This window comes from Streptomyces sp. NBC_00846, from assembly GCF_045207325.1.
Taxonomy (GTDB): domain Bacteria; phylum Actinomycetota; class Actinomycetes; order Streptomycetales; family Streptomycetaceae; genus Streptomyces.
Map to the genome: position 1 here is coordinate 4306105 of NZ_CP108846.1, position 56436 is coordinate 4362540.

General features: G+C 71.9%; 51 protein-coding genes and 2 pseudogenes (2 of these 53 cut by a window edge). 30 read left to right on the forward strand and 23 right to left on the reverse strand.

The window, feature by feature from the left end; all coding sequences use genetic code 11:
• The 5 genes in view from OG936_RS19885 to OG936_RS19905 are tightly spaced (each overlapping or abutting the next) and all read right to left on the reverse strand, a layout consistent with a single transcriptional unit that may run on beyond the window.
• Positions 1–544, reverse strand: the start of a protein-coding gene (locus OG936_RS19885) for a cytochrome P450 (protein ID WP_406496354.1). 749 nt of this gene lie to the left of the window's left edge; the window shows 544 of its 1293 coding nt (coding positions 1–544); its start codon is at positions 542–544; its stop codon lies off the left edge, out of view.
• Positions 541–1236 carry a GTP-binding protein gene (locus OG936_RS19890; RefSeq protein ID WP_406496356.1) on the reverse strand — a complete coding sequence of 232 codons (696 nt, stop codon included), beginning with the start codon at positions 1234–1236 and terminating at the stop codon, positions 541–543. The genes OG936_RS19885 and OG936_RS19890 overlap by 4 nt, the downstream gene beginning before the upstream one ends.
• Positions 1217–1579: a DUF742 domain-containing protein gene (locus tag OG936_RS19895; protein WP_266747753.1), complete on the reverse strand. Its 363-nt coding sequence runs from the start codon at positions 1577–1579 to the stop codon at positions 1217–1219. The genes OG936_RS19890 and OG936_RS19895 overlap by 20 nt, the downstream gene beginning before the upstream one ends.
• Complete coding sequence (locus OG936_RS19900) at positions 1576–2019, reverse strand: roadblock/LC7 domain-containing protein (protein WP_383758520.1); 444 nt, start codon at positions 2017–2019, stop codon at positions 1576–1578. Before OG936_RS19900 ends, OG936_RS19895 begins: the two co-directional genes overlap by 4 nt.
• Positions 2016–3488: an ATP-binding protein gene (locus tag OG936_RS19905; RefSeq protein WP_406496358.1), complete on the reverse strand. Its 1473-nt coding sequence runs from the start codon at positions 3486–3488 to the stop codon at positions 2016–2018. Before OG936_RS19905 ends, OG936_RS19900 begins: the two co-directional genes overlap by 4 nt.
• A gap of 364 nt (positions 3489–3852) precedes the next feature.
• On the opposite strand from OG936_RS19905, the gene OG936_RS19910 reads away from it, so the two are divergent.
• Positions 3853–6687 carry an FAD-binding and (Fe-S)-binding domain-containing protein gene (locus tag OG936_RS19910; RefSeq protein ID WP_406496360.1) on the forward strand — a complete coding sequence of 945 codons (2835 nt, stop codon included), beginning with the start codon at positions 3853–3855 and terminating at the stop codon, positions 6685–6687.
• 356 nt (positions 6688–7043) lie between these two features.
• Positions 7044–7985, forward strand: coding sequence for a MarR family transcriptional regulator (locus tag OG936_RS19915; protein WP_406496362.1), 942 nt, complete (start codon positions 7044–7046; stop codon positions 7983–7985).
• Between the two features lie 91 nt (positions 7986–8076).
• On the opposite strand, the gene OG936_RS19920 is transcribed toward OG936_RS19915, so the two are convergent.
• Together OG936_RS19920 and OG936_RS19925 are read right to left on the reverse strand one after the other, a co-directional pair.
• Positions 8077–8262 carry a DUF397 domain-containing protein gene (locus OG936_RS19920; protein ID WP_406496364.1) on the reverse strand — a complete coding sequence of 62 codons (186 nt, stop codon included), beginning with the start codon at positions 8260–8262 and terminating at the stop codon, positions 8077–8079.
• Positions 8259–8927: pseudogene (locus OG936_RS19925) on the reverse strand (DUF5753 domain-containing protein); the annotation flags it as partial. The pseudogene OG936_RS19925 and the gene OG936_RS19920, both read right to left, overlap by 4 nt.
• A gap of 11 nt (positions 8928–8938) precedes the next feature.
• Between OG936_RS19925 and OG936_RS19930 the strand changes: the two are divergent.
• Positions 8939–9346 (forward strand): ATP-binding protein, encoded by a 408-nt coding sequence (locus OG936_RS19930; protein ID WP_406496366.1) that lies wholly within the window; start codon positions 8939–8941, stop codon positions 9344–9346.
• Positions 9347–9476: 130 nt separating this feature from the next.
• On the opposite strand, the gene OG936_RS19935 is transcribed toward OG936_RS19930, so the two are convergent.
• A complete protein-coding gene (locus OG936_RS19935; protein WP_406496367.1) occupies positions 9477–10394 on the reverse strand; it encodes a LysR family transcriptional regulator in 918 nt (305 codons plus the stop codon).
• Positions 10395–10544: 150 nt separating this feature from the next.
• Between OG936_RS19935 and OG936_RS19940 the strand changes: the two genes are divergently transcribed.
• The 8 genes from OG936_RS19940 to OG936_RS19975 all read left to right on the forward strand — a co-directional run bounded on the left by OG936_RS19940 (position 10545) and on the right by OG936_RS19975 (position 20323).
• Positions 10545–11525, forward strand: coding sequence for an EamA family transporter (locus OG936_RS19940; protein WP_406496368.1), 981 nt, complete (start codon positions 10545–10547; stop codon positions 11523–11525).
• A 200-nt stretch (positions 11526–11725) separates the two neighbouring features.
• On the forward strand, positions 11726–12520 hold the full coding sequence (locus OG936_RS19945; protein WP_406496369.1) for a TIGR03084 family metal-binding protein: 795 nt from the start codon (positions 11726–11728) through the stop codon (positions 12518–12520).
• Complete coding sequence (locus tag OG936_RS19950; RefSeq protein WP_406496371.1) at positions 12517–14235, forward strand: acyclic terpene utilization AtuA family protein; 1719 nt, start codon at positions 12517–12519, stop codon at positions 14233–14235. Before OG936_RS19945 ends, OG936_RS19950 begins: the two co-directional genes overlap by 4 nt.
• Entirely contained in the window at positions 14232–15830 is a 1599-nt protein-coding gene (locus OG936_RS19955; protein ID WP_406496373.1) for an acyl-CoA carboxylase subunit beta, read from the forward strand. The genes OG936_RS19950 and OG936_RS19955 overlap by 4 nt, the downstream gene beginning before the upstream one ends.
• Before the next feature lie 17 nt (positions 15831–15847).
• Positions 15848–17797, forward strand: a complete 1950-nt coding sequence (locus tag OG936_RS19960) for a biotin carboxylase N-terminal domain-containing protein (protein WP_406496374.1) — start codon at positions 15848–15850, stop codon at positions 17795–17797.
• Positions 17794–18954, forward strand: a complete 1161-nt coding sequence (locus tag OG936_RS19965; protein WP_383758555.1) for an acyl-CoA dehydrogenase family protein — start codon at positions 17794–17796, stop codon at positions 18952–18954. Before OG936_RS19960 ends, OG936_RS19965 begins: the two co-directional genes overlap by 4 nt.
• 47 nt (positions 18955–19001) lie before the next feature.
• On the forward strand, positions 19002–19742 hold the full coding sequence (locus OG936_RS19970; protein ID WP_406496376.1) for an enoyl-CoA hydratase family protein: 741 nt from the start codon (positions 19002–19004) through the stop codon (positions 19740–19742).
• Positions 19730–20323 carry a TetR/AcrR family transcriptional regulator gene (locus OG936_RS19975; protein WP_406496378.1) on the forward strand — a complete coding sequence of 198 codons (594 nt, stop codon included), beginning with the start codon at positions 19730–19732 and terminating at the stop codon, positions 20321–20323. Before OG936_RS19970 ends, OG936_RS19975 begins: the two co-directional genes overlap by 13 nt.
• A gap of 117 nt (positions 20324–20440) precedes the next feature.
• Here OG936_RS19975 and OG936_RS19980 read toward each other — a convergent pair whose 3' ends face one another.
• Positions 20441–21550, reverse strand: coding sequence for a citrate synthase 2 (locus OG936_RS19980; RefSeq protein ID WP_383758560.1), 1110 nt, complete (start codon positions 21548–21550; stop codon positions 20441–20443).
• Between the two features lie 220 nt (positions 21551–21770).
• Here OG936_RS19980 and pdxH point away from each other — a divergent pair, with 220 nt between their 5' ends.
• A complete protein-coding gene (gene pdxH / locus OG936_RS19985; RefSeq protein WP_383758686.1) occupies positions 21771–22397 on the forward strand; it encodes a pyridoxamine 5'-phosphate oxidase in 627 nt (208 codons plus the stop codon).
• A gap of 259 nt (positions 22398–22656) precedes the next feature.
• Here the strand turns inward: pdxH and OG936_RS19990 are convergent, their stop codons facing one another.
• Positions 22657–23412 (reverse strand): SIS domain-containing protein, encoded by a 756-nt coding sequence (locus OG936_RS19990; protein WP_406496380.1) that lies wholly within the window; start codon positions 23410–23412, stop codon positions 22657–22659.
• 211 nt (positions 23413–23623) lie between these two features.
• Between OG936_RS19990 and OG936_RS19995 the strand changes: the two genes are divergently transcribed.
• Together OG936_RS19995 and OG936_RS20000 are read left to right on the forward strand one after the other, a co-directional pair.
• Entirely contained in the window at positions 23624–24316 is a 693-nt protein-coding gene (locus OG936_RS19995) for a metal-dependent transcriptional regulator (protein ID WP_266747775.1), read from the forward strand.
• Between the two features lie 570 nt (positions 24317–24886).
• On the forward strand, positions 24887–25780 hold the full coding sequence (locus OG936_RS20000) for an alpha/beta fold hydrolase (RefSeq protein ID WP_406500517.1): 894 nt from the start codon (positions 24887–24889) through the stop codon (positions 25778–25780).
• A 104-nt stretch (positions 25781–25884) separates the two neighbouring features.
• Here OG936_RS20000 and OG936_RS20005 read toward each other — a convergent pair whose 3' ends face one another.
• From OG936_RS20005 to OG936_RS20015, 3 genes are read right to left on the reverse strand one after another with little or no spacing between them, the layout of a single operon-like run.
• Positions 25885–27537 carry a transporter gene (locus OG936_RS20005; protein ID WP_406496382.1) on the reverse strand — a complete coding sequence of 551 codons (1653 nt, stop codon included), beginning with the start codon at positions 27535–27537 and terminating at the stop codon, positions 25885–25887.
• Complete coding sequence (locus tag OG936_RS20010; RefSeq protein ID WP_406496384.1) at positions 27534–28373, reverse strand: ABC transporter ATP-binding protein; 840 nt, start codon at positions 28371–28373, stop codon at positions 27534–27536. Before OG936_RS20010 ends, OG936_RS20005 begins: the two co-directional genes overlap by 4 nt.
• Before the next feature lie 57 nt (positions 28374–28430).
• Positions 28431–29096, reverse strand: coding sequence for a bifunctional DNA primase/polymerase (locus OG936_RS20015; protein WP_406500519.1), 666 nt, complete (start codon positions 29094–29096; stop codon positions 28431–28433).
• A gap of 356 nt (positions 29097–29452) precedes the next feature.
• Here OG936_RS20015 and OG936_RS20020 point away from each other — a divergent pair, with 356 nt between their 5' ends.
• A complete protein-coding gene (locus OG936_RS20020) occupies positions 29453–30835 on the forward strand; it encodes a transcriptional regulator (RefSeq protein WP_406496386.1) in 1383 nt (460 codons plus the stop codon).
• A gap of 175 nt (positions 30836–31010) precedes the next feature.
• A complete protein-coding gene (locus OG936_RS20025) occupies positions 31011–32477 on the forward strand; it encodes a hypothetical protein (RefSeq protein WP_406496388.1) in 1467 nt (488 codons plus the stop codon).
• 48 nt (positions 32478–32525) lie between these two features.
• On the opposite strand, the gene OG936_RS20030 is transcribed toward OG936_RS20025, so the two are convergent.
• Positions 32526–33815 carry an ABC transporter substrate-binding protein gene (locus OG936_RS20030; RefSeq protein ID WP_406496390.1) on the reverse strand — a complete coding sequence of 430 codons (1290 nt, stop codon included), beginning with the start codon at positions 33813–33815 and terminating at the stop codon, positions 32526–32528.
• A gap of 183 nt (positions 33816–33998) precedes the next feature.
• On the opposite strand from OG936_RS20030, the gene OG936_RS20035 reads away from it, so the two are divergent.
• Together OG936_RS20035 and purU are read left to right on the forward strand one after the other, a co-directional pair.
• The gene (locus tag OG936_RS20035) at positions 33999–34436 is read left to right on the forward strand and encodes a hypothetical protein (protein ID WP_406496391.1); all 438 of its coding nucleotides are present in this window, start codon (positions 33999–34001) and stop codon (positions 34434–34436) included.
• A gap of 28 nt (positions 34437–34464) precedes the next feature.
• Positions 34465–35343 (forward strand): formyltetrahydrofolate deformylase, encoded by an 879-nt coding sequence (gene purU, locus OG936_RS20040; protein WP_406496393.1) that lies wholly within the window; start codon positions 34465–34467, stop codon positions 35341–35343.
• Positions 35344–35404: 61 nt separating this feature from the next.
• On the opposite strand, the gene OG936_RS20045 is transcribed toward purU, so the two are convergent.
• Positions 35405–36811 carry a zf-HC2 domain-containing protein gene (locus OG936_RS20045; protein WP_406496395.1) on the reverse strand — a complete coding sequence of 469 codons (1407 nt, stop codon included), beginning with the start codon at positions 36809–36811 and terminating at the stop codon, positions 35405–35407.
• Positions 36808–37401, reverse strand: coding sequence for an RNA polymerase sigma factor (locus OG936_RS20050; protein WP_406496397.1), 594 nt, complete (start codon positions 37399–37401; stop codon positions 36808–36810). The genes OG936_RS20045 and OG936_RS20050 overlap by 4 nt, the downstream gene beginning before the upstream one ends.
• Positions 37402–37679: 278 nt before the next feature.
• On the opposite strand from OG936_RS20050, the gene OG936_RS20055 reads away from it, so the two are divergent.
• Both OG936_RS20055 and OG936_RS20060 read left to right on the forward strand, forming a co-directional pair.
• Positions 37680–38054, forward strand: a complete 375-nt coding sequence (locus tag OG936_RS20055; protein WP_383758595.1) for an STAS domain-containing protein — start codon at positions 37680–37682, stop codon at positions 38052–38054.
• A gap of 48 nt (positions 38055–38102) precedes the next feature.
• The gene (locus OG936_RS20060) at positions 38103–38624 is read left to right on the forward strand and encodes an EF-hand domain-containing protein (protein WP_406496398.1); all 522 of its coding nucleotides are present in this window, start codon (positions 38103–38105) and stop codon (positions 38622–38624) included.
• 89 nt (positions 38625–38713) lie between these two features.
• On the opposite strand, the gene OG936_RS20065 is transcribed toward OG936_RS20060, so the two are convergent.
• The gene (locus OG936_RS20065; RefSeq protein WP_406496399.1) at positions 38714–40258 is read right to left on the reverse strand and encodes a class I adenylate-forming enzyme family protein; all 1545 of its coding nucleotides are present in this window, start codon (positions 40256–40258) and stop codon (positions 38714–38716) included.
• 149 nt (positions 40259–40407) lie between these two features.
• Between OG936_RS20065 and OG936_RS20070 the strand changes: the two genes are divergently transcribed.
• From OG936_RS20070 to OG936_RS20085, 4 genes are all read left to right on the forward strand, one after another.
• Positions 40408–41607 carry an amidohydrolase family protein gene (locus OG936_RS20070; RefSeq protein WP_406496401.1) on the forward strand — a complete coding sequence of 400 codons (1200 nt, stop codon included), beginning with the start codon at positions 40408–40410 and terminating at the stop codon, positions 41605–41607.
• Positions 41608–41641: 34 nt separating this feature from the next.
• Entirely contained in the window at positions 41642–42796 is a 1155-nt protein-coding gene (locus OG936_RS20075) for an acyl-CoA dehydrogenase (protein WP_406496402.1), read from the forward strand.
• Positions 42797–42803: 7 nt separating this feature from the next.
• Positions 42804–43805, forward strand: a complete 1002-nt coding sequence (locus OG936_RS20080) for an acyl-CoA dehydrogenase family protein (protein WP_406496404.1) — start codon at positions 42804–42806, stop codon at positions 43803–43805.
• A 506-nt stretch (positions 43806–44311) separates the two neighbouring features.
• Positions 44312–44803 carry an ATP-binding protein gene (locus tag OG936_RS20085; protein WP_406496406.1) on the forward strand — a complete coding sequence of 164 codons (492 nt, stop codon included), beginning with the start codon at positions 44312–44314 and terminating at the stop codon, positions 44801–44803.
• A gap of 78 nt (positions 44804–44881) precedes the next feature.
• Here the strand turns inward: OG936_RS20085 and OG936_RS20090 are convergent, their stop codons facing one another.
• The gene (locus OG936_RS20090; RefSeq protein ID WP_406496408.1) at positions 44882–45808 is read right to left on the reverse strand and encodes a cyclase family protein; all 927 of its coding nucleotides are present in this window, start codon (positions 45806–45808) and stop codon (positions 44882–44884) included.
• 83 nt (positions 45809–45891) lie between these two features.
• On the opposite strand from OG936_RS20090, the gene OG936_RS20095 reads away from it, so the two are divergent.
• Positions 45892–46824, forward strand: coding sequence for an SDR family oxidoreductase (locus tag OG936_RS20095; protein WP_406496409.1), 933 nt, complete (start codon positions 45892–45894; stop codon positions 46822–46824).
• 136 nt (positions 46825–46960) lie between these two features.
• Positions 46961–48010, forward strand: a complete 1050-nt coding sequence (locus tag OG936_RS20100; protein ID WP_406496411.1) for a Zn-dependent alcohol dehydrogenase — start codon at positions 46961–46963, stop codon at positions 48008–48010.
• Positions 48011–48272: 262 nt separating this feature from the next.
• Here OG936_RS20100 and OG936_RS20105 read toward each other — a convergent pair whose 3' ends face one another.
• Positions 48273–50183 (reverse strand): amidohydrolase, encoded by a 1911-nt coding sequence (locus tag OG936_RS20105; RefSeq protein ID WP_406496412.1) that lies wholly within the window; start codon positions 50181–50183, stop codon positions 48273–48275.
• A gap of 113 nt (positions 50184–50296) precedes the next feature.
• Here OG936_RS20105 and OG936_RS20110 point away from each other — a divergent pair, with 113 nt between their 5' ends.
• Positions 50297–51313, forward strand: a complete 1017-nt coding sequence (locus tag OG936_RS20110; protein ID WP_406496413.1) for a LacI family DNA-binding transcriptional regulator — start codon at positions 50297–50299, stop codon at positions 51311–51313.
• A 124-nt stretch (positions 51314–51437) separates the two neighbouring features.
• Here OG936_RS20110 and OG936_RS20115 read toward each other — a convergent pair whose 3' ends face one another.
• The gene (locus OG936_RS20115; RefSeq protein WP_406496414.1) at positions 51438–52421 is read right to left on the reverse strand and encodes a GlxA family transcriptional regulator; all 984 of its coding nucleotides are present in this window, start codon (positions 52419–52421) and stop codon (positions 51438–51440) included.
• Positions 52422–52620: 199 nt separating this feature from the next.
• On the opposite strand from OG936_RS20115, the gene OG936_RS20120 reads away from it, so the two are divergent.
• Positions 52621–53859, forward strand: a complete 1239-nt coding sequence (locus OG936_RS20120; protein WP_406500520.1) for an MFS transporter — start codon at positions 52621–52623, stop codon at positions 53857–53859.
• Positions 53856–54302 (forward strand): DUF2809 domain-containing protein, encoded by a 447-nt coding sequence (locus OG936_RS20125; RefSeq protein ID WP_406496415.1) that lies wholly within the window; start codon positions 53856–53858, stop codon positions 54300–54302. The genes OG936_RS20120 and OG936_RS20125 overlap by 4 nt, the downstream gene beginning before the upstream one ends.
• Here the strand turns inward: OG936_RS20125 and OG936_RS20130 are convergent.
• Entirely contained in the window at positions 54259–54588 is a 330-nt protein-coding gene (locus OG936_RS20130) for a hypothetical protein (RefSeq protein WP_406496417.1), read from the reverse strand. The genes OG936_RS20125 and OG936_RS20130 overlap by 44 nt on opposite strands.
• 174 nt (positions 54589–54762) lie before the next feature.
• On the opposite strand from OG936_RS20130, the pseudogene OG936_RS20135 reads away from it, so the two are divergent.
• Positions 54763–54972 (forward strand): annotated as a pseudogene (locus tag OG936_RS20135) (MFS transporter); the annotation flags it as partial.
• A gap of 119 nt (positions 54973–55091) precedes the next feature.
• Here the strand turns inward: OG936_RS20135 and OG936_RS20140 are convergent.
• Both OG936_RS20140 and OG936_RS20145 read right to left on the reverse strand, forming a co-directional pair.
• Positions 55092–55865 carry a helix-turn-helix domain-containing protein gene (locus OG936_RS20140; RefSeq protein ID WP_406496419.1) on the reverse strand — a complete coding sequence of 258 codons (774 nt, stop codon included), beginning with the start codon at positions 55863–55865 and terminating at the stop codon, positions 55092–55094.
• Positions 55866–56244: 379 nt separating this feature from the next.
• Positions 56245–56436: the 3' end of a flavin reductase family protein gene (locus tag OG936_RS20145; protein WP_406500521.1), read on the reverse strand. The gene runs 423 nt beyond the window's last position; the window shows 192 of its 615 coding nt (coding positions 424–615); its start codon lies beyond the right edge, outside the window; the stop codon is at positions 56245–56247.

The following is a 56436-nucleotide window of genomic DNA, read 5'->3' on the forward strand; positions in this document are numbered from 1 at the left end:
CGACGAGCTCCGCGCCGACGGTGTTGCTGAAGCCGTAGATCTTCGCCAGGACGAGGGCGGGGAGCAGCATCGCGTACTCGGCGATGATCTCCGTCCCGTCCGTGGAGCAGAACCGGTCGACGAGCGCGTCGGCGAACTCCTCCGCGTACCGCTTCAGGGCGAACGGGTCCACGGACTCCAGCGCGTTGCTGATCATCGCGGCGCGTTCGGTGTGCCGGGGGCCGACCGTGTAGAGGATCGACGGCTGCTTGCGGCCGATCATCGGCAGCAGCGGCCAGTCGTCCGGGATGCGGTCCCACTGGTTCCACAGGTCGGAGTCGCGGCTGAACAGCACCGGGTCACCGGTGACCTGGTGCAGTTCGCGGTAGCCGAGCACGAGCCAGGCGGGCACGTCGCCGTCGAGGACGACGGGTGCCACGGCCCCGTGATCGCGGCGCATCTCCCGGTACAGCCGGGTCGGTTCGGTCTGGAACCGAGGGCCGGAGAGCGGCGCGCGGCCCTGGGACACGGGGCAGCCGGCGGGCGGCGCCGGGGGCTGGGTCACGAGGTGGGCTCCGGGGTCTTCGCCGGTGTGATCTCCGGACTGGCGGCGGACGGACGGGCGGCGGGCGGACCGGAATCGGACGGACCGGCGGCGGACGGGGTGGCGGTCTTGCGCTGCGAGAGGGCGTACAGGTGCTCGACGAGCGTGATCAGTACGTACTTGCTGGACGAACGGTCCCGGGCGTCGCACTCCACCAGGGGCACGTCGTCCGAGAGGTCGAGCGCCTCGCGTATCTGCTGTTCGGTGTGGAGCGGGCCGCCGAAGTCGTTGCACGCCACGATGAACGGCGTGCCGTGGTGCTCCAGGCGGTCGATCGCGTACCAGGAGTCGGCGAGCCGGCGGGTGTCGACGAGGACGACGGCGCCGAGCGTGCCCGAGAACAGCCGGTCCCACAGGAACCAGAACCGTTCCTGGCCCGGGGCGCCGAAGAGGTACAGCACCGAGCGTTCGTCGAGCGAGATCCGGCCGAAGTCGAAGGCGACGGTCGTGGACGTCTTCGCGTGCACACCGTCGAGGTGATCGACGGCCTCGCCCGCGCGGGTCATGGTCTCTTCCGTGTTCAGCGGACGGATCTCGCTGACGGACCGGACCATGGTGGTCTTGCCGACCCCGAAGCCGCCGACGACAACGATCTTCAGTCCGTTGTCGGCCGTCGGCCGCAGGGCGGCACGGTCAGAGGTTGCGGAGTCCAACGAGCACCTGTTCCAGGATGTCGGGGTCGGGGAGCCGGTCCGCGACACGGGCGGTACGGGGGTGGCGGGCGCTGATCCGGCCGGTGTCCAGCAGATCGGACAGCATGATCCGGACGATGCTGACGGGCAGGCCGAGGCCCGCCGCGATCTCCACGACCGCGGTGGGCAGTTGGCACATCCGCAGGATGGTGACGTGCTCCGACTGCATGCCGGGGGCCGGCTCGCACTCGGAGACCACCAGCGTCACCAGGTCGAACGCGTCCGAATCGGACCGGCTGCGGCCGCCCGTGAGGGTGTACAGCCGGTCCGGGGCGTCGTCCCGGCCGGGGCGGGGGCGAGTCATACGGATGCGGTCGCGTCGGCTGCGGCGGCCTCGGTGGCCGAGGGGGAGCGCGGCGGGGCGCTGAGGTGCTCGCCGAGCTGCTCGACGAGTTCGCTCATGTTGTGGCCGATGAGGCCGACGTCGGCCTCATCGGATGCGACGACCGCGAGATGGGCGCCCGCGCCCGCCTCGACGATGAACAGCACACCGCCGTAGAACTCCGCCATCGCGGACCGCACGCCGCCGGTGCCGTCACCGAACTCGACGGACGCGCCGTGCGAGAGGCTCTGGATACCGGCGGAGATCGCGGCCAGCTGATCGGCCTGATCGACGGAGAGCTCGGGGGTGCGGCACAGCTTGAGGCCGTCCCTGGACAGGACGAGGGCGTGACGGGTGCCGGGGGTGCGCTCCAGGAGCCCCTCCAGCAGCCAGTTGAGCTTCTCGTCGGTGGTCGCGGTCATCGGGTGTTGCCTTCTTCCGGGTGCGGGGGATTGGGCCGGACAGCCTGGCGGAAGCTGCTGAAGCGGGCTGCCTGTTCCTTGGGGTCGGCGGTACGGGGCCGGGGGGTCGCGGCGCCGTCGGAATGGGCGTGGGCACGGGCCTCGGCGGCGGCGAGGGTGCGGCCGCGGGAACGCTTGGGGAGCCCGCTCTCGCCGAACCGGGGGAGGTTGCGGGTGGTCTCGGACGAGGGGGAGTCCGGGGAGTCCGGGACGTCGGCGGCGGGAGCCGTGGTGGCCGCTGTGTGCGCGGGCTCCGGCTCGGGCATCGGCTCGGTCGCCGGGCCGGACGACTGCCCGGCGACCGGGGCCGGGGGCGGCACCTGCGCCGGTACCGGCACCGCGGCCCGGGTGAGGAGCTCCTGCGGGAGCATCATCAGCGCACCCGTGCCGCCGCGCGCGGACGGCCGGAACGACACGGTCAGACCGTGCTTGCGGGCCAGCCGGCCGACGACGGCGAGGCCGAGCCGGGTGCCGGAGAGCCCCGTCAGGTCCTGGTGGTCGGCCGACACCGCATGCTCGGCGCGGCGCAGCTGCACATCGCTCATGACCAGGCCGCTGTCCTCGACGGTCAGGACGATGCCGGCCGGCACCTCCTCGACGTACACATGGACCTCGGCCGTCGGCGGCGAGAAGTTGGCGGCGTTGTCGAGGAGTTCGGCGAGTGCGTGCATGACACCCTCGGCGGCGTGGCCGGCGACCGCGACGTCGCTGGTCGAATGGAGACGTACCCGCTGATAGCCGCTGATCCGCCCCATCGCGCCGCGCAGGATCGACTCCATCACGATCGGCTTCGCCCAGCGCCGCCCGGAGCGGGCACCGGTCAGCACGGCGATGGAGTCGGCGAGCCGGCCCGCCTGGGCGGTGCGGTGGTCGAGATGGAGCAGATCGCCGAGCACGTCCTCGGCGGAGTGCCGGTGCTCCATCTCGCGCAGGTCGGCGAGCATGCCGGTGGCCAGAGCCTGCATCCGGCCGGCGGCGTTGGCGCAGGCGGCGATCGCGGCGGAACGCTCGGTGTCGCTGCGGTCCGCGCGGGCGGTGAGCCGCTCGACCTCGCCGGTGAGCCGTTCGGTGTCGGCGGCGGCCTGCGTGGTGATCCGGGCGGTCTCGGCCGCGGCGGCGGCCTTGATCCGGGCGGTCTCGGCGGTGAACCGCTGGCCCTCGGCCGCGGAGGCGGACACGAGCCGGCTGATCTCGCCTGTGAACCGTTGGGTCTCCGCCGCGAGACGGGCCCGCTGGCGGTTCGCGGTGGCGCGGGCGTGGACGGCGGTGGCCACGGCGGCGGACAACGCCACGGCGGCGGCGCCCGCACCCCAGGCCAGCGTGGTCCGCACCGAGTCGGGGGCGGCGACGACCGCCCACAGGCACAGGGAACCGGTGACGACCAGTGAGATCAGCAGGGCCAGCGCGGTCGGCCGGGATGAGGGGCGCAAGTGGAGTCCTTGGAGGCGGACGGTATGAACGGGGGGGCTTACGAGGCTTGGATGAACGCGGTACTTAAGGGGCTTACCTGTGCTTACGGGGGTTTACGGGGGCAGGCGTGGCCTACGGGCCCGATGGGGACAGATCGGTACGGCGGGGGTGAACGCGACAACTGGAGCTGATGATTCCCAGACAAGCCGTGGTCACTATATGAGAATTGACGCTCCTTTTGGGAAGTGCTTGTGGCGTTCTCTGTCACGTATGTGACTACGCATCCGACGTATTCCGACGTATTGACGTATTCGTATGGACGTTTTCGGGGGACTCGCACGGGTGCGGGCCGCCGGGTGGCCGGATCGGCGGCATCCTGGGCCCATGGCCGCACAGAGAAAACCGACGGAGCGTGACGCACTCGCCCAGGCCCTGCGCACCGCGGTCCGCGGAGAGGCCGATTTCGGCCGTACCGCACGGGCGCTGACGACGATGGACGCGTCCAACTACCGCCGTGTACCGCTCGGTGTCGTCACCCCGCGCGACGCCGACGACGTGGCCGCCGCGCTCGCCGTCTGCCGTGCGCACGCGGTGCCCGTGGTCCCGCGCGGCGGCGGCACCTCCATCGCCGGGCAGGCCACCGGCACCGGCATCGTCCTCGACTTCACGCGCCATATGCGCGGGATCGTCGAGCTGGACGCCGGCTCCCGTACCGCGGTCGTCCAGCCGGGCGTGATCCTGGACGACCTGCGCACCGCCGCCGCCCCGCACGGACTCACCTTCGGCCCCGACCCCGCCACCCACAGCCGCTGCACACTGGGCGGCATGATCGGCAACAACTCCTGCGGCGCGCACTCCGTCGCGTGGGGCACCACCGCCGACAACGTGCACGGCCTGACCGTGGCCCGCTACGGCGGCGGCACACTGCGGCTGGGCCGGGAGTCCCCCATGCCCCCAGCGCTGGCCGGCCTCCCCGAGCTCGTCGCCGCGCACCTCGCCCTCCTGCGTACCGGATTCCCCGAACTCCCGCGCCGCATCTCCGGATACGCCCTGGACGCGCTCCTTCCCGAGCGCGGAACCGACCTCACCCGCGCCTTCTGCGGCAGCGAGGGCACGCTCGGCGTGGTGACGGAGGCGACCGTACGGCTGGTCGAGGCACCGGCGGCCCGCGCGCTCGCCGTACTCGGATACGCGGACGAGTCCGCGGCCGCCGAAGCCGCCCCCGGCCTGCTCCCGTACCACCCGCTGACCGTGGAGGGCATGGCCGCCGACCTCGTACGGGAACCAACCGGGCTGCCGCGCGGCGCGGCCTGGCTCTTCGTCGAGACGGGCGGCGCCACCCCGGCCGAGGCGCGGGCGCACGCCGAGCGCATCCTCCGGGCGGCCGACGCGCTCGATGGCGCGGTCGTCACCGACCCGGCCGGGCAGCGGTCCCTGTGGCGCATCCGTGAGGACGCGGCGGGCACCGCTACCCGGATGCCGGACGGCACGGAGGCCTGGCCCGGCTGGGAGGACTGCGCCGTGCCGCCCGCCCGCCTCGGCCCGTACCTCCGTGACTTCCGCGCCCTGCTCGCCGCCCACGGCCTGCGCGGCACCCCGTACGGGCACTTCGGCGACGGCTGCATCCACGTACGGATCGACTTCGACCTGCTGAACGCCGACGGAATCGCCCGCTTCCGCCGCTTCTCCGGGGAACTGGCGGACCTGGTCGTCGCGCACGGCGGGTCCCTGAGCGGCGAACACGGCGACGGCCAGGCCCGTGCCGAACTGCTCCCGCGCATGTACGGGGACGAACTGGTCGCCCTCTTCTCCCGGTTCAAGGACATCTGGGACCCGGACGGCGGCATGAACCCCGGCATCCTCGCCCGCCCCGCCCGGCTCGACGAGAACCTCCGCTTCGAAGTGCTGCCGAAGCGCCCGGTGGACGTCACGTTCGGCTACCCGCACGACGGCGGGGACTTCTCCTCGGCGGTACGCAGATGCGTGGGCGTCGCCAAGTGCCGTACGGCGGAGCCGGCGGGCGCGGGCGTGATGTGCCCGTCCTTCCGCGCGACCGGCGAGGAGGCCCACTCCACCCGCGGCCGGGCCCGGCTGCTGCACGAGATGCTCGCGGGCGAGGTGATCACGGACGGCTGGCGGTCGACGGAGGTGCGCGACGCGCTCGATCTCTGCCTGTCCTGCAAGGGCTGCCGCAGCGACTGCCCGGCGGGCGTCGACATGGCCACGTACAAGGCGGAGTTCCTGCACCACCACTACCGGGGACGGCTGCGCCCGGCGGCCCACTACACCATGGGGCGGCTGCCGGGCCGGCTGCGCCTCGCCGCTCCGTTCGCGGGCGTGCTGAACGCGCTGGCCCGGGTGCGCCCGCTGGCCGCCCTCGCCAAGCGGCTGGCGGGCGTCGCACCGGAGCGCGGGATTCCGGTCCTGGCGCGGGAGACGTTCACCCGGTGGCTGAACCGGCGCTGGGGCAAGGGCACGTTCATCTTCTCGAACGACGAGGTGGCCATGGTCTGGCCCGATACCTTCACCGACCACCTCTCGCCCGAGGTGGGCCGGGCGGCGGTGCGGGTCCTGGAGGCGGCAGGCCGCCACGCGATCCCCGCCGGGCGCGGGCTGTGCTGCGGCCTGACCTACGTATCGACGGGCCAACTCGACAAGGCCCGCAAGGTCATGCGCCGCACCCTGGACCGGCTGGGCGGCACGCTCGGCGACCCCGTGGTCGTCCTCGAACCGAGCTGCGCGGCGACCCTCCGCACGGACCTGCCCGAACTCCTCCACGACGACCCGAGAGCCGCCGAACTGTCCGCTTCGGTGCGGACGTTCGCCCAGTACCTGGAGGAGTACGCCCCCGACTGGCAGCCACCCCGCCTGGACCGCCCGGTCACCGGCCAGACCCACTGCCACCAGCACGCCGTCCTGGGCGACGCGGCGGACCGCCGCCTGCGCGAACGGGCCGGACTGACCGGTGAGTTGAGCGGCGGCTGCTGCGGACTGGCCGGAAACTTCGGCTTCGAGCGCGGCCACTGGGAGGTATCGGTGGCCTGCGCGGAGGAGGCCCTGCTGCCGGCGGTGCGGGCCGCGGAACCCGGCACGGAGTTCCTGGCGGACGGCTTCTCCTGCCGGACGCAGCTGGAGCAGCTGGGCGGCGTGCGGGCCCGGCACCTGGCGGAGGTGCTGGCGGAGGGGCTGCCGCCGGAATCGGGTACTCCCCGCGGCTGAGGCGCGGGGCGGCCGGAGCTCGAGCTTCGGGAGCCGGGTTTCGAGCTCCGGGAAGGGCTTGTTCACTCGTTCGTGGGTATGGAGAGGGGCTCGGGGCCGGGTGTTGAGCTTCGGGCTTCGGGGGCCGGGTTCCGGGATTCGGGATCCGAGTGGTGTCGTACAACCGGTAGGTGAAGGAAGGGGGTTGGGGAAACCTCCCCGCCCTCCCCGTCCTCGTCACGGCCAGCAAGTATGACTAATTGTGACCAACTTGCGGCGCGGAGTCGCGGCTGCTTACGGTGCCCAACGTAACGACCCCGACGCAGTGTTCTCCGCACCGGCCGGGGTCTGACCCCAAGATCGAAAGAAGCGATCCCGTGGCTGTTTCAAACCTTAGCCCTGCCCTGCGTGCGTCCGCATCCTCGCGCGCCCATCCGAAGGCCAAGCCCGGTTACGGAAAGCGATCCGTGCCGGATCAACGCCCGCCCCACGAAGGTGATTTCGCGCTACTGCCCGAGCGTGAGTGGCACATCGCCGGTTACGTGGACGCGCTGCCCGAGGGCGCGGCGATGGATATCAAGTCGCTGGCCAGGAGCCAGCCGTTGTACGGGCAGATGGCCGTCGGCAGCGCTCTGCGGGCTCTGGGCGTGGCCGGTCATCTGCGGCATGTCAGGTGCCTGAGCGGTGAGGGCGGCCAGGTCCGCTGGGTCACCCGCACCTTCTGGTCCCGGGTCGCCCGTGACAACGAGTGGTGGGACGCCTTCCTCACCACCGAGGAGCGCTGCTCAGCGCCGCAGGAGGCCGCCGCGCCACCGCCCCCGTGGGTCCATGCCGTCCCCGCCGCGTCCGAAGCACCCGCATCCGCACCGGCGCAGCCGCCCATCGCGGCAGTGCCGCAGCAGCGCACCGCAGAGCCCGAGCCGCAGCCGGAGCCGGAGGCGACCGTAGACCGGCCCTCTCCCGCTCTCCTCGCCCTGGCCCGTCTCGGCCGTACCGACTCCCGCCTGGCCCTCTCGGCAGCGGACTGTGCGGCACTGGAGCAGGCGGCTGCCGAGTGGTTCGCGCGCGGTGTGGACGCCGACTACCTGACGCGCGCCCTCACCGCCGGGCTTCCCGCGTCTGTCGACTCGCCCTTCGGGTTCGTCCGCCGCCGTCTCCGCGACAAGATCCCGCCCCGTCTGCCCGCCGCAGTCCTGGCCGTGCCGGGAACTCCCGTACGCCGTCTGATCATCGAGTGCACCGAGTGCGGCGTCCCAGGAAGGCCCGAAGCGTTCCGCGATGGCCTGTGCAGGCCCTGCCGCCAACTCGGCCCGGTCTGACCGGCCCGACCGGCCGAGCGCGCGAACTGCTCGCGAACTTCGGACCCAAGGAGCCTGTGCACGTGCCCCAGCTCGTCGTGGGGCGTGAAGGTCAGCGCTGGGCGGCGTAGGAGACGAAGCCGTCCCACGCGGCGGGGGAGAGGGTGAGTTCGGGGCTCAGATGGTCCTTGGAGTCCCGGACGTGGATCGCTTGCGTGCCCTTCGCCACCTCGACGCAGCTGTCACCCTGCGAGCCGCTGTAGCTGCTCTTGAACCAGGCCAGTTCGGACGTGCTCATAGCGCTCCTCGCAATCGCTTCAACAGGCCCAGGGAGTCCTCGGGGGTCAGGGCCTGTGAGCGCAGTTTCGCATACCGCTGCTGGAGCAGGCTGATCTCTTTCGTGTGGGCGATCAACCGTCCGTTCTGCTGCCCCTCAGAGTAGGCGAACCAGCGGTTGTCAGGCGTCTCGGCCAGCTGCATGGGACCGTCAAGCCCCGCGTGCGTCGGCCTCCGCGTCGGCATCACCTGAAACTCCACGTTCCAGTTACGCGCGATCAACTCCACCAAGTGGTCGAAGAGTTCCCGCGTCACCGCCTCCCCGCCCGTCCACCGCTCCAGTGCCGCCTGCTCCACGATGAAGCTGAACGCCGTCGGCGGCTTCCGTGCCACCGCCAGCAGTTCCTGTCGTGCCAGTCGCGCCGCGATCCGCTGCTCCAGCTCCTCCGGGTCGGGCAGCGGCGGCACGTTCAGCGACACCGCCCGCGCGTACGCCTCCGTCTGCAACAGGCCCGGCACGACCCGGCACTCGTACGTGTACAGGCTGATCGCCGTCGTCTCCACCCGTGCCCATTGCCGGAACCAACTCGCCAGTCCCGCCTGCCGTGTCAGATGTGGCGCCGCCTTCCGTAGCGCGCCGGTGTTTCCGAGCGCCGCCTCCGCGCGCTCCACGAAGTCGCGGTCCGGTCACCGTAGGTGTGTTCGTCCAGCGCTTCAGCTCCACCCCGCGCGGCGCACGCCTCGCCCGCCGGCTCGTGCTGCACCAGCTCGACGCCTGGGGCGTGCCGCACGGCAGCGGGGCGTCCGACACCGCCGCCGTGCTGGTCGCAGAGCTCGCCGCCAACGCCGTCACGCACGGCCGCGTCCCCGGCCGGGACTTCGAGGTCACCGCCAAGCTCCTTGGCCGGACCCTGCGCATCGAGGTCTCGGACACCCGGGGCGAGCTCCGGCCCCCCGCCCCGGGCGCGCCACGCCCCACGATGCCGCCGCTGGCGGAGACCGGCCGGGGCATGCTCCTGGTGGAGGCGCTCGCCGACCGGTGGGACGTCCTCGACCGCGTGCCCGTCGGCAAGACGGTGGTGGCCGAGCTGGACCTGCCGCACTGACGGCCCCGGATGCCGCACCGGCGGCCCCGCACGTCGCGCCGACAGGCACCGGTGACGTCCGGTGGTCGAGGAGTGAGCTGAGACGGGCGGGGGCGCTCACCCCGGCCATCCGGCCCCGTGCGGGAGTTCCTCAGCCGTCGGTGGCGTCCCGCCCCGCGATCTCGCGGGCGAGCGCGGCGAGCTGCGGCAGCGCGGGATGGCCCGGGGCGTCGCGCCGGGCGAGCAGGACGGGGACGGTCGGGGCGTCGACGAGCGGGCGGTAGACGACCCCGGAGTGCGGGTGCATCCCGGCGGTCGACGCGGCGGATACTCCGACGCCGCGCCCCGCCGCGATGGCGGTCAGCCAGTCGTCGGTGTTGGCGACGGTGAGCGTCGCGGCGGGCCTCGCGTCCGGCGGCCACAGGTCCATGGTGGTGGTGCCGGAGACGGTGTTGAGGACGACGGTGCCGCCCGCCAGATCGGCGAGCCGGAGTGTGGCGCGGGCGGCGAGCGGCCCGTCCGCCGCCACCGCCGCGACCCGGTCCTCGTCGAACAGCACCTCGGTGACGAGCCCCGGTGCCTCGACGGGCCCCCGCAGCAGCGCGGCATCGACCTCGCCGCGGGTCAGCCCGGCGGTGCGGTCGTCGATCCGGAGCAGTTCGAGCGGGATCTGCGGATACCGCTCCTGCCAGCGGCGGAGCAGCGGCGTGGTGTACGGGCCGAACGCGGACCAGGCGTGCCCGATCCGCAGCGGCCAGTGGTGCGGCCCGCCCGCGTCGAGCGCTTCGTCGAACGCGGCGACCGCGGCGGCGGCCTTGTCCCGGAAGGCGATGCCTTCGGGCGTGAGGACGAGATGGTGGGTGGACCGGTCGACGAGCCGGATGCCGAGGTGCTGCTCCAGGGCGGCGAGCGTGCGGGAGACCGCGGGTTGGGTGAGGCGGAGCCGGGCGGCGGCGCGGGTGACGTTGCCCGCGTCGGCGACGGCGAGGAAGGCGCGCAGATGGCGGATCTCGATGCCGCGGCCCGACGGGCTTCCGGTACGGCTGTCGCCACTGCGTCCCAGGCTCATGCGTGGGGAGCATAACGGGAGCACAGCGGGCATTTTACGTGCCACGCGGAGATGTCTACCTTGAGAGAAGGCACCGCAGGGTGAGGGTGCAGTATCTTCAATCACGCAGTGCATTGAAGTGAACTTTTAGGTTCGGGAGGAATACCGCAGGTGAACGGCCAGCGCAGTACAGCAGGGGTGGCGGACGCGGAGCGGGCCGCGGCCGTCGCCGTACCGGAGGCGGTGCCCGCCCTGGACGCGGCGGCGGCAGCCGGCCGCCCCCGGCGCCGCGGGGCGGCGCTCGCCCCGGTCGCGCTGGTGGTCGCGGGCGGCCTTTCCGTCCAGTTCGGCGCGGCGGTCGCGGTCCTGCTGATGCCGCGGGCCGGGGTGCTCGGGGTGGTCACCCTGCGCCTGGCCGTCGCCGCGCTCGCCCTGATGATCGTCTGCCGCCCGAAGGTGCGCGGCCACTCGCGCGCCGACTGGGGCACGATCCTCGCGTTCGGGGTGGCGATGGGCGGCATGAACACGCTCTTCTACCAGGCCGCCGACCGTATTCCGCTGGGCGCGGCCGTCACCCTGGAGGTGCTGGGCCCGCTCGCCCTCTCGGTGATCGCCTCCCGCCGCCTGATCAATGTGGTGTGGGCGGGCCTCGCGCTGGGCGGCGTCGTGCTGCTGGGCGGGGGTGGCTTCGACCGTCTCGATCCGGTCGGCGCCGCGTACGCACTGGGCGCGGGCGCCATGTGGGCGGCGTACATCGTCTTCAGTGCCCGCACCGGACGCCGCTTCCCCCAGGCGGACGGCCTGGCCCTGGCCATGGTGGTCGCCGCACTCCTCTCCCTGCCCCTCGGCATCCTGGAGTCGGGCTCGAAACTGCTGGTCCCGTCCACGCTGGGCCTGGGCGCGGCGGTGGCGCTGCTGAGCTCCGTCCTTCCGTACACCCTTGAACTCATGGCGCTGCGCCGCCTGCCCGCGCCCACCTTCGCCATCCTGATGAGCCTGGAACCGGCGATCGCGGCCACGGCCGGCTTCCTCATCCTCGACCAGGCCCTGACGACCACCGACGCGCTGGCCATCGCGCTGGTCATCGGGGCGAGCATGGGGGCGGTGCGCGGTCAGGTGCGTGGTGCGCCGTCGAAGAGGCGCCGGGGCTGATCGCCGTGCGCCTCGCCCGGATCCCGTCGCCGCACTCGGGCGCCGGGGCTCGGGGGACTGGGTAAGTACGGCGCGCGAGTCCGCCCGAAAGGCTGCCGGTGGCCCGGCGAGCCGCGAAAAACAATGCAAGCATGCTTGCTTGTTTATGGGTCCGCTGCCATGCTCCTGGGCACACCGCCTTGCCCCGAGGGGAGCGCACCGTGCCCGATGTCGCAGCCGTGATCGACGATCTGCGCGAGGAGAGTCAGGAACTCGACCTGCTTGTACGGGGGTTGAGCGCCGGGCAGTGGGCCGCGCCGACCCCCGCCCACGGCTGGAGCATCGCGCACCAGATCGCCCATCTCACCTGGACCGACGAGGTCGCGCTGCTGGCCGCTACCGACGCCGATGCCTTCGCCGGGGAGGTGGCCAGGGCCGTGGAGGCGCCCGAGTCCTTCGTCGACCGGGGTGCCGAGGAGCTGGCGGCGTCGGCGCCCGACGAACTGCTCGCCCGGTGGCGGAACGGGCGGGCGGGGCTCGAGGCCGTGTTGCGGGATGCTCCGGCCGGGGTTCGTATCCCCTGGTACGGGCCACCGATGAGCGTCGCATCCATGGCGACCGCCCGGATCATGGAGACCTGGGCGCACGGCCAGGACATCGCCGACGCCCTCGGGGCCACCAGGACCCCCACCGCCCGGCTGCGGCACGTCGCCCGGATCGGGGTGCGGGCCCGCGACTACGCCTACCGGGTACGCGGCATCAAGGCACCCGAGGAGGAGTTCCGGGTAGAACTGATGGGCCCAGGCGGGGAGTTGATCGCATTCGGGGCCGAGAGCGCACCGCAGCGCGTCACCGGGCCGCTGGTCGACTTCTGCCTTCTCGTCACCCAGCGTGCCCACCGCGGCGACCTCGCCGTCCGGGCCACCGGACCCGACGCCGACCGGTGGCTCGACATCGCCCAGGCGTTCGCCGGACCCGCCGGACCGGGCCGCGCACCCCGAGGGAGTGAGGAGTGACCGGGCAGGTCCTGCGGATCGGCAACGCCTCCGGGTTCTACGGCGACCGTTTCGACGCCGTACGCGAGATGCTCACCGGCGGCCCCCTCGACATCCTCACCGGGGACTACCTCGCCGAGCTGACCATGCTCATCCTCGGCCGGAGCCGGCTCAAGGACCCCGCGCGCGGGTACGCCACCACCTTCCTGCGCCAGCTCGAAGAGGGCCTCGGGCTCGCCCACGAGCGCGGGGTGCGGATCGTCACCAACGCCGGCGGGCTCAACCCGGCCGGACTCGCCGACGCCGTACGGGAGCTGGCGCGGAAGGTGGGCGTGCCCGTACGGGTCGCCCATGTGGAGGGCGACAGCCTCCCCGTACCCGAGGGGTATCTCACCGCCAACGCCTACCTCGGCGGCGCCGGGATCGCCGCCTGCCTCACCGCGGGCGCCGACGTCGTCGTCACCGGGCGGGTCACCGACGCCGCCCTCGTCACCGGGCCCGCCGCCGCCCGCTTCGGCTGGGGGCCCGACGACCACGACGCGCTCGCCGGGGCCGTCGTCGCCGGACACGTACTGGAGTGCGGCACCCAGGCCACCGGCGGGAACTACTCGTTCTTCCGCGGCCACGACCTGCGGCGGCCCGGCTTCCCCGTCGCCGAGATCCACGCCGACGGCTCGTCCGTCATCACCAAGCACGACGGCACCGGCGGCGTCGTCGACCTCGGCACCGTCACCGCCCAGCTGCTGTACGAGACCGGTGGCGCCCGGTACGCCGGACCGGACGTCACCGCCCGGCTCGACACCGTACGGCTGACCCAGGACGGCCCCGACCGGGTACGGATCTCCGGTGTACGCGGCGAGGCCCCGCCGCCCACCCTCAAGGTCGGCCTGAACCGGCTGGGGGGCTGGCGCAACGAGGTCGTCCTCGTCCTCACCGGGCTCGACATCGAGGCCAAGGCACGGCTGGTGCGGGACCAGTTCGCGGACGCGCTCGCCCGCTCCGGCGCCGAACCAGACGAGGTGCGGTGGGAGCTGTCCCGGACCGACCGGGCCGACGCCGCCACCGAGGAGAGCGCGAGCGCGCTGCTCCGGCTCGTTGTCCGCGACCAGGATCCGGAGGCCGTCGGACGCGCGGTCTCCGGCGCCGCCGTCGAGCTCGCGCTCGGCAGCTACCCGGGCTTCCATGTCACCGCCCCGCCCGGAAAGGGCGCACCGTACGGGGTGTTCGAGGCGCGGTACGTACCGGCCGGCGAGGTCCCGCACATCGCCGTGCTCCCCGACGGGCGGCGACTGAGCCTGACACCTCCCGCGACGACGCAGCCGCTCCGGGACGCCGAGGAACCGCCGCTGCCCGCACCCCTGCCGGACCCCGGCCCCACCCGGCCCGCCCCGCTCGGCCGGATCGCGGGCGCCCGCAGCGGCGACAAGGGCGGGGACGCCAACGTGGGCGTGTGGGCCGTCGACGACGACGCCTGGCGGTGGCTGGCCCACGAGCTGACCGTCGAACGGTTCCGGGAACTGCTGCCGGAGACCGCCGCCCTCACCGTCGTACGCCACCTCCTGCCGAACCTGCGCGCGCTGAACTTCACCGTCCACGGGCTGCTCGGCGAGGGCGTCGCCGCCCAGCACCGGTTCGACCCGCAGGCCAAGGCGGTGGGGGAGTGGCTGCGCTCCCGGCACCTGCCCATTCCCGTATCGCTGCTGGAGACCGTCCACGCACCGGAGGCGCACGCATGACCGTCCTGCCCACCGCGCTCGACACCGCGAGCCCCGAATACGCCGCGAACCGCACGGTCATGCTCGCGAAACTCGACGAACTGGCAGCCGAACACACCAAGGCGCAGGCCGGCGGCGGGGACAAGTACGTCGCACGGCACCGCTCGCGCGGCAAGCTCCTGGCCCGCGAGCGGATCGAGCTGCTGATCGACGAGGACACCCCGTTCCTGGAGCTGTCGCCGCTCGCCGCCTGGGGCAGCGATTATGCGGTCGGCGCCTCGCTCGTCACCGGGATCGGAGTGGTTTCGGGCGTGGAGTGCCTGATCACCGCCAACGACCCGACCGTACGCGGCGGCGCCTCCAACCCCTGGACCCTGAAGAAGGCCCTGCGGGCCAACGAGATCGCCTTCGCCAACCGGCTGCCCTGCATCAGCCTCGTCGAGTCCGGGGGCGCCGATCTCCCGTCGCAGAAGGAGATCTTCATCCCGGGCGGGGCGCTGTTCCGCGACCTCACCCGGCTGTCCGCGGCCGGCATCCCGACCGTCGCCGTCGTCTTCGGGAACTCGACCGCCGGTGGGGCGTACGTCCCCGGCATGTCCGACCACACCGTCATGATCAAGGAACGGTCCAAGGTCTTCCTCGGCGGACCGCCCCTGGTGAAGATGGCGACCGGTGAGGAGAGCGACGACGAATCGCTCGGCGGCGCCGAGATGCACGCCCGCACCTCCGGTCTCGCCGACCACTTCGCCATTGACGAGCAGGACGCGCTGCGCCGGGCCCGCCGGATCGTCGCCCGCCTCAACTGGCGCAAGGCACACGCCGATCCGGGCCCCGCACAGCCGCCGAAGTACGACGAGGACGAGCTGATCGGCATCGTGCCCGGCGACCTGAAGGTGCCTTTCGACCCCCGCGAGGTCATCGCCCGGCTCGTCGACGCCTCCGACTTCGACGCGTTCAAACCGCTGTACGGGACCAGCCTGGTGACCGGCTGGGCGAGGCTCCACGGCTATCCCGTCGGCATCCTCGCCAATGCGCAAGGGGTGCTGTTCAGCGAGGAGTCGCAGAAGGCCGCCCAGTTCATCCAGCTCGCCAACCAGCGCGACATCCCGCTGCTCTTCCTCCACAACACCACCGGCTACATGGTCGGCAAGGAGTACGAGCAGGGCGGCATCATCAAGCACGGCGCGATGATGATCAACGCGGTGTCGAACTCGAAGGTCCCGCACCTGTCCGTGCTGATGGGCGCCTCGTACGGAGCCGGGCACTACGGCATGTGTGGCCGGGCGTACGACCCGCGCTTCCTCTTCGCCTGGCCCAGCAGCAAGTCCGCCGTCATGGGCCCGCAACAGCTCGCCGGGGTGCTTTCCATCGTCGCCCGCGCCTCCGCCGTCGCCAAGGGCCGGCCCTACGACGACGAGGCCGACGCCGGGCTGCGGGAGATGGTCGAGCAGCAGATCGAGTCCGAGTCGCTGCCGATGTTCCTGTCCGGGCGGCTGTACGACGACGGGGTCATCGACCCGCGCGACACCAGGACCGTCCTCGGGATGTGCCTGTCCGCGATCCACACCGCCCCGGTCGAAGGCGCCCGCGGCGGCTTCGGAATCTTCCGGATGTGAGGCGAGGGATGACCGAGATGATCTCCACACTGCTTGTCGCCAACCGGGGCGAGATCGCCTGCCGGATCTTCCGCACCTGCCGTGCCCTCGGCATCGCCACCGTCGCGGTGTACTCCGACGCGGACGCCGACGCGCTCCACGTACGGGAGGCCGACATCGCCGTACGGCTGCCCGGCGCCGCCCCGGCCGACACCTATCTCCGCGGCGACCTCGTCGTACGCGCCGCGCTCGCGGCGGGCGCCGACGCCGTCCACCCCGGCTACGGCTTCCTCTCCGAGAACGCCGGATTCGCCCGCGCCGTGCAGGACGCCGGCCTCGTCTGGGTCGGCCCGCCGGTCAAGGCCATCGAGCTGATGGCGTCCAAGACCCGCGCCAAGGAACTGATGGCCGCCGCCGGGGTGCCGCTGCTCGCCCCCGTCGACCCGGAACGGGCCACCGCAGACGACCTGCCGCTGCTGCTCAAGGCGGCGGCGGGCGGCGGCGGGCGCGGGATGCGGATCGTACGCGAACTCGCCGAGCTGCCGGCCGAGTTGACGGCGGCCACGGCCGAGGCGGCCGCCGCGTTCGGGGACGGCGAGGTCTTCGCCGAGCCGTACGTGGAACGCGGCCGGCACGTCGAGGTCCAGGTCATGGCCGACGGGCACGGCGGGGTCTGGGCGCTCGGCACCCGCGACTGCTCCCTCCAGCGACGCCACCAGAAGGTCGTCGAGGAAGCCCCCGCACCCGGTCTCGACGACGGACTGCGGACCCGGCTGCACGACGCCGCCGTGGCCGCCGCACACGCCGTCGGCTACCGGGGCGCGGGCACCGTCGAATTCCTCCTCGCCGCCGACGGACGCCCGTACTTCCTGGAGATGAACACCCGCCTCCAGGTCGAACACCCCGTCACCGAAGCGGTCTTCGGACTCGACCTCGTCGCCCTCCAGCTCCGCATCGCCGAAGGCGAACCGCTGCCCGCCACCGCACCCCCCGCACCGCACGGCCACGCCGTCGAGGCCCGCCTCTACGCCGAAGACCCCGCCCGCGACTGGCAGCCGCAGACCGGAGCACTGCACACGCTCCACATACCCGAGGAACCCGGACTGCGCCTCGACACCGGATACACCGGCGGCGACACCATCGGCGTGCACTACGACCCCATGCTCGCCAAGGTCGTCGCCCACGCCCCCACCCGCACCGAAGCGGTACGCCTCCTCGCCCGCGCCCTGGAACGCGCCCGCATCCACGGCCCGGTCACCAACCGCGACCTGCTCGTACGGTCCCTGCGCCACCCCGACTTCCTCGCCGCCCGCCTCGACACCGGCTTCTACGACCGCCACCTGGACACCCTCACCCCGCCCCCGGACGAGGCCGCATCACGCCTCGCCGCCCTGGCCGCCGCGCTCGCCGACGCCGCCGCCCGGCAGCACGGCCCCGGACCGGGCACCGTCCGCCTCGGCGCCTGGCGCAACATCTCCTCGCAGCCCCGGACCAAGCGCTACCGCGCCGAACCCGACGGCACCGAACACGAGGCCGCCTACCGCACCACCCGCACCGGCCCCGTCCCCGAGACCGGAGAACGCGTCGTCGTCGCCGGGCCCGACCGCGTCACCCTCGAAACCGGCGGCGTTATCCGCCACTTCGACATCGCCGTCCATGGCGACAAGGCGTACGTGGACACCGCCACCGGCTCGTACACCTTCACCACCCTGCCCCGCTTCACCGACCCCACCGACCGGGCCGAACCCGGCTCCCTGCTCGCCCCCATGCCCGGCACCGTCGTCCGCGTCGCCGACGGCCTCACCGCCGGGACGGCGGTCACGGCCGGACAGCCCCTGATCTGGCTGGAGGCGATGAAGATGGAACACCGCATACTCGCCCCCGCCTCCGGCACCCTCACCGCACTCCATGCCGCACCCGGCCTCCAGGTGGAGGTCGGCGCCCTGCTCGCCGTAGTGCACGACGTACAGGAGGAACCGAAGCAATGAGCACCGTCCTCGAAACCGAAGAGCACCAGGCCCTGCGCGCCGCCGTCGCCGCACTCGGAAAGCGCTACGGACGCGACTACATGACCTCCGTCGTCCGCGACGGCGCGCACCCGCGCGAACTGTGGACCGAGGCCGCCAGGCTCGGCTACCTCGGCGTGAACCTCCCCGAGGAGTACGGCGGCGGAGGCGGCGGCATGGCCGAACTCTCCATAGTCCTGGAGGAGTTGGGGGCCGCCGGCAGTCCGTTGCTCATGATGGTGGTCTCCCCGGCGATCTGCGGCACCGTCATCGCCCGCTTCGGCACCGACGCCCAGAAACAGCAGTGGCTCCCCGGCCTCGCCGACGGCAGCCTCACCATGGCCTTCGGCATCACCGAACCCGACGCCGGATCCAACTCCCACCGCATCACCACCACCGCCCGCAAGGACGGCGACGACTGGCTGCTCACCGGCCGCAAGGTCTTCGTCTCCGGTGTCGACATCGCCGACGCCACCCTCATCGTCGGCCGCACCGAGGACGCCAGGTCCGGCAGGCTCAAGCCCTGCCTCTTCATCGTCCCCCGCGACGCCCCGGGCTTCGGCCGCTCGCAGATCGACATGGAACTCCAGGCCCCGGAGAAGCAGTTCGAGCTGGTCCTCGACGACGTACGTTTGCCCGCCGACGCCCTAGTGGGGGATGAGGACGCCGGACTCCTCCAGCTCTTCGCCGGGCTCAACCCCGAACGCATCATGACCGCCGCATTCGGCATCGGCATGGGCCGCTACGCACTCGCCCGCGCCGTCGACTACGCGAAGACCCGCCAGGTGTGGAAGGAACCCATCGGCTCCCACCAGGCCATCGCCCACCCCCTCGCCCAGGCCCACATCGAACTGGAACTGGCCCGGCTGATGATGCAGAAGGCCGCCCGGCTCTACGACGACGGCGACGACATCGGCGCGGGCGAGGCCGCCAACATGGCGAAGTACGCGGCCGGCGAAGCCTGCGTCAAGGCCGTCGACCAGGCCGTGCACACCCTCGGCGGCAACGGCCTCACCCGCGAGTACGGCCTCGCGTCCCTGATCGCGGCGGCCCGCGTCGCCCGGATCGCACCCGTCAGCCGGGAAATGATCCTGAACTACGTGTCCCACCAGTCCCTGGGGCTGCCCAAGTCGTACTGACGCGTGCCCACGCGGAACCGCCCGGGCTCGAAAGACAGGACCCGCACATGACGTCGCCGCTCGCCGCCCCCGTCCACGACCGGGGCATCACCACCCTCACCCTCGACTCACCGGCCAACCGCAACGCACTCTCCGCACGGCTGGTCGGCGCACTGTCCACCGCCCTGGAGACGTGCGCGGCCGACGACGCCGTACGGGCCGTCGTCCTCACCCACACCGGCAACACCTTCTGCGCGGGCGCCGACCTCACCGCACCGCCCGACCCGCACGCCCTCGTCGCCCTGATGCGGCAGATCGTCGCCCTGCCCAAGCCCGTCGTCGCCCGGGTCACCGGACACGTACGGGCGGGCGGCCTCGGCCTGCTCGGCGCCTGCGACATCTCCGCGGCCGGCCCCGAAGCCTCCTTCGCGCTCACCGAATCCCGGCTCGGCCTCGCCCCCGCCGTCATCTCCCTGCCGCTGCTGCCCCGCACCGACCCGCGCGCCGCCGCCCGCTACTACCTCACCGGAGAACGCTTCGACGCTGCCGAAGCCGCCCGCATCGGCCTGATCACACTCGCCGCCGAGGAGGTGGACAAGGGCCTCGTCCCCGTCCTGGACGGGCTGCGCAAGGCGTCACCCCAGGGGCTGGCGGCATCGAAGGAGCTGGTCACGGCTACTGTGCTGGAAAGCTTCGACCAGCACGCCGAAGACCTCATCGCCCGCTCGGCGGCCCTCTTCGCCTCCGCCGAGGCCCGGGAAGGAATGACGGCCTTCCTCGAACGACGGGACCCCGCATGGGAGTTGTGACGCCCCCCACCGACCGGACCCCCAAGCAGGACCGCAGCCGGGCCACCCGTCGCCGGCTCCTCGAAGCCGCCGTCGCCTGCCTCGCCGAACACGGCTGGGCGGGCTCCACGGTCTCCGTCGTCGCCGAACGCGCGGGCGTCTCGCGCGGCGCCGCCCAGCACCACTTCCCGACCCGCGAGGACCTGTTCACCGCGGCCGTCGAATACGTCGCCGAGGAACGCTCCGCCGCCCTGCGCGCCCTGCCCGTCCAGGGCCGCACGGCCGTCGTCGCTGCCCTCGTCGACCTCTACACGGGCCCGCTCTTCCGCGCGGCACTCCAGCTCTGGGTCGCCGCGTCCAACGAGGAACAACTCCGCCCCCGCGTCACCGAACTCGAAGCCCGCGTCGGCCGCGAGACCCACCGCATCGCCGTCGAACTCCTCGCCGCCGACGAGACGCGGCCCGGCGTACGCGAAACCGTCCAGGGCCTCCTGGACATGGCCCGCGGCCTCGGCCTGGCCAACGTACTCACCGACGACACCGCCCGGCGCCGACGGGTCGTGGCGCAGTGGGCGACACTGCTGGACGACGCACTCGGCTGAGCCCGACAGTCCGAGCCCGACAGTCCGATTCCGCGTCCGGGACCGGGACCGGCCCCCGGTCGGCCGGGCCCCCGGCCGGACCCGGACCTCACGCCACGGGGCCCAGGCCGGCCGGTCTCAGTTCCGCAGGTCCGTGATCTGCTCGTACCCCTCGATCTCCCGGGGATCACGCGCCCCGGGCCCGACATACCGCGCCGAAGGCCGCACCAGGCGCCCCGTCCGCTTCTGCTCCAGGATGTGCGCCGACCAGCCCGCCGTACGCGCGCACGAGAACATCGACGTGAACATGTGCGCCGGAACCTCCGCGAAGTCCAGCATGATCGCCGCCCAGAACTCCACGTTCGTCGCCAGCACCCGGTCCGGGCGCCGCGCGTGCAGTTCCTCCAGCGCGGCCTTCTCCAGTGCCAGCGCCACCTCGAAGCGCGGCGCACCCAACTCCTCGGCCGTACGCCGCAGAACGCGCGCCCGGGGGTCCTCCGCCCGGTAGACCCGGTGCCCGAATCCCATCAGCCGCTCACCCTTGTCGAGGGCCTTGCGCACGTACGCGGTGGCGTCCCCGGTGCGCTCGATCTCCTCGATCATGCCGAGGACCCGGGACGGCGCACCCCCGTGCAGCGGCCCCGACATCGCGCCCACCGCGCCCGACAGCGCCGCCGCCACATCGGCGCCGGTCGATGCGATGACACGGGCCGTGAACGTGGACGCGTTCATTCCGTGCTCGGCGGCCGACGTCCAGTACGCGTCGACGGCCTTGACGTGCCGGGGATCCGGCTCGCCGCGCCAGCGGATCATGAACCTTTCGACCACGGACTGCGCCTTGTCGATCTCGCTCTGCGGAACCATCGGCAGCCCCTGCCCGCGCGCCGACTGGGCGACGTACGACAGCGCCATCACCGCGGCCCGTGCCAGATCGTTGCGCGCCGTCTCCTCGTCGATGTCGAGCAGCGGCCGCAGGCCCCAGACGGGAGCGAGCATCGCCAGCGCGGACTGCACATCGACCCGGATGTCACCCGAGTGCACCGGGATCGGGAACGGCTCGGCGGGCGGCAGACCGGGGTTGAACGCCCCGTCGACCAGCAGACCCCAGACATTTCCGAACGACACACGGCCGACGAGATCCTCGATGTCGACGCCCCGGTAACGGAGTGAACCGCCTTCCTTGTCCGGTTCGGCGATCTCCGTCTCGAACGCGACGACTCCCTCTAGTCCCGGTACGAAGTCGGACATGGCGGCTCCCTCGGTCGGCGGCTGCACGGAGGCCACAGTGGCCTGCCCCAAGTATTGGCGGGTTCCCACGACGCGGGGAAGCGTGACATCCGGCACAGCTTCCCCATTCACCGGTGACGGATCGACGGCCCTCCTTGACGGGCGGACTCGGCCGCTGCGGCAGGATGACCCCGTGCCCACCGCAGATACCTCCTCCGATTCCACCACCGATCCGGCCGCGATGCGCGAGCAGTACCGTTCCGAGGGCTTCACCGAGGACACGCTGGCCGCCGACCCGATCCAGCAGTTCGCCCACTGGTTCCGGCAGGTCGCCGCGGGCGGGGTGCTGTACGAGCCCAACGCGATGGTGGTCTCCACCGCCACTCCCGAGGGCCGCCCGTCCTCACGCACGGTGCTGCTGAAGAAGTACGACGAACGCGGTTTCGTCTTCTTCACCAACTACGAGTCCCGCAAGGGCCGCGAACTGGCCGCCAACCCCTACGTCTCGCTGCTCTTTCCCTGGCATCCGATGGCCCGCCAGGTCGTCATCACCGGCCGGGCGTCCCGCGTCGGCCGCGAGGAAACGGTCGCCTACTTCCGCACCCGCCCGCACGGCTCCCAGCTCGGCGCCTGGGCGAGCGCCCAGTCGTCGGTGATCGGCTCCCGCGACGAGCTGATCCGGCGCTACGAGGAACTGGCCGCCCGCTACCCCGAGGGCGAACACATCCCCGCGCCCCCGCACTGGGGCGGCTTCCGCGTCGTCCCCGACACGATCGAGTTCTGGCAGGGCCACGAGAACCGGCTGCACGACCGTCTGAGGTACGTACGCGAGGGCGAGAACTGGCGCGTCGAGCGCCTGTGCCCGTAGCGAACCGGTTCGGACACGCAGAAACCCGCAGGCTCTGGTCCCTCCTTGCGGAGGAGCCGGCCGGACTTACCGGCGAGCCTGCGGGTCGGTGACTGCCTGGAATTGGCCGATGACCGGCCTGCACTGCAAAGAGCGCGACAACGGGCGTCAGCCCGCAGTCACCTCACGAGTCCGAGAAGAAATCACTTCCGGAACACCTCCTTTCTTCGCTGGCAGCAGCCTAGGAAGGGGCGGGGGCTGCCACAACCCATTTATTTCCTCAGCGCCGGTAGAAGATCCGGTCCCGGTACTCCGTCATGACGCGCCCGTTCCACTCGTGGCCGCCGTCGACGTTCCCCGACCGCAGCATCGGCGGCTCGATCCCGCGCGCCACGAGCTGCTCCGCCGCGGCGGCCGTCATCGCCTGCATCACCGCGCTGGTGACCACCGTCGACGCGGGTCCGAACGGTGCCTCGATCCCCTCGGTGGTCAGCTCCGCGTCGCCGATGGAGATCTTGCTGTCGAGCACGATGTCGCAGTGGTCCCGCAGGAAGCCGCCCGAGATGTGCCGGGACCGGGTGCCGTCCGCGTACGCGACCGAGGTGATGCCGATGACCTTCAGGCCGAGCGCGCGCGCGTTCATCGCCATCTCCACCGGCAGCGCGTTGCGCCCGGAGAGCGAGATGATCACGAGGACGTCGCCCGCCTCGGCGGGGCTGGAGTCGAGGACCGCGCTCGCCAGTCCGTCGACCCGTTCCAGCGCCGAGCCGAGGGTCGCGGGCATGACGTCGACACCGACCGTCCCCGGGATGGCCAGCAGGTTCATCAGAGCGAGTCCACCCGCCCGGTAGACGACGTCCTGCGCGGCGAGCGAGGAGTGCCCGGCGCCGAAGGCGAAGAGCCGGCCGCCCGCGGCGACCGTGTCGGCGATCGCGGCACCGGCGGCCGCGATGTTGCCGGACTCCTCGTCGCGTACGCGCTCCAGCAGGCCGATCGCTGCATCGAAGAACTGACCGGCCAGCTTGCTGTCGCTCATCGAGGAGGCCCTTTCCGGCGGTGAGAATGATCCGTGGGGTGTCCGTGCCGCGGATCACGTTGCGGTCTGGACCAGTGACCTGTCAATACCGTCCGCGCCGCTCCGCTGCACGGTGTTCGGTCGGCGCGGCACGGTTGTCAGCGGTATGCGTCAGAATTGGGTCAGGGCCAGCGCAACGACGTTTTTCATGTCACAGCATCGAGGGGCACGAATGTCCGGACTGATCGACACCACGGAGATGTACCTCCGCACCATCCTCGAACTCGAAGAGGAAGGCGTGGTCCCCATGCGCGCCCGGATCGCGGAACGGCTGGACCAGAGCGGTCCGACGGTCAGCCAGACGGTGGCGCGCATGGAGCGCGACGGCCTGGTGCAGGTCGCGGGCGACCGCCACCTGGAGCTGACCGGCGAGGGGCGCCGCCTCGCGACCCGCGTCATGCGCAAGCACCGGCTCGCCGAGTGCCTGCTCGTCGACGTGATCGGCCTGGAGTGGGAGCAGGTGCACGCCGAGGCATGCCGCTGGGAGCATGTGATGAGCGAGGCCGTGGAGCGGCGGGTGCTGGAGCTGCTGCGCCATCCGACGGAGTCGCCGTACGGGAACCCGATCCCGGGCCTGGAAGAGCTGGGCGAGAAGGCCGAGGCCGACCCGTTCCTCGACGAGGGCATGGTGAGCCTGTCGGAGCTCGACCCGGGCGCCGAGGGCAAGACCGTGGTCGTGCGCCGGATCGGTGAGCCGATCCAGACGGACGCCCAGCTGATGTACACGCTGCGGCGGGCGGGTGTGCAGCCCGGTTCCGTGGTCAGCGTGACCCAGTCGCCCGGCGGGGTGCTGGTCGGCAGCAGTGGCGAGGCGGCGGAGCTGGACGCCGAGGTCGCCTCGCATGTGTTCGTGGCCAAGCGCTGACGGGTTCGTGGCCGAGGACGGACGCTGAAGCGTGACGTCGGCTTCCCTTTTTCCGTCCGGAACCGCAGCGCTCGGACGGATCGCGTGCCAGGCTGTGGCTGAGGCATACCTGAGAGTGTCGGCCACCTGACCGTGCGGGTCGGGGAGGGAGCAGGCGCATGCGCCCGAGGTACTTGCTCGTTCGGCATGTTCGGTTCGTTCCGTACGTTGCGCACGTCAGGGTTTCGCACCTCAGGGTTTCGCACGTCAGGGTTGTGCGCGTCCGGGGTGGGCACGCAGAGGGCCCCGGCGCCTTGCGGCGCCGGGGCCTGTCCTCCCCTGTTCCGACCCGGAGCCCCGAGCTCTCAGGGTCGGATCCCGCGGGCCCTCATCCCCGAGTGGCCCGCCTCCCGGTGAAGATCTCCCCTCCGCAGCCGGGGTCAATCCTTGGAGCCGGTCACTCGAACGAGGGGTGTTGGATGGCGGAACCCGGTTTTCGAATAAAGGTTCGATAGTCTGCGGGGGTGCGACCACGCGGTGATCGAACGGGATCAAGCGATGATCGAGGACCAGAAGGGGGTGCCAGGACATATGGTGCGGCGCATCGATGTGACCGGGACCGGCGGCGTACGCCTCGCTGCCTGGGAGTTCGCCGACCCGCCCAAGGGGCGCACGGAGGGTGAGAGCGCCCCCGGGGTCTTACTGCTCCACGGCTTGATGGGCCGGGCCGTGCACTGGGCCCCGACCACCCGCTGGCTCGCCGAGCGGTACCGTGCCGTCGGCCTCGACCAGCGCGGGCACGGCCGCAGCGAGAGGCCGGCCGAAGGCCCGTACACCCGTGAGGCGTACGTCTGCGACGTCGAGGCGGCGATCGAACAGCTCGGTCTCGCCCCCGTCACCCTCGTCGGCCATGCCATGGGAGCGCTCACCGCCTGGCAAATCGCCGCGAAGCGCCCCGATCTCGTCCGGGCGCTGGTCATCTGCGACATGCGGGCCTCCGCCCTCGGCGCGGCCTCGCAGCGGGAGTGGGAGGACTGGTTCACGTCCTGGCCGGTGCCGTTCGCGACGCTCTCCGACGTACGCAAGTGGTTCGGCGAGGACGACCCCTGGGTGGAGCGGCCCAACCCGGCCCGCGGCGAGTTCTTCGCCGAGGTGATGGCCGAGCGGGCCGATGGCTGGCGCCCCCTCTTCTCCCGCCGCCAGATGCTCCAGTCCCGCGCGACCTGGGTGTTCGACGCGCACTGGGAGGAGCTGGCACAGGTCCGGTGCCCGGCCCTGGTGCTCCGCGGCCTCGACGGCGAGCTGGGCCGGGCGGAGGCCCAGGAGATGGTCCGCGTCCTGCCGCGCGGGCAGTACGCGGAGGTGGCCGACGCCGGTCACCTCGTCCACTACGACCAGCCGGAGGGCTGGCGCGCGGCGGTCGAACCCTTCCTGGAACAGTTCGCCGAGGACCCGCAGGACGAACGCGAACCCGCATCGCCGTAAGCGACCGCGCCGGTATCCGGGTAAGCGGCCGCGCCACCGTTTCCCCGTAAGCGATCGCGCGCCCGTATCCCGTAATAAGAGGGGCACGAATCCCCCCGCCCCTCTCAGCCCTTGCTGACCGCCGCCAGGATCTCCGGGAGCCGGTTCGCCGTGCGGGGAGCGGCGAGCCGTAGCCCCGCCCAGGTGATCAGCGCCCCGTACCCGGCCCCCGCGGGCAGCAGCAGCCACAGCCACTGATCCATACCGGCGACGCGCAGCCAGATCGTCACCGCGATCACCGGAGCGCAGAGCACCGCCGCCGAGACCATGCCACCGAAGATCGAGATCCAGGCGAGCCCGGCCTGCCCCGGTGCCACGTTCTTGAGCGCCCCGTCCTGCGGGATCGAGTACGGGAAGGCCGCCGACGCCACCGCCCCCGTCGCCAGCATCGCGCCCAGCAGCGCGAGTGAGAGGCCCATGACCCCCGGCAGCGCGCCCCAGTCGCCGAGCACCGCCGCCGTCGCCACCGTCACCAGGACCGTGTACGGCAGCGTGATCAGCAGCAACGCCAACGCCCGCGCGCGCAGTTCGAGGTACGCGTCCCGGGTGGAGGAGATCGTCAGTGTCACCATCCAGAACGCGGACGTGTCCTGCCCGAACTGGTTGTACATCTGCATGCCGAGCATCCCGGCGGCGAAGCAGGCGAAGTAGAGCGAACCGGTGCCCTGCAAGGCGTTGACCATCGGCACGATCAGCCCGATCGCCAGCGCCGTGACCCAGGAGGCCTTGGTCTTCGGGTCGCGTGCGATGTACCGCAGGCTGCGCTCCAGCACCGGACCCGTACGCCCCGCGGGCAGCAGCGCGGCGAGCCCGGAGCCGCTCCTGCCGGACTTCTCGCGGGCCGGCCCGGCGGCGGCGAGGGTCGAGCCGTCCGGGGCCGTCATCAGCTTCGCCAGACTCCGCTGCCACAGCCACAACAGCGCGAACAGCGCCGCCACGGACAGCAGCAGCTGCACGGCCGCCTGCCCGTACGAGCCCTGCGACGCCGTGTCCACGGACCCGATCGCCGAGGCGGGCGGCAGCCAGCGCAGCACGTCCCCGACCGGATCGAGCGCGGCGAGGCCGCCCGCCCGGCCGAGCCGCTGCGCACCGAAGTTGACGACCTGGAAGCCCACCGCGATCACGAGCCCGCTGAGCACCGCGAGATCGCGGCCCTTGCGCGAGGTCAGCAGCCGGGTGTTGGCCGTGGCCACGGCCCGTGTCAGCGCCACGCACAGCAGAAGTGTGAGCGGCGCGGCCACCACGGCGAACACCGCACCCGCCGTCCCGTGCGCCACCGCGTACACCGAACCGGCCGCCAGGCAGAGCGTGAACAGCGGGCCGATGCCGACGAGCGACGCCACCAGCAGCGCCGTGATCAGCGGGCGCGGCCGCAACGGCAGCATCACCAGACGGCTCGGGTCGAGGGTCTCGTCACCGCTGGGGAAGAACAGCGGCATCACGGTCCAGCCGACCGCCAGCACCCCGGCCAGCAGGACGACGAGGGAACCGGCGTGGGCGTGCCCGCGCAGCGCGATCAGTCCGATCAGCTGGCCCGCCGCGATCAGCAGGGTGAAGACGACGGAGGTGATGTACGCGGCCCGGCGGCCCGTCGACTGCCGCAGCCCGTTGCGCAGCAGGGTCAGCTTGAGCCGTACGAAAACGGGGACGAGCCCCTCGCCGCCGCGCGTGGTGTCCCGGCCGGGGGCGGCGCCCACGGGGGTGTCGAGCACGCTCATCGGTTGCCGCCCAGCCAGTCCAGGGATTCGCCGGTGGTCCGGGAGCCCGCGCCGACGAGTTCGAGGAAGGCGTTCTGCAGCGAGGACGCCTCACCGCGTACCTGCTCCAGGGTGCCCTGGGCCCGGATCGTGCCGGCTGCCATGACGGCCACCCAGTCGCAGAGGGACTCCACCAGCTCCATCACGTGGCTGGAGAAGACGACGGTCGCCCCGGAGCGGGTGTACCGCTCGAGAACCTCGCGGATGGTCTGCGCCGACACCGGGTCGACGCCCTCGAACGGCTCGTCCAGGAAGAGCACTTCGGGGTTGTGCAGCAGTGCCGCCGCGAGGCCGATCTTCTTCCGCATGCCGGTCGAGTAGTCGACGACCAGCTTGTGCTGGGCGCCCGCCAGGTCGAGCACATCGAGGAGCTGGGTGGCGCGTTTGTCGACCTCGGCGCCCGGCAGCCCGCGCAATCTGCCGGTGTACGCGAGGAGTTCGCGTCCCGAGAGGCGTTCGAAGAGCCGCAGCCCCTCCGGGAGCACACCGATCCGGGACTTCACCTCGACCGGATCGCGCCACACATCATGGCCGCCGACCTCGATCAACCCCTGGTCGGGGCGGAGCAGTCCGGTGACCATCGACAGCGTGGTGGTCTTGCCCGCGCCGTTGGGTCCCACCAGACCGATGAACTTGCCCGCGGGCAGCTCCAGATCGATCCCGGCGACCGCGGTCTGCTCCCCGAACCGCTTCCACAGCCCCTGTACGCGAACGGCGGGCGGCGCCGTCCGCGCTTCGCCCGCCTCTTCCGCGACCCCGACCCGAGCTGTTCTGTCCGTCTCTGTCCGGTCCTGCATGGTGTGTGCTGCCTTTCGGTGTCCCCGTGTATGGGGACCACCCTACGAAAGGGCGCTCTACGAAAGGCGCTCCCGGGCATCGGCCGATTCCCGCGCGCAGGCGTAGGCGAGCGGGCTGATGAGCTCCTGCGCGTCCGGCAGCCACCGGTTGGCGTGGGTGGGCCGCCGGGCCCACTGCACCGCCCCGAGCCCGCCGACCCGGGTCGGCGGCCCCGTCACGTAGTGGCCGTCACCGCGGCCGACGAGATCGACCGAGGCGGCCCGCCAGCCCAACTTCCGTACGAGGTCGTCCACCTTGGCCGCCGCGCCCGGCAGGACGAAGAAGTACATCCGCCGGTCGGGGGTGCGGGTGACGGGCCCGAGCGGCACTCCCATCCGCTCCATCCGGGCCAGCGCCAGGAACCCGGCGGACTCCGGTACCTCGATCGCGTCGAATGCGCGGCCGGTGGGCAGCAGGATCGACGCCCCCGGGTGCCTGGACCACATCCGGCGGGCCGCGGCACCGCTGCCGGTCGCCTGGCCCGCCCAGTCGGGTCCGGCGGGATGGGCGCCGGGGGAGGCGCAGTCCGCGTCGTCGCAGGAGCACCGCTCGGCTCCCTCCGCGGCCTCCAGCCAGGTGCCGGGGCACACGTCCCAGTGCCGTTCCTCCGCGTACCGCGCGGCGGCGTCGAGCAGTTGCTCGCCCCGCTGGCGGGGGAGCTGCGCGGTTTCAGTGATCACGATGGGCTCTTCGGCTCCGATGGGCTCTTCCACGCACAACACAACTACTGCCACCACCCGGGGTTACGGGCGTGGCGAGCGCGGTGACGGCGTACCGATCCGGCATACGGGGCGCACGGATGCATGGACGGGGGCGCGCGTGAGGCGGTGCCCGGCCGGGCGGGTAGCCCCTTACGGGCACCTTCGGAACGGTCGGCCTCTGTCATATGCCGACACGTATGACGCACGTATGCCGAACGTATGCCGACACGAATGACAAGGAACACGACGGACCTGACGATCACGATGAATGTGCGCATTTTCCGTGCAATTGCCGGGCAGTGATCCGCTCATCGATCACTGCGGCCTCAGGGGGAAACATGGCAGCCAGGCCTCTCGTCGCCCGCCAGCCGAACGAACGGCTCCAGGCGCTCATTCAGGAAGCCGGATGCTCCAACGCCGGCCTCGCCCGCCGCGTCAACATGGTCGGCGCGGAACGCGGGCTCGATCTGCGGTACGACAAGACCTCCGTGGCCCGCTGGCTGCGTGGACAGCAACCGCGCGGCAGGGCACCGGGAATCATCGCCGAGGCGCTCGGCCGCAAGCTCGGCCGTACGGTCACGATCGACGAGACCGGCATGGCCAACGGCAAGAATCCGGCGTCCGGCGTCGGCCTGCAGTTCGCCCCGACCGTGATCGGCGCGATCGAGCAGGTCTGTGAGCTGTGGCGCAGCGACGTCGGCCGCCGCGACTTCCTGTCCGGTTCGACGGTCGCCTCCTCGGCGCTGGTCGAACCCAGCCGCGACTGGCTGATCACCGGCGCCGACCCGCAGGTGGCGCGGTCCGCCGGGGCCCGCGTCGGGATGTCGGACGTGGCGGCGGTACGGGCGATGACGGCCGCGCTCGTCGACCTCGACCACCGGTTCGGCAGCGGACACGTGCGGCCGGTCCTGGTGCACTACCTGAACAGTGTGGTCTCCGGGCTGCTCTCGGGGGCGTACCGCGAATCGATCGGCCGGCAGCTGTTCGCGGCGGTCGCCCGGCTCACCGAACTCGGCGGGTACATGGCCGTCGACACGGGCCAGCCGGGTCTCGCGCAGCGCTACTACATCCAGGCGCTGCGCCTGGCCCAGGCGGCGGGCGACCGGGCGTACGGCGGTTACGTCCTGGCCGCGTCGATGAGCCATCTCGCCGCGCAGCTCGGCAATCCGCGCGAGATCGCTCAGCTGGCGCGGGCCGCGCAGGAGGGCGCGCGCGGGCGGGTCACCCCGAGGGCGGAGGCGATGTTCTACGCGGCGGAGGCGCGCGGACACGCCCTGCTCGGCGACGCCCGCATCTGCCGGGTGGTGACGGGCCAGGCGCTGACGGCCATGGAGCGCGCCGAACCGGACACCGGGGACGACCCCGACTGGATCGCCCACTTCGACCACGCCTACCTCGCCGACGAGCTGGCGCACTGCCACCGCGACCTCGGCCAGGCGGAGGCGGCCGCACGCCGGGCGAAGGAGTCCCTGGACGGCCACCCGGAGTCCCGGACCCGCCGCCGGGGCATCGGCCTGGTGCTCCTCGCCACGGCCCAGGTCCAGCTGCGCGAGGTGGAGCAGGCCTGCCATACGGGCACCCGGGCGATGGAGCTGCTGGGGTCGGTACGCTCCAGCCGGGGCGCGGAGTATCTGGACGATCTGCAGCAGCGGCTGGTGCCTTACGGGGACGAGGCGGCGGTGCGGGAGTTCGGGGCGCGGCTGGAGCTCCAGGCGGCGTGACGGGGAGGCCGTACCGGGGGATCACGTCCGGGTGCCCCGTTAACTGCGTCGTGAGGGCGCTGGGTGTTACAGCTCGTGTGAAGGGGTCGTGAGTGACGACACGCGCTTGGCGAACGGCGGCAGCCACCCGATAGCGTGAGCCGACGATTCCGTAGGTATACACGTAGGAGTCCCGGTGACGCAGAGCGGACAGGGTGACGAGCAGCAGCTCCCTGCTGTACGGCCCGCGCACGAAGGTGTCGTGCTGCCCGCGGGTGGCGGTGAGCCCTGGATACCAGGGGGGCCCGCGGATCAGGCCGCCCCGGCGGGCGGCCAGCCGTGGGGGCAGCCGTGGGGGCCGCAGGCGGCGCACCAGGACGCCTCGTCGCAGCCGCAGGGGCCGTACGGGCAGGGTGTCGATCAGTACGGGCAGCCGGCGCAGGCGTACGGGCAGCCGGCGCAGGCGTACGGCCAGCCCCAGGCCGCCCAGCCTCACCAGCCCCCCCACCAGCCCCAGCAACACCACCAGCCCCACCAGCCGTACGCGCAGCCGTTGCCGCCCGAGGCCGTGCCCGGAATGAGCATGGGCGGGGACGCGGACGCCACGCAGTACATCGCGCCGGTGCCCCCCGGACCCGCACCGGGCGGGCTGCCGCCGGAGAGCCCCGCCGAGGCCACCCAGTTCCTCGCCCACGGAGCCCCGCAGCCGCAGACCCAGGCGTACCAGCAGCAGCCGCCCGTGCACGGGGGCGACGCCGACGCGACCCAGTACATCCCGCCTGTCCCCGGAGCCACCCCGTACGGCATCAGGCCCGGAGCCCCCGGCGACCGGCAACCGCCCGCCGAGTTCGACAATCTCTTCCGCAACGAGGAGTCCGCGGGCGCCACCCAGCAGATGCCCCAGTTCGACCCGGGACAGCAGCACCGGGGGGGCTACCAGCCCCCGCAGGCGCCCCCCGCGTCACAGGCCCCGCAGCCGCAGTACCAGCCCGTGGACGACGGGCCGCAGGGGCGGGCCGGGCAGCGCAAGCGGCCGGCGCACATCACGCTCATCGCGGCGGTCGTCGCCGGCTGCGCGGTCGTCGGCCTCGGCGCGGGTGCGCTGATGAGCGGCGGCGACGACAAGGGCGAGGACAACAAGCAGCCGGTGGCGGCCGCGAGTTCACCCGAGGGTCAGCCCTCCACGCAGGCGGCGAGCGACCCGGCGAAGCCGCAGGCCGAAGCGCTCGACAAGCTCCTGGCGGACAGCAACAACAGCCGCGCCGCGGTCATCGGGGCCGTCGAGAAGACCAAGAACTGCACGGACCTGGACCAGGCCATGACCGATCTGAAGGGCGCCGCCCAGCAGCGCCGTGATCTGGTGACCCGGCTCCAGGGGCTGAGCGTCGACAAGCTGCCGGACCACGAACGGCTCACCGCCTCCCTCACCAAGGCCTGGCAGGCGTCCGCCGCCGCCGACGAGCACTACGCCGCGTGGGCCGGCCAGACCAAGAATGGCAAGAAGGGCTGCAAGCACGGCAAGGCCCGGACCAACTCCTCCGAGTTCCAGCAGGCCAACGTGAAGAGCGGCGAGGCGAGCACGGCGAAGCGCGAGGCGTCGGGGTTGTGGAACTCGATCGCGTCGAAGTACGGGCTGACCCGGCGGGCGGCGACCGAGCTCTGAGGACCGCGCCCCCGGGAGCGGGGTGCCGGGGGCGCGACCCCCGGCACCTCACCCCTTCACGCTCGCGTCCGACAGCGTCCTCGCGACATCCACGAAGCCCTTCTTGTCCGCGACGAGCCGCCCGTCCCGTACCGTCTGGAACGTCACCTTGGTGTTCACGACGCGCGGGTAGGAGGACGCGCCGAGCATGTCCTTGTAGCGCCAGCGCAGCTTCGGGGTGAGGCCGCCGGTGTCGACCGGGGTGCCGTGGTTGAGCGCGGAGGTGAGCTTCCAGGCGGTGATCCGCGGGGCGTCGATCGCCTTCACGATCTCGCTCAGCGCGGTGTACGCGATCCACGTGGTCTGGACGCCCGTGTCGGCCGGGTCGATCCGGTTGTCGCCGAAGGCGTGCTCACGGATCACCTCCCGCATCCGGTCCCAGCGGGCGTCGCCCGAGTTCGGGTACCAGCCGGTGACGTACGCCCCCTCGAACGGGCTGTTCCGGCCGCCGGTGCTGTCGATCAGCGGCTGCGCGACGCTGCCGAGGACGGACGAGATCCGTACGTTCCCGTACGACGGTTCGAGCCGCCGGAAGGAGTCGAAGAACGTCTCCGTGCGGTCCCCGAGCACGGCCGTCACACAGCCGCCGTCCGCCCCCGCGGCCTGGAGCGCCTGCCCGGCGGCGTCGTCGTACGAGGTCGCCGCCTCCTCCGCCCGGATGTCGACGGGCTCGGGCCGGCCGGCGTCGGTGAGACCGGTGCGCAGGAGCCAGGCCTGGCCGTCGCCGCCCAGGGTGTCGGGCCGCACCACGGACACCCGCTCGCAACTGCGGGCGAGCTGCTGGGCGTTGCCCGCGAGGAGTGCCGCCTGGCCGCCGTTGACGGGGTAGGAGGTGTAGCTGCTGAATTCCTCCTCGGAGGCCCCGTATCCGCCGATGTAGGGGATTCCGGCGGTCTCCAGCGGTGGCAGGAACGACGACCCGTACCGGCTGTACGAGCCGACGACCGCCACCGCCTTCTCCCGGACGGCCAGCCGGGCGCAGTTCCCCGCGCCGGTCGAGGTGTCCGACTCGTCACAGGTCACGACGCGCAGCCGGTGACCGTCGAGCCCGCCGTTGTTGTTGACCCAGCGGGCGTACGCCCGCGCCATGGCTGTCATGCCCGACATGTTCACCGTGTTGACCGTGTCCGGTGTCGCCGCGCCACTGGGGGCCCACGTCACCACGGTGAGGGGCTCCCCGGAGTCCCCCGAGGCCCCAGGGAGCACACCGCAGCCGGTGACGAACAAGGCCCCGGCCGCCGCCGTACTCGTGAGGAACTTGTAGGGGCGGTGTGAGGTGGGGCGGTGCCGTCCGGTCATGGGAAGGAACATTTCCGCCCGCGGGGTAACGCCGCAGTGTGCTCCGTGCAACGCTCGGTGACATCCGGGTGAATTGCGGGGGCCCGCGCGGGGAGCCGGAAAGGGAACGTACGATCGACAACTGTGCAGCAAGGTTCGGAGAACACTTCCCGTCGCGGCCGTCGCTCCTCCACCATGGGCGGCATGCCGCTGAATGACATGCCCTGGTGGCGCTGGCGCAGCAACGTGCGCTCGGCGCTGCACATGCTCTCCGACCCCGTCTTCCATCACGAGTGCTGGCTGGCCGGCCGGGAAGGGTACGGCGACGTCACCGACGCCGTGTACCGCCTGGTCGAGGACACCTGGCTGGACAACTGGTCCGCCGAGAAGTACATCGGGACGATCTTCCGCGACGCCAACGAGTCCGCCCTCGTCGACGTCGCCGTGCTCCGGGTGCTGCGCATCATGCACCAGGTCGGCGCGGACGCCCCCGTCTCGGCGTATCTGGAGCACCATGGCTGGCCGGAGGCCGTACGGGCCGCTCGTGAGGCCCATGTGCTGCTCGCCATCAACGACGGCGAGGACCCGGACACCCCGCCGCGCTCCCTGGACGTGCTCCGCATCCTGACCAGGTCGGCCTGATACCGGCCCCATATGGCACGCTACGGGGATGATCGCGCCGCAGCCTGCTGAAACCGCACCGGAGCAGTACGTCCTCACTCTCTCCTGCCCGGACAAACAGGGGATCGTGCACGCCGTGTCGAGCTATCTCTTCATGACCGGCTGCAACATCGAGGACAGCCAGCAGTTCGGCGACCACGACACAGGTCTGTTCTTCATGCGGGTCCATTTCTCGGCGGAAAGCCCGGTGACGCTGGAGAAGCTGCGGGCCAGCTTCGCCGCGGTCGGCGACTCCTTCCGGATGGACTGGCAGATCCACCGTTCCTCGGAGCGGATGCGGGTCGTGCTGATGGTCAGCAAGTTCGGCCACTGCCTCAACGACCTGCTGTTCCGTTCGCGGATCGGGGCGCTGCCGATCGAGATCGCCGCCGTCGTCTCCAACCACACGGACTTCGCCGAGCTCGTCGCCTCCTACGACGTCCCCTTCCGGCACATCCCGGTGACCAGGGAGACCAAGGCCGCCGCGGAGGCGGAGCTGCTGGAGCTGGTCCGCGAGGAGAACGTCGAGCTGGTCGTCCTCGCCCGCTACATGCAGGTCCTCTCCGACGATCTGTGCAAGCAGCTGAGCGGCCGGATCATCAACATCCACCACTCCTTCCTGCCGAGCTTCAAGGGCGCGAAGCCGTACCACCAGGCGCACGCCCGCGGGGTGAAGCTGATCGGTGCGACGGCGCACTATGTGACGGCCGATCTCGACGAGGGACCGATCATCGAGCAGGAGGTCGAGCGGGTGGGCCACGGCGTCACCCCGGACCAGCTGGTCGCCGTCGGCCGCGACGTGGAGTGCCAGGCACTGGCGCGCGCGGTGAAGTGGCACGCGGAACGCCGCATCCTGCTCAACGGCCGCCGTACGGTGATCTTCGCGTAGCACGGTGGCGGGGCAGGGCCGGCCGGGAGCGGCACCGGGGAAGCCGGACGGCAGGGAGCTCCTACAGCCTGCTCAGGGACGCCGCCGCGAACAGCACGTCGCGGATCGCCTCGCGGTCGCCCTCCTGACCGGCCGCCGCCTCCACCGGAGGCACGTGTCCGGCCACCAGCTGGCAGAACTCGACGCCGTCCAGCGCGATCTGCGCCACCGCGTGGGCGGCCGAGCCGACCGCGGCGGGGGAGTCCAGCGGGATGTACCAGTCGCCGCCGCCCGTGCCCTCGATCTCCAGATGCAGCGAACGGCCCGGTGAACCCGCCGTCACCAGATGGCGGGCCGGGCCGGCCAGTCCCGACCTGCGACGCTCGGCGAGGGCGGCCGGGACGAGCCGGGCCGCCAGGTCGATCATCCGGTGGAGATGGGCGGCGGACGGCGCCTCGTACGGATAGTCCACCGCACTCGCGATGTCACCGCCGTGCACCCAGCATTCGAAGGCCCGGTCCAGCAGCGCGTCGTGCATCGGAAGGGCGAAGTCGCCGTACGAGACGGAAAGTTCGGCGACGCCGCGGCCGGCGAAGGACACCGTGCGGATGAGGGTGTGGCTCTGCCCGCGCCACGGTTCGTGGATCGCGCGGGTGGGCGGCCGGTGGGCCGCGGACCAGTACTTCTCGGTGCGTGCGGTGGGCGGGAGCGGCCAGGCGTCGCCCCGGCCCGTGGTGCCGTCGCCGAGCGGTACGTCGAGGCCGAGGGCGGCGGCGACCAGCCCGTCGACGGTCATGAGATGACCGATGACACCCGCGAGCGTCGTCTTGCGGCTGACCTCCCTCTCGCCGTCGAACCATCTCAGCCGCAACGGGGCGTGCCACTCCGAGCCGCCTATGTCACGCAGCAGCGCGTCGAGCCGCGCGGTCTCCGCGTCGTACGGAGCGGCCCAGTCCGGTACCGGGATCCTGGCCGGACGGCGGCTCAGACAGGTGTCGATGACCCGGGAACGCAGCGTCGGATCGAGGTCCAGACTGCGGTCGGTCTGCAGCAGTCCGACCGCGTCGCGCAGCCGGAGGGCCTCGTCGGCACAGGCGGCGCACTCGGTCAGATGCGCCTCGACGGCCTCGGTCTCCTCCGCCGAGCAGGCGGCCAGCGCCCAGGCGCCGAGGAGGGCCTTGAGGACGCGGTGGGGGAGCATCAGGGCCGGTGCGGCGGGCGGGTCCGAGGGGGCGGGTGAGCCCGGTGGGTCCGGTGGTGCCACGGCGGATTCCGGTTCCGGTGTCGTCGGCCGCGGGGTCGGCCGCGAGGACTGGGGTTGAGGCTCGGTCGGGGGAACGGACGGCGGCAGGGGTACGGCGCCGAGGTCGAAGTCGTCCGCGGCGGCCCGCGGTCCCGGTATGCGCCGTGCGCCCCGCACCTCGTCGCCGCGTCCGCCGTCCTCGGGGCGGGCGCCCTCGTGTCCGTTCGCGTCGTCGTCACCGCTCACAGCGACCGTCCGTATCCGGGTGGCGAGGACCCCTCCAGTGGGCGGGTGTGCGCGGTGGAGAGCAGTTGGAGCCCGAGCCGCAGCCGGCGGCGGGCCTCGTCCTCGGTGACCCCGAGGTCGGCCGCGGTCTGCCGGTAGTCCCGGCGCTGGACGTACGCGAGCTCCAGCGCGGCCCGCAGCGGGGCGGGCATGGACGTGACGATGTAGTCGGCGCGGGCGGCGGTGGTGGCCCGGCGCACCCGGTCCTCCAGACCGGCGGGGGAGGCGGCCCCGGAACGCTCGCCCGTACCGTCCTGGAGGCTGTCCGCCTCCTCGCGCAGCCGACGCACGGACTGGCGGTGCGTGAGCCGGGCCACCCAGGAGCGCATCGAACCCTGCTTCGGGTCGTACGCGTCGGGGTTCTCCCACACGTAACCGAAGACCTCGCGGGTCACCAGGTCGGCGGCGGTTTCGTCGTCGAGCATCCGGTGGGCCTGGCTGTGCACGAGCGCGGCGAACCGGTCGTAGAGCTCGCCGAGCGCGGCCGCCTCACCGCGTGCCAGCCGCTGCTGCATCTTGCGGTCCCAGCGGGGTGGTGCGTTTCTCGCCATGCGACCCCCAGCCCTGTTCCCCTCGTCACATCGAATGTAGTCGGCGGCACCGGCCATGTACGTCCCTTTACGGCAAGTAGGTCCTTGAAGAGGCTGGAGATGATAGGGAATGGGCCCTCCACGGATGACGGGATCGGACCCGAATCGATCATTTCGGTCCGAACCCGGCCGAGTCTGTCGAGCGGTGCGGTGTTTCATGGCTCTGCGGCGTGGGCAGCCGCGAGGGGGAACGGAAACTTCCGGATCGTCGGAATCCCCGGAACGAGAGGCCCAGTCGCGTGACACTGAAGGTGGCCGAGACCGTGCAGGACGACTGGACGGTGCTGCGTATACGCGGCGAACTGGATCTGGTGTCGTCGCCCGTCGTGCGCCAGTCCGTCCATGAGGCGGTCGCCACCGGCCGCCACGACGTGGTGCTCGACCTCTCCGAGGTCCTGTTCTGCGATTCCAGCGGCGTCGGCGTGCTGATCGCGTCCCGCCGTCTGATGCGCTCCTGCGGGGGCCGGCTGCGGCTGATCCTCCCGGCCCGCGGCGCGGAAGAGGGCTCCCACGTCAACCGGGTGCTCGCCGCCCTCGGCGTGCGCCGGCTCTTCGACGTCTACCCCGACCGGTACGCGGCCGTCGACGACGAGGCCGAACCGCTCTCGGCGTGAGTGCGCGTAAGTAGCACGTGGCGCCGGTCGGCGTCGTACGCTCCCCGCATGGACAGCGCAGAGTATGAGCGCAAGGTCGCCTTCCGCTTCGCCGCCTTCGACCAGGACGGCAACGGATACATCGATCGCGCGGATTTCAGTGCCGCCGCGGCCCGTCTGCTCGCCGAATTCGGTACGACGGCCCGCTGCGACAAGGGCCAGGCGCTCTACACCGGGGCCGAAGCGCTCTGGCAGGGCATGGCGGGCATCGCGGACGTCGACGGGGACCAGCGCGTCACCCGTGAGGAGTTCGTGGGCGGAGCCGTGAAACGGCTGCGCGACAACCCCGAGCGCTTCGCGGAGATCGCCCGCCCGTTCCTGCGCGCCGCGCTCGCCGTGGCGGACCGGGACAACGAGGGCGCGGCCTTCGTACCCGCCGTGGAACGGGCGCTCCGGGTGCTGGGCGCCACCCCGCAGACGGCGGCGTTCGCGGCGCGGAGCCTGGACGCGGACCACGAGGGCAAGGTCGCCGAGGACGCGGCGGTGGCGGCGTTCGCCGGCTACTTCACGGTGATCGCACCGGAGGCGTAGCCGGGGCCGGGGCAGCCGGAGCAGGCCCGGTCCCGTCCGGCGGTCGTCGTGCGGCGGACCGCACCGGCGGCCGCCCCGTCCGGGGCGTCTCAGGAGAACTGTTCGCGCAGCCGGTACTTGAGCACCTTCCGCAGTGCCTCGTTGCGCGGCAGCGCGGCCACCACCTCCAGCTGTTCCGGCAGCTTGTGCACGGAGAGCCCCTCCGCGCGCAGGTACCCCGTGATGTCCGGCAGTGTCAGCGGGGCCGTCCCCGCCGGCTGTTCCACGACCGCGCAGACGCGTTCGCCGCGCTCCGGGTCAGGGAGCCCGATCACCGCCGCGTCGCCGACGCCCGGGTGCCGGTGCAGCAGGTCCTCTATCTCCTTGGCGGAGATGTTCTCGCCCTTGCGGATGATGATGTCCTTCAGCCGGCCGGTGAGCACCAGGTGCCCGCTCGCCTCGACATGGCCGACATCGCCGGTGATCAGGAACCCGTCCGCGTCGAAGGCCGCCGCTGTCGCCGCCGGGTCCAGATAGCCCGAGCAGACGGCCTCGCCGCGCAGCCGTACCTCGCCGTCGGTGCCGTACGGCAGTGGTTTGCCGTCCTCGTCGGTGATCCGTATCTCCATGCCCTCGGGCGGCCGGCCCTCCGTCCCGGCGAGGTGCTCCACCGTGTCGTCCGGGGCGCCCATCGTGATCATGGGGACCTCGGTCATCCCGTAGCCGTGGGTGAGCTGGACGCCCATCTCCCGCACCACCGCGTGGTAGATCTCCGGCGGCTTCGGCGCCCCGCCGCCCGCCAGCAGCCGCAGCGTGGGGATCAGATTCCGCTCCGGCGCCTTGCGCTGCTCGGTCAGGAACATCGAGTAGAACGCCGTGGACCCGCCCGCGACCGTCACCCCGTGACGCCGGTAGCCCGCCAGTGCCTCCGGCATCGTGAAGTGCTCGAACAGGACCGCGGGGAACCCGTACAGCAGCAGCATCACCGCGTAGTCCGGCCCGCCGACATGGGCGAACGGGAACGCCACCGAACCGACGTCGTCGGCCGACAGGTGCAGCGCGTGGGCCAGGCACGAGCCGCCCGCGATCAGGCTGCGGTCGGTGTGCAGGACGCCCTTCGGGTCGGAGGTCGTCCCCGAGGTCCAGTAGATCCAGCGCACCGCCGTGCCGTCGGCGGGCGGCGGCGGCAGCACGGACGGGTCGCCGTCCGGCAGCGACTCGTACGCCTCGAAGACCAGCGGCGGACGCTCGGCCTCCGCCGCCAGCCGCCGCGCCATCGCCGTGTGGTCGAAGCCGCGCCAGGTGCCCGGCACGGCGAAGAAGCCGGCCTTCGACTCGCGCAGCGCGAACCCCGCCTCGCGGTCCCGGTAGAACGGGATGACCGGCGACTGCACGGCCCCGATCCGGGTCAGCGCGAACGACAGCAGCACGGTCTCGATCCGGGTCGGCAGCTGCCAGGCGACGACGCCGCCGGGGCGCACGCCCATCCCCCACAGCCCGGCCGCGACCCGCTCGCCGCGGCTGCGCAGCTCCCCGAAGGTCAGCGTGCGGTCGTCCTGGATCAGGAACGGGCGGTCCGGGGTCAGGGCGGCCCGGCCTTCGACGAGCTCCCAGAAGGTGCCCGATGCGCTCAGCGCGTGTGCGGTCTCGTTCACGGCGAACCCCTCGCAGCTGACGGATAGTCAGATAGTGCGGAGAGCGTAGAGCGCTGCGCCTTGTCGGTCCAGGGGTGCGGGGCTAACCTGTGCCGAAACTGAATCTGACGAACCATCAGATACTTTCAGTGTGCGCCGAAGGGGACACCATGACGTCAGCGGAACTGCCTCGGATCGTCAGCGTCGACGACCATGTGATCGAGCCGCCGCACCTCTTCTCGACCTGGCTGCCCGCCAAGTACCGCGAGAGCGGCCCGCAGCCGCTCACCGCGGGCATCGGGGAGCTGGCGTACACGGGGGGCAAGTACGTCATCACGATGGACCCCGACGGGCCGCCCACCGACTGGTGGATCTACGAGGACCTGAAATTCCCGTACAAGCGGAACATCGCCGCCGTCGGCTTCGACCGCGACGACATGACGCTGGAGGGGATCACCCGGGCCGAGATGCGGCCCGGCTGCTGGGACCCGGCCGAGCGGCTCAAGGACATGGACCTCAACCACGTCGAGGCGAGCCTCTGCTTTCCCACCTTCCCGCGCTTCTGCGGCCAGACCTTCGCCGAGGCGCACGACAAAGAAGTCGCGCTCGCCTGCGTCCGCGCCTACAACGACTGGATGGTGGAGGAATGGTGCGGCGACAGCGGCGGCCGGCTCATTCCGCTCTGCATCATCCCGCTCTGGGACATCGGCCTGGCGGTCGCGGAGATCAAGCGGAACGCGGCGCGCGGCGTACGGGCGGTGACCTTCTCCGAGATCCCCACCTACCTCGGGCTGCCGTCCATCCACACCGGCTACTGGGACCCGTTCTTCGCGGTCTGCCAGGAGACCGGCACGGTCGTCAACATGCACATCGGGTCCAGCTCGCAGATGCCCGCCGCCTCACCGGACGCCCCGCCCGCCGTGCAGGCCAGCCTCTCCTTCAACAACGCCATGGCCTCGATGATGGACTTCCTGTTCAGTGGAGTCCTGGTGAAGTTCCCCCGGCTGAAACTCGCCTACAGCGAGGGCCAGATGGGCTGGATCCCGTACGCCCTGGAGCGCGCCGACGACGTCTGGGAGGAGCACCGGGCCTGGGGCGGGGTGCGCGATCTGATCCCCGAGCCGCCGTCCACGTACTACTACCGGCAGATGTTCTGCTGCTTCTTCCGCGACAAGCACGGGGTCGCCTCGCTCGACGTCGTCGGCCGGGACAACGCCACCTTCGAGACCGACTACCCGCACGTCGACTCGACCTTCCCGCACACCAAGGAGGTCGCCCTCGACCACGTCAAGGGACTGGACGACGAGACCGTCTACAAACTGATGCGCGGAAACGCGATCCGGATGCTCGATCTGGACCTCGACAAGTAGGCGCGCGGCAGATCTCGGGTACCCGGAGGAAGAAGTGGATCTCGCGTACACGGAGGAAGAAGAGGCGTTCCGGGCACGGCTGCGCGAGTGGCTGGCCGCCGTGCTCCCCGCACTGCCCGCGAAGCCCGGCCCCGACGACTGGCCGGGCCGCCGCGCGTACGACACCACCTGGCAGCGGATGCTGTACGACGCGGGCTACGCGGGCCTGCACTGGCCCGTCGACGCGGGCGGGCGGGGCGCCACTCCGACCCAGCACCTGATCTTCCTGGAGGAGACGGAGAAGGCCGGCGCCCCGTACGTCGGCGCGAACTTCGTCGGGCTGCTGCACGCCGGGCCGACGATCGCGGCCGAGGGCACCGCCGTACAGCGGGCCCGCTGGCTGCCGCCGGTGCTGCGCGGCGACGAGATCTGGTGCCAGGGGTTCAGCGAACCCGACGCCGGTTCGGACCTCGCCTCGCTGCGGACCCGGGCGGTGCGCGACGGTGACGACTACGTGGTGAGCGGGCAGAAGATCTGGACCTCGCACGCGGAGGTCGCCGACTGGTGCGAGCTGCTGGTGCGCACGGACCCGGCGGCGCCCAAGCACCGCGGGATCAGCTGGCTCGCGATGAGGATGGACGCTCCCGGTGTCACCGTCCGCCCGCTGCGCACCCTCGCCGGGTCCACCGAGTTCGCCGAGATGTTCCTCGACGAGGTGCGGATACCGGTCTCGCACCGCGTCGGCGCGGAGAACGACGGCTGGCGGGTCACCATGGTCACCCTCTCCTTCGAGCGCGGTACGGCCTTCGTCGGCGAGGTCGTCGCCTGCCGCCGCACCCTGACCGCCCTGGCCGCCGAGGCACGGGCGAACGGCCGCTGGGACGACCCGGTCCTGCGCCGCCGGCTGGGCAGGCTGAACGCCGAATTCCGGGCGCTGTGGCGGCTCACCCAGTGGAACGTCAGCGAGGCGCAGCGCAGTGGGGGAGTGCCGGGGACGGGCGGCTCGGTGTTCAAGCTGCGCTACTCGCAGGCCCGCCAGGAGCTGTACGAGGCGGCCGCTGAGGTGCTCGGCGCGGACGGCGCCGATCTGGACCGGGAGTGGGTCCTGGACCGGCTCTCCTCTCTCTCGTACACCATTGCCGCGGGCACCTCGCAGATCCAGCGGAACATCGTGGCCGAGCGGATCCTCGGCCTGCCGAAGGGGCGGTGAGCGGACGGTGGACTTCCAGCTCTCGGACGACCAGCGGGCTCTGCGGACGGGGATACGGGAACTCCTCGCCGGACGCTTCGGCAGGGACCGGATGCGGGCGGCCCTCGACGGCGGTACGGGCGTCGACCGGGCCCTGTGGCGGGAGCTCGGCGAAGCCGGGTTCTTCGCGCTGCGGCTGCCGGAGACGGCGGGCGGTGTCGGGCTCGGCCTGCCCGAGTCGGTCCTCCTCTTCGAGGAGGTGGGGCGGTCGCTGCTGCCCGGACCGCTGATCGCCACCCACCTCGCCGCCGGTGCGGTGAAGGGGGCGGCACAGGGCGAGGCGTTGATCGCCGCACTGGACGCCGGGCGGCCGGTCGCGCACCTGGGCGACGCGGACGGGCTGCTCGTGCTCGGGGCGGGGGACGCGGGGTCCGGGGCCGGGTCGGGGGCGGGGTCGGGGTCCGGGCCCTGGGATGCCCCGGGCCCGGCCGACGGGATCCTGCGCGATGTCGTACGGATACGGGAGGCGGCCGAGCCCGTACGGTCGCTCGACCCGTTCACGCCCCTGTGGCGGGTCACGGGCCGCGTCGGCGCCGTCGAGCACCTGCCCGGCGGGGCGCTGCGCGCCGAGGGTGCCCTGCTCGCCGCCGCCGAACAGCTCGGCAGCGCCGCGCGTACGACCGAGATGGCCGTCCAACACGCCGGTGAACGTGAACAGTTCGGATCGCCGATCGGGTCCTTCCAGGCGGTCAAACACCTGTGCGCAGGGATGCTGGTCCGCACCGAGCTGGCCCGCGGCGCCGTCTACGCGGCGGCCGTGACCGCGGACCGGGTCGAGATCGCCGGCGCCAAACTGCTCGCCGACGACGCGGCGGTCCGCAACGCGCGCGACTGCCTCCAGGTGCACGGCGGGATGGGCTTCACCTGGGAGGCAGACGTCCATCTGCACCTCAAGCGCGCCTGGCTGCGCTCGGGCCAGTGGCTGACGGCGGCGACGGCCGAGGAGGCACTTGCGGCCGACCTGTGCTGATCCCGGACGGGTCCCGTGCGGCTTTCCGCCGCACGGCGGCGGGGAGCCGCGCGGGACAAGCGGGCCGCTGAGCCTCACGCAGCGGAGTTACGCAGCGCAGTCGGCCGACTCCGGATCCGGGTTGTGTCCTTTGCGTGATTCGTCACGGGGTGGAGTCGGCGCCGGGCTCGGGTACCCTCCGTTGGATGCGACAGGATCTGGAACCGGGTAATCCGGGTGTTGCCCGTGCGGCGGCTCCGGTCCGGAAGAGATGCCCTGATCGCCTTCCACGCAGAAGCGCCGAGCCTGCCCGGAGGGCGATCCCCACGGCCTCGATGCGCCTCTGTTCGACTTCCCGCAGCGCGCGTCGCACAGTATGTACCACGCGTACTCCTTCGCGCTGGAATATGCCCGAAGCGCTTGTTGCGGTGACTGTACGTCAACCATGCTGTCTCGTAAGGGAATCACGTTCCGTGACCCTGAGGAGGCGCGAGGCGATGTGTCCGCCGGTTCGGATGGTGTGAGCGGTGCAGGTGCTTCAGGTTCAGCTGGAGGTCGGGCCGGATCCCGCAGAGGTCGGGCGGGCCCGCAGATGGGCGCGATCGAGACTGGTCGGGTCCGGGATACGAGACGACGAGCCGCTGGCCGAGACGCTCATCCTGCTGATCTCGGAGCTGGTCACCAACGCGGTGGTCCACACCGGGTGCCCGGCCGTGCTGCGCGTGCTGTTCGGCACGGCGGGGACGGCGGGGACCGTACGGGTCGAGGTGGCCGACGCCAGCTGCCGCCCGCCGCGGCAGCGCCACGCGGAGGGTGAGGACACCGGCGGCCGGGGCCTGGAGCTCGTCGACGGCCTCGCCGACCGCTGGGGCTGGCAGCCGGAGGGCGCGGGCAAGCGCATCTGGTGCGAGGTCGACCGGGACGCCCCGCTGATCCAGGCCGTGCCGGGCGTTCACGGTGCGGGCGATGCGGACCTCGGGGCACGCAAGACGTCGCACGCTGTGACGAATCCCGCATAAAGGTCAAAGCGGCTGGATAAAGGTTAAAGCAGCCGATTCGGCGCCGATCCGAGCGGTCCGGCGCCGGTCCGAGCGTCTTCAGAGGATGGCGACGGGGGCGACCGGGGTGCCGGTGGCGCCGACGAACGGCTCCGGCATCGCGGAGAGCAGAAAGCTGTAGCGCCCCTCGTCCGCACAGGCTGTGGACAACGTTTCCAGGTTCCAGTTCTGGCCCTGCAGCATGCCCATCTCGACCAGGTCCAGCGCGTGCACCGCCAGCCACAGATCCTCGATCTCGGGCGGGAAGATCTCGAAGGTCAGGGTGTCGTTGGCGACCGCCGCCACATCGCGCGCCCGGAACCACTCGGGCGTCCGGATCGAGAGGCCGGGCGACGGATAGCCGTACGCCTGCTTGTCGCCCGCCAGGTAGACCTGCACCTGCCCCGTCCGCACGAGCACGATGTCACCGGCCCGGACCCGGACCCCCGCCAGATCCTCGGCCGCGTCCAGGTCCTCCGGGGTGACGGCGTGGTCACCGGGCAGCCTTTCCAGACCGTGGGCGCGGGCCACATCGAGCAGTACCCCGCGCGAGACGATGTGCGGCGCCTTGTCGATTCCGCTGAACCGCGCTCCGTCGTGGGCGGTGATCGTGGCGGCCGGGCGGCCGTTGTAGATCTTCCCCGAGTGCGAGGCATGGGTGAGGGCGTCCCAGTGGGTGGCCGTCTGGAGGCTCAGGACCGCCGTGTCGTCGCTGGTGGCGACGGTGCCGGGGCCGAAGAGCTCCTGATTGATCTGGACCATGGTGTGCAGCGGATTGATCCGCCCGGGGATCAGTCCGCTCTGGACGCCGTCCTGCTGGAGAGGCAGCGCGAGCGGCACGCGCAGCCCGGTGCGGACGGCGCCGGCCGCCTCCCGTACGACCGCGTCGGTGATCAGATTCAGCGTGCCGATCTCGTCGTCGGTGCCCCAACGGCCCCAGTTGTTCACCCGCTTGGCGATGTCGTGGAACTCGGCCGGCAGTGACATGGAGCCTCCCGGGGCTTGTGTTCGTGGACCTCATGGCCCATAAAATCTAACGGTCCGTCAGAAACCGCGGGAAGGGGCCGGACATGGGGAACTTCTTGGCAGGCAAAGTGGTGGCCGTGACCGGAGCCGGGCGGGGCATCGGGAGGGCGGTCGCGCTCGCGGCGGCGGCCGAGGGGGCGAGAGTCGTCGTCAACGACTACGGCGTGTCCATCGAGGGCGGCGAGCCGAGCAGCGAGATAGCCGAGTCCGTCGTCAAGGAGATCGAGGCGGCGGGCGGTACGGCGGTGGCCGTCGCCGACGACATCTCCACGATGGCGGGCGGGCAGCGGATCGTGGACACGGCGCTCGCGCAGTACGGGCGGATCGACGGGGTCGTGTGTGTGGCGGGCATCCTGCGGGAACGGATGTTGTTCAACATGTCCGAGGAGGAGTGGGACCCGGTGGTCGCCACACACCTCAAGGGCACGTTCACCGTCTTCAGGGCCGCCTCGGCGGTGATGCGGAAGCAGGAGGACGGCGGCACACTGATCGGCTTCACCAGCGGCAACCATCAGGGCAGCGTCGCCCAGGCCAACTACAGCGCCGCGAAGGGCGGGATCATCTCGCTGGTACGGAGCGCGGCGCTCGGCCTGCACAAGTACGGCGTCACGGCGAACGCCGTCGCACCCGTAGCCCGTACCCGGATGTCCGCCAACGTGCCGATGGAACTCAAGGAGATCGGCGAGCCGGAGGATGTGGCGGCGCTCGTCGTCTACCTGCTCAGCGAGCGGGCCCGCAAGGAGAAGATCACCGGCCAGGTGTACACGATCGCCGGCCCGAAGATCGCGGTCTGGGCCCAGCCGAGGGAGCTGCGGGCCGGGTACGCGGACGGGGCCTGGACCCCGGAACGGATCGCGGACTTCCTGCCGGGGACGGTGGGCTCGGACCCGATGCCGATGCTGGCACGGCTGGAGGAGATGGCCGAGGCGGCCGCGGCGAAGGCACGGCCGAACAGAACAAGCTCCTCCGGCCGGTGAGGAGCGGGGGGCTCAGGGACGGAGCCCCCTTCCGGCCATGGCGGTTCACCCGGTCCGACGCCCTCCACGGCGGCTCGGACGAGATCCAGCGGAACATCATCGCCGAGCGAGCGCTCGGCCTACCGAGGGAGCCGAGATGAGAGGCGTCGTCTTCGACGGCATACGGACCGAGGTCGTCGACGATCTGGAGATACGCGATCCGGGCCCCGGCGAGGTGCTGGTGGCGGTGGCCGCGGCCGGACTGTGCCACAGCGATCTGTCGGTGATCGACGGGACGATTCCGTTCCCGTCGCCGGTGGTGCTCGGGCACGAGGGCGCGGGCGTGGTCGAGGCGGTCGGCGCGGGCGTCGGCCATGTGGTGCCCGGTGACCATGTGGCGCTGTCGACGCTGGCCAGCTGCGGGGCGTGCGCACAGTGCGACCGGGGCCGGCCGACGATGTGCCGCAAGGCGATCGGGATGCCTGGGCGGCCGTTCTCACTGCGGGGCGAGCCGCTGTACCAGTTCGCGTCCAACTCGGCCTTCGCCGAACGGACCCTGGTCAAGGCCGTGCAGGCGGTGAAGATCCCCACGGACCTGCCGTTCACCTCGGCGGCCCTGATCGGCTGCGGGGTGGTGACGGGAGTCGGAGCCGTACTCAACCGGGCAAAGGTCGACCGGGGCGACTCCGTCGTGGTGATCGGCACCGGCGGCATCGGGCTCAACGTCATCCAGGGCGCCCGGATCGCGGGCGCCCTGACGATCGTCGCCGTCGACGCCAACCCGGCGAAGGAGGCGGTGGCACGGCAGTTCGGCGCGACGCACTTCCTCACGTCGGCCGACGGCGTACGGGAGATCCTGCCGAGCGGCGCCGATCACGCCTTCGAGTGCGTCGGCCGTACGGAACTGATCCGTACTGCGGTCGACCTGCTGGACCGGCACGGCCAGGCGGTCCTGCTGGGCGTCCCCGCGGCGACGGCGGAGGCCTCGTTCCTCGTCTCGTCGCTGTTTCTGGACAAGTCGATCCTGGGCTGCCGGTACGGCTCCTCGCGCCCGCAGCGGGACATCGCGCTCTACGCGGAGCTGTACCGGGAGGGCAGGCTGCTGCTGGACGAACTCGTCACCGAGACCTACCCGGTGGAGGACTTCGCCAAGGCGGCGGACGACGCGCAGCAGGGGCGCGTGGCGCGGGGCGTGCTGGTGTTCTAGCGCCGCAAGGGTCACCAGGGGCAATGCCGTGCAGTTGGCGCCGGGTGGCCGGTGTCAAGGGGTGCGGGTGGCCGGCCGGGTGAATCCGTGGGGCGGAGCTGCGGCGCGCCACCGGCCCGGCGGTGAGACACCGCCGGGCCGGTGGCGTGGGGGCAGCGGGAAGTGAGCGGCCGGTGCGGCCGCCCCTGCCGGACGGCGTTCCGTGCGGGGCGTAACCCGAACGGGCGCCGTTCGCCGAGCAGGGGCGCGGAGCCAAGGACCGCTAAGGCCGGTCGTCGCCGTGGCCGCAGGCGCTGTGTCGTCCGCCGTGCACCGCCGCGTATGCCGACGGGCGGGGCGCGGTGGCGGCCCGGTCGAGTCGCGCGGCCGCGGCCCGTCCCGCCGAGGTGTGCGCGTCGTGGACGACCCGGCCGCCCACCAGGGTCAGCTCGACACGGGTGTCACTGATGTCCGCCACCGGGCATTCCGTTACATCACGGTCGAGAACGATCAGATCCGCGGCCAGACCGGGCCGGACTGTTCCCGTCAGCTGGTCCATGCGCAGCTGCCATGCCGTCCCGTGCGTGTGCATGCGCAGCGCCGACGTACGGCTCAGCCCCTCCAGCTCCTGGTAGAGCGGCCCGTCGCCCTCCGCGCCCGTGCGGTCGATCGCCGTACGGATCTGGTTCCACACCTGGAGCGGGTCCACCGGCCAGTCCGAGCCGCCCGAGAGCCGGGCCCCGTGCCGCTCCAGGGAGCGGGCGGGGTACATCCACCGGTGCCGCTCGGGCCCGATGTACGGCAGGAGGGCGTCCATCGTCCACGTGTCCTGTTCCGCCCACTGGAGCTGCATGCAGGCCACCACGTCCAGTGCGGCGAACCGCCCCAGATCCGCCGGGTCCACCAGCTGGAGGTGAGCGATGGTGTTCCGGGCACCGCGCAGCCCGGTCGCGCGCCGGGCGTACGCGTACCCGTCGAGCGCCGAGCGCACCGCGCGGTCACCGAGCCCATGGGCATGCATCTGCCAGCCGGCCCGGTTGAAGGCCGCGGTCAGCTGCCCGTAATCCTGTCCAGAGACATACAACTCACCGCGGTTGTCCGTCGGGTGCCCCGAGTCGTCCAGATACGGCGCCAGGAGCGCCGCCGTCTGCGCCGGGTACTCGATCACCCCGTCGAGGAACACCTTGATCGTCCCGAACCGCAGCCCAGGTACGTTACGGAAGGAGCGCTGCAGCCCGGTCGCGTACGCGAGCGCCGCCTTCGGGTCCTTCGCCAGGTCTGCGTCGATCCCGATCGCGGGGACGATCCGCTGCAGCAGCGTCCCCGCGTTCGCCAGAGCCTGATACGTCGACAACCCGCTCTGCCCGACATTCGCGTCCATCATCGTGGTCACCCCGGAGGCCGCCGCCTGGGCGAGGACCCGCGAGCAGGCGGCGACCAGATCGGCCTCGCTCGGCTCCGGGATGTGGCGGGTCACCAGGGGCTGTGCGTCGTCCTTGAGCACCCCGCTGGGCTTCCCGTCCGGCCCCTTCACGATCTTTCCGGCCACCGGATCGGGGGTCGCCGCGGTGATGCCGGCGATCTCCAGGGCGCGGCCGTTGACCCAGGTGTTGTGGCCGTCGCTCCCGAGGAGGGCGATCGGGCGTCGGGTGGGAAGGGTGTCGAGCAGGGAGTGGTGGGGAAGAGTGCCACGCGGCAGCAGCCCGATCGGGTTCCAGTCCGAGACCACCAGCCAGCCGTCGGGCTCCTGGCCGGGCGTGTCCTTGAGGAAACCCGTGAGGATCGCCAGGAGTTCCTCGGCGGTCGTCTCGGCGCCCTCCAGGGAGGGGCGCAGCGAACGCTCGCCCGCGCCGAGCGGGTGCACATGGCCGTCGTGGATGCCGCTCATCACGGTCGCCCCGCGCGCGTCGACGATTTCGGTGTCCCGCCCGGCGAGGTGGTGCAGTTCGCGGCCCCGGCCGGTGGCGAGAATCCGGCCGTCGTGCCCGACGGCCACGGCCTCGACGGGTCGGGCGCCGGGGAGCCCGGTGAACACCCGTGCGTTGTGGATGACCAGGGCCGCGGCACGGCGGTGCGCGGCGCCCCGCTGCGCGGCGGCCGCGGGGCCTGCCGCCGCACCCACCAGTCCGGCCGCACCCACCAGTCCGGCCGCGCCCGCGGCGAGCACGCTCCGCCGAGCGAAAGAAGAAGTCATGACCACTCCAAGGGTTGGGCTGCATTGCTGTGGCCGGACCCTCATTGATTAACGCCGTAACCAGAACCCACCCTGGACGACGGAATCCGCACGGCAATCCATACGATGGCGCCATGTCAGGGCCCACCCTCGCCGATGTCGCCCGCGCGGCGGAGGTCTCCACCGCCACCGTCTCGCACGCTCTCAACGAAACCGGCCGGCTCGCCGACGCCACGCGCCGCCGGGTCCGCGAGGTGGCCACCGCGCTCGGCTACGGCGCCCGGTGGACCCCACGGACCGGGGGGACCCTGGGCGTGGCCGTCACGACCTACGCCGGATCGGCCTGGAACTTCCTCGAAGTCCCGTACTTCGCCCGGCTCCTGACCGCCGCCACCGCCACCGCGCACGCCCACGGCTACGCCCTGACCATCCTCCCCGCAGCCCGCGGGGCCGAGGCGCCGTGGCACACCCTCACCGTGGACGGCATGCTGCTCCTCGACAGCCCCGCAGGCGACCCGGTGCTGCGTGCCCTGCGCGCCCGAGGCATCCCGCTCGTCTTCGACGGCCGGCCCGTCGATCCGAGGCCCGGGGACGTCTGGGTCGACAACGACCACACCGCCACCACCCGCGAGGTCCTCGGCCACCTGGCGGCCTCGGGCGCCCGGCGGATCGCCCTGCACGCCGGGTACGGCGACGAGCACTACACCCGGGCCGTGACCCGCGCGTACGAGCAGTGGTGCCACGAGCACGGCCGGACGCCACTGCTCCTCACCTTCGACCCGTACGACGCCCCGGGCCACGGCTTCGACGCGGTCTTCGCCGCCCGTGCCTGCGACGCGGTCTACACGGTCTACGACCCCGGCGGCCGCCAGGTCCTGGCCGCAGCGGCCCGCCACGGCCTGCGTATCCCCGACGACCTCCTCCTCGTCTGCGCCAGCGAGGACCCGGCCTACGCCGAGAACGATCCGCCGGTGAGCACCGTGACCCTGCGCCCCACGACGATCGCCGAGACCGCGGTGACGGCCCTGGTCTCCCTCCTTTCTCCCACCGCCCCGCCACCACCCCCTGGCGCCCTGACCGTTCCGGCGGTCCTGCACCTCCGCGGCTCCTCACGCCGCCGCACCCGGCCCAGCCCACAAGGGCCACCGTGATCCGACGGAAGGCCTGCACACGACCGAAGCCGGTCCGGCGTGCCGCGTCTCGCTCCGCGGGCCCGGCCGTGCGCGCGTGCGAGACGGGCGCGGCGGTCGACGTCGCCGTGCCGGAGGGGGCCGCCTATGCCCTCCCCGCCCGGAACGTTCGCCGGTAAGCCGTCGGGGACACCCCCAGCGCCGCCTGGAGGTGCTGCCGCAGCGAGGTGGGTGTCCCGAAGCCCGCGTTCCGCGCCACCTGGTCGATCGACAGGTCCGTCGACTCCAGCAGTTGCCGGGCCCGTTCGACCCGCTGCCGGGTAAGCCACTGGACGGGGCTGACCCCGACCTCCTCCCGGAAGCGGCGGGTGAACGTCCGTACGCTCATCGACTCCTGCTGCGCCATGTCGCGCAGCAGGATCGGCCGTTCCAGCCGTCCGAGCGCCCAGGCACGTGCGGTGGTGGTGGCCGCGAACTGCGTCTCGGGCACGGGGCGTTGGATGTACTGCGCCTGCCCGCCGTCCCGGTGCGGGGGTACGACCGTGCGGCGGGCGACGTCATTGGCGACGGCGGTGCCGTGGTCGCGGCGCACGATGTGCAGGCAGAGGTCGATTCCGGCGGCGACCCCGGCGGAGGTCAGGACGTCGCCGTCGTCGATGAACAGGACGTCCGGGTCGACGCGGACCTTCGGGAAGAGCCGCTGGAAATGGTCGGCGGAGGACCAGTGCGTGGTGGCGGGCCGCCCGTCGAGATATCCGGCTGCGGCCAGCACGTAACTGCCCGTGCAGATGGAGACCATCCGGGTGCCCGGCCTGATGTGCGCGAACGCGGCGGCGAGCTCGTCGGTGAGCCTGCCCTCCGCGTAGGCGGGGCCCAGTTCGTAACTGGCGGGGATCACGACCGTGTCGGCGGTGGCCAGGGCCTCCGGACCGTGTTCCACGGTGATCGTGAAGTCCGCGTCGGTGCGGACCGGGCCCGGCGGGCGGACGGAACAGGTCACGACTTCATAGAGATTGCGGCCCTTGGTGCGCGGATCCGAACCGAGCGAACGGCCGAAGATCCTTTGGGGGATGCCCAGTTCGAAGGGGAGCAGCCCGTCGAGGGCCAGGACTGCGATGCGGTGCGGCACGGGCGGACTCCCTTCATCCCTAGCTGGTATAGACCTCCAGCTGGTACATGTCACTGCCGTGAAGGAAAAGTCAGCGGAGTACCCGCGCATTCCCGCCACGGAGCGCGCGAGCGTACCGTCCCCGTCGCCCCGTATATCGGATTCGACCCCTATCCCTGGCCGGGGCCGGGGCCAGGGCCAGGGCCCAATTCCGGGTCCAATTCCAGGCCCGGGCCCGGATCCGGAGCTGATCGGCCGCGGCCGGCCGGCCGAGCTCTGGAACCGTAACTTCCGGCTCTTCTTCGTCGCCCGTACCGCCGCGCTCTTCGGTGACGGCATGATCCCGGTGGCGCTCACCGCGGGCCTGCTGGGGGCGGGCCGGCCGCACTCGTCGGTGGGGTTCGCGCTCGCGGCCTGGATGGGACCGCTGGCCCTCTTCGTGCTCTTCGGCGGTGTACTGGCGGACCGGTTCACCCCCCGCCGGATGATGATCATCGCCGATGCGCTGCGGCTGGTCGGGGCCTCGGTGCTGGCGGTCTCCTTCGCCACCGGCAACCCGCCGCTGTGGGCGGTGTACGCGCTCAGCGCGGTGGCCGGTGTGGGCGCCGCGCTCTTCCAGCCGGGCGTCGCGTCGACCGTGCCACGGGTCGCCTCGGACGTGCAGCGCGCCAACGCGGTGCTCCGGGTCTCCGAGGCGCTGATGACCATGGCGGGCCCGGCCTTCGCGGGCATGCTCGTCGGATTCGCCAGCGCCGGGGCGGTCTACGCGGCGAACGCGTCGACGTTCCTGGTCTCCGGCCTGTGCCTGTTCCTGCTGCGGCTGGCCCCGCCCCCTGCGGACGAGGCTCGGCACGGCACCTTCGTCGCCGAACTGGTCGACGGGTGGCGGGAGTTCCGGGCCCGGAGCTGGCTGTGGGGGGTGATCGCGATCTGGACGGTGTACGGCTTCGCGGTGCTCGGCCCGATGCTTCCGCTCACCGCGGTCGAGGTCACCGAGGCGCACGGCTCGGGGACGTACGGCGTGATGATGGCGGTGAACGGCGCGGGCAGCGTCGCCGGTGGCCTGCTCGCCCTGCGCCTGAGACCGCGCCGCCCGCTCGCGGCGGGGGCCGTGGCGCTGACCGCGGTCTGTGTGAACCTGGTGGTGCTGGGCCTCGGAATGCCGGTGTCCGCGCTCGGGGTGGGGCAGTTCGTGGCGGGAGCGGCGTTCGCGTTCTGGCTGGTGATGTGGTCGACGACGGTGCAGACCCACGTGCCGCCGCAGGCGCTGAACCGGCTGCACGCGTACGACGTGGCGGGCTCGCTGCTGATGCTGGCGGCGGGCCGGGCGCTGGCCGGACCGGTCGCGGACCGGGTGGGCGCACCGGAGGTACTGCTGGCCGGAGCGGTGATCAACATGGTGGTGGTGGCGGTGCTGCTGGCGGCCCGGCCGATCCGGCGGCTGGAGCGGATCGGATGACCGGGGGAGGGCCGGAGACGGTCGTGCCCCGGGCGGCGCGGACGGCTCTGCGGGCCCGCGCGGTCGCGGCCGGGGCCGCGGCGCTGACCGTCGCCGCCGGGCTCGGGGTCAGGGCGGTCGCGGACGGTGCCGTCGCCAAGTACACCGGGGACGCGCTCTACACCGTGCTGATCTTCGCCCTGGCCACCGTGATCGCCCCGCGTGCGCGGCCGGCCGTCACGGCCGGGGCGGCGCTCGCGTTCAGCTGGGCGGTCGAGCTGCTGCAACTGACCGGGCTGCCCGCGGAACTCTCCCGGCACAGCGCGGTGGCGCGGCTGGTGCTCGGCTCGACCTTCAACGCACCCGACCTGTTCTGGTACGCGGTGGGGGCGGGGTGCGCCTGGGCCGTGGCGGCCCTGACTACTTGCTCCGGGAGCGCTCCTCGGACCGCTGCATCTCGATGACCTGGAAGACATGGGCGCTCGTCTGCCTGCGCACACTGCCGCCGACGAGCAGCGCCGCGCCGCACACGGACAAGGGCGCGGAGATCCCCAGAATGGCCAGTTGCTTCGGCCACTCGGTGATCATCTCGCAGTCGTTCGTGACCCGGTAGCAGTACGCGTCCTGCTGTTCCACCAGCAGGAAGCCCAGCCAGATCCACAGGGCGCAGGCAACGATCAGAAGCACGGCGCCCCAGCCCTGCATCAGCGCGGAGCGGTGGTGGAACTGCTGGCGTGCTACCCACTGCATGAGATCCCCCGGTTCGGTGTGTGGCGAAGACTTCGGTGTGCAACGACGGCGCGGCGTACGGCCGCCGACCGACAGGTGATCGTACGCACAGTGCTGGGAGCGACCGCGGTGCGTGGCCCGATCCCTGCGAAGGGTGGCCCTCCGGCCACTCGTGAGGAGGCATGTCGCGACCCGATGCTGAGTGACGTGACCCAGGCAACCGAAAGCGCCGCGCGGGACGACGACCGGCAGGCCACCCCCGCAGCCCCCGGCCGGCGCTCCCGCCGGCGCGTTCACCGTGCCTGGATCGTTGCCGTCGTCACTTTCGTGACGATCATCGGTGGTGCCGCCTTCAACTCTCTGCCCGGCCTCCTCATCGACCCGCTCCACGCGGAGTTCGCATGGTGATGCTTTGGGGAACTTGAAATCAGGTCTTGCGCTCTCTGCCAGTTTCCAACCGGGCGGGGCGGATTCGGCGGCAAGGCGCCCGTACGGGGCGGTCCCACAGGGGAGCGCCCGATCCCTCACTCCGGTGCCGTCGAGTACCGCTCGATGCTCGCGTGGCCTGTCGATCGGTCGAGTAGGCGCAGCTCCCACGGGCCCGTGTTCACATCGAAGTCCTTGCCGAACCCGACCCACTTGCCCGCCATACGTCGGCCCGTCGGCTCGATGAGTAGCTGAATCGCACCGTGGTACCGGGCGCCCTGGTAGTACCCGTCAGTCGCCGTCTGCTCGGTCCACGTACCAGTGACGACGTTCCGATCAACGGTGAGATCCAGAGACAACGGGCTGTCCGGGTTGGTCGACGCTCCAGGCAGGCTCTGGGCTGTCAGCCGGTTGCCGTGCTGGACGATCACGACGTGGTGCTTGCAGTCGAACGTCTCGTCACGGCTGGACGAGTAGAACTCGTACCGGGACAGCCAGATGCCCGCGTACTCGCTCTGCAGCCCTGGCTCCGGGCTTGTGGCAGCGTCAGCCGTGCCGACTTCCCCAGCCTCCATGTCGTGGCCTCCTGCCCCGTCCGAGTGGACGCGTGCCATCGGGATCGCGAACCCCAGTGACTCAGGGATACGGCCGGTGAACCGCTTCAGTGCCCGCGCATACAGCGGGCGGCATGTCCTGGTCTCCCCGGACTCCCAGCGTTGCACGAGTCGCTTGGAGGCGTGGTTCGGCTCCCCCAACTCCTCGCCTGCGCCGCGTAAGCCCCGGGCGAACTCGTCTTGGCTGAGGTTCATCGACTTGCGCACGGACGTCAGCACGTCGTTGGGGATTCGCTCCCGCTCGGCCGGAGTCGTCATGATCCGAGGGTAGCCACGTCACGCCTCCAATGACACCGGTTTGACGCCCTTGGGGTGGCACCGACATGACGCCCGAGGGACGCCTTGAACGTCGCCGCAATGGTCGTGATCGATCCGGAACATGGTCGTCATGTCCATCCGCATCAGCGCTTACACGGTGAGAGCCGACGGCACTCAGACCAAGCCACGAACCCTGTACGAGGGTGAGGGCGGGGAGCCTCTCGCTACTGGCCTCATGCCGCCGTGCCTGTGCCCCAAGTGCAGGGGCGGGCGACATGACCGGAGCACAGAGCCTTCGGGCGCCGCCGCGGGACTCGGCTGACAGTGCCGACCGGTCTCAGGCGGAGAGGTGCTGCGACCGTCAGGGCACGGTGAACGTTCACCCGCCGAGCGGCCCGAACTGCCCGAACATCCCCCGGTGGAACAGCAGCGGATCGCCCCCGTCCGCCGCCCCCAGCGCCTCCACCCGGCCCACCACGATCAGATGGTCGCCCCCGGTGTGGACGGCCTGGATGCGGCAGTCGATCCAGGCCGGTACGGAGTCCAGCAGCGGCGATCCGGTTGCGGGAGC

What these genes read in the sequence shown, in the direction of transcription:
- OG936_RS19910 (WP_406496360.1), top strand. Translation starts at nt 3,853, where the DNA reads ATGGCCGCACAGAGAAAACCGACGGAGCGTGACGCACTCGCCCAGGCC.
- OG936_RS20130 (WP_406496417.1), bottom strand. Translation starts at nt 54,588, where the DNA reads ATGCAGTGGGTAGCACGCCAGCAGTTCCACCACCGCTCCGCGCTGATG.
- OG936_RS20105 (WP_406496412.1), bottom strand. Translation starts at nt 50,183, where the DNA reads ATGACTTCTTCTTTCGCTCGGCGGAGCGTGCTCGCCGCGGGCGCGGCC.
- OG936_RS19965 (WP_383758555.1), top strand. Translation starts at nt 17,794, where the DNA reads ATGAGCACCGTCCTCGAAACCGAAGAGCACCAGGCCCTGCGCGCCGCC.
- OG936_RS20005 (WP_406496382.1), bottom strand. Translation starts at nt 27,537, where the DNA reads ATGAGCGTGCTCGACACCCCCGTGGGCGCCGCCCCCGGCCGGGACACC.
- OG936_RS19960 (WP_406496374.1), top strand. Translation starts at nt 15,848, where the DNA reads ATGATCTCCACACTGCTTGTCGCCAACCGGGGCGAGATCGCCTGCCGG.
- OG936_RS20125 (WP_406496415.1), top strand. Translation starts at nt 53,856, where the DNA reads ATGACCGGGGGAGGGCCGGAGACGGTCGTGCCCCGGGCGGCGCGGACG.
- OG936_RS19955 (WP_406496373.1), top strand. Translation starts at nt 14,232, where the DNA reads ATGACCGTCCTGCCCACCGCGCTCGACACCGCGAGCCCCGAATACGCC.
- OG936_RS19990 (WP_406496380.1), bottom strand. Translation starts at nt 23,412, where the DNA reads ATGAGCGACAGCAAGCTGGCCGGTCAGTTCTTCGATGCAGCGATCGGC.
- OG936_RS19975 (WP_406496378.1), top strand. Translation starts at nt 19,730, where the DNA reads ATGGGAGTTGTGACGCCCCCCACCGACCGGACCCCCAAGCAGGACCGC.
- OG936_RS19970 (WP_406496376.1), top strand. Translation starts at nt 19,002, where the DNA reads ATGACGTCGCCGCTCGCCGCCCCCGTCCACGACCGGGGCATCACCACC.
- OG936_RS20020 (WP_406496386.1), top strand. Translation starts at nt 29,453, where the DNA reads ATGGCAGCCAGGCCTCTCGTCGCCCGCCAGCCGAACGAACGGCTCCAG.
- purU (WP_406496393.1), top strand. Translation starts at nt 34,465, where the DNA reads ATGATCGCGCCGCAGCCTGCTGAAACCGCACCGGAGCAGTACGTCCTC.
- OG936_RS19995 (WP_266747775.1), top strand. Translation starts at nt 23,624, where the DNA reads ATGTCCGGACTGATCGACACCACGGAGATGTACCTCCGCACCATCCTC.
- OG936_RS19935 (WP_406496367.1), bottom strand. Translation starts at nt 10,394, where the DNA reads ATGAGCCTGGGACGCAGTGGCGACAGCCGTACCGGAAGCCCGTCGGGC.
- OG936_RS20140 (WP_406496419.1), bottom strand. Translation starts at nt 55,865, where the DNA reads ATGACGACTCCGGCCGAGCGGGAGCGAATCCCCAACGACGTGCTGACG.
- OG936_RS20070 (WP_406496401.1), top strand. Translation starts at nt 40,408, where the DNA reads ATGACGTCAGCGGAACTGCCTCGGATCGTCAGCGTCGACGACCATGTG.
- pdxH (WP_383758686.1), top strand. Translation starts at nt 21,771, where the DNA reads ATGCGCGAGCAGTACCGTTCCGAGGGCTTCACCGAGGACACGCTGGCC.
- OG936_RS20100 (WP_406496411.1), top strand. Translation starts at nt 46,961, where the DNA reads ATGAGAGGCGTCGTCTTCGACGGCATACGGACCGAGGTCGTCGACGAT.
- OG936_RS19900 (WP_383758520.1), bottom strand. Translation starts at nt 2,019, where the DNA reads ATGACCGCGACCACCGACGAGAAGCTCAACTGGCTGCTGGAGGGGCTC.
- OG936_RS19895 (WP_266747753.1), bottom strand. Translation starts at nt 1,579, where the DNA reads ATGACTCGCCCCCGCCCCGGCCGGGACGACGCCCCGGACCGGCTGTAC.
- OG936_RS20095 (WP_406496409.1), top strand. Translation starts at nt 45,892, where the DNA reads ATGGGGAACTTCTTGGCAGGCAAAGTGGTGGCCGTGACCGGAGCCGGG.
- OG936_RS20010 (WP_406496384.1), bottom strand. Translation starts at nt 28,373, where the DNA reads ATGCAGGACCGGACAGAGACGGACAGAACAGCTCGGGTCGGGGTCGCG.
- OG936_RS20060 (WP_406496398.1), top strand. Translation starts at nt 38,103, where the DNA reads ATGGACAGCGCAGAGTATGAGCGCAAGGTCGCCTTCCGCTTCGCCGCC.
- OG936_RS20110 (WP_406496413.1), top strand. Translation starts at nt 50,297, where the DNA reads ATGTCAGGGCCCACCCTCGCCGATGTCGCCCGCGCGGCGGAGGTCTCC.
- OG936_RS20035 (WP_406496391.1), top strand. Translation starts at nt 33,999, where the DNA reads ATGCCGCTGAATGACATGCCCTGGTGGCGCTGGCGCAGCAACGTGCGC.
- OG936_RS20000 (WP_406500517.1), top strand. Translation starts at nt 24,887, where the DNA reads ATGGTGCGGCGCATCGATGTGACCGGGACCGGCGGCGTACGCCTCGCT.
- OG936_RS20050 (WP_406496397.1), bottom strand. Translation starts at nt 37,401, where the DNA reads ATGGCGAGAAACGCACCACCCCGCTGGGACCGCAAGATGCAGCAGCGG.
- OG936_RS19920 (WP_406496364.1), bottom strand. Translation starts at nt 8,262, where the DNA reads ATGAGCACGTCCGAACTGGCCTGGTTCAAGAGCAGCTACAGCGGCTCG.
- OG936_RS20030 (WP_406496390.1), bottom strand. Translation starts at nt 33,815, where the DNA reads ATGACCGGACGGCACCGCCCCACCTCACACCGCCCCTACAAGTTCCTC.
- OG936_RS20090 (WP_406496408.1), bottom strand. Translation starts at nt 45,808, where the DNA reads ATGTCACTGCCGGCCGAGTTCCACGACATCGCCAAGCGGGTGAACAAC.
- OG936_RS19980 (WP_383758560.1), bottom strand. Translation starts at nt 21,550, where the DNA reads ATGTCCGACTTCGTACCGGGACTAGAGGGAGTCGTCGCGTTCGAGACG.